Below are 56372 nucleotides of genomic sequence, written 5' to 3'. Positions count from 1 at the left end.
CTCGCATTCGTACTCTCACTGGGTCGCAGACGCTTCTCACATGGGCAGACGAAAAAGAGAAGTATGCCACACCGCCCACCTCTACAATGACAGACTCTATGGAAGCAGAGAGAGATGACGACAAACAGATAGCAGAGATTACCGAAGACACGATGCTCAAAGATCTTTTCTCTCAATATCCTGGTCTAAAGGAAGCCATGGCTCAGCAATACGCACCTTTTAAAATGTTGCAAACAGCATTGGGAAAATTGATTCTGAAAAAGGCTACCATCAAGATGGCGGGAGAACGGTCCGGATTAGGAACACAAAAGCTCATCACGATGATACGGCAGGCCATACATCGCATCAGTCAATCATAACAAGCATCAATAACATGGATAAGAAAGTAAGAGAACACTACTGGTGGCGCACCATCGCCTCATTTCTATTGGTGCTTTTCGCCATGCCCTTGGGTCATGCGCTGATGATATTGATGGAGAAGTTCATGAGTGAGGGCGCCATGCACGTCGCTGGTTTTATGATGGGCTTGGCAGGCCTCATCATGGTTATCGTTGGTGTGTTTGTGAAGGGCGATACCCGACAAACGCTGTGGGGACTCTTCGGTGGACTGCTTTTCTGGACGGGCTGGGTGGAGTTCCTCTTCCTGTATTATGCCCGACGCTATGGCGTGCAACCAGAGATAGAGAACGGCGTGGTGGTGACGAAGCCCGAATACCTTATCATGCCCGCCTCGTTTGGCTTGTGGATGATGGTGATGACCATGTATGTGTTCAGCACAAGGAACGGCTGCGGTCTGATTACATGGATACAAAAGGTATGTTTCCGAAGCAAGCGCAAGGTTGTGGTGGTGCAACCCATGACGCGCCACACAAGCATCGTCACGTTCATGGAACTGAATATGATTCTTTGGGCAATGTACTTGCTGCTCATGTTCTGCTACGACAAGACTTTCCTTGGTGATCATCACCCTGTAACGTTCCTTGTGGGAGTAGGGTGTCTCGTGGGGGCTATCTTCATGTTTCGCCACCAATTGCACATCGCTGCATGGGGTGCGAATATACGAATGGCTATCGCCACTGTTATCATCTTTTGGACACCTGTGGAAATATTGGGAAGGATGAACTTCTTTCAAGAGTTTTGGGTAGAGCCAGAGAAACACGCTTGGCAAATGCTTGTCATCCTCATGGCTTTTATTTTGTTGGGTGTTTATCTTTGGTTCAAAGGCAAACAACGAAAGAGAGCAGAGCAATGATGAAAGGAGTTGGGATGAAGAAAACAACATGGAGACGACTACATAAATGGTTAGGAATTATCTTGGCTCCGTTCGTTATACTCTTTTGTCTCTCGGGAATAGTACTCAATCATGCCAAGTTGTTTCAAGGCATCGATATCAGCAGGACACTGTTACCCTCAGAATATCGATATAGTCAGTGGAACCAAGGATTGTTTCGTGGTACGCAGAAATGGAGAAATAAGGTGTTGATATATGGCAACGCTGGCATTTGGGCGAAAGAGAAGGATGCCGACACGATAACCGACTTTAATCATGGGCTGCCCAAGGGTGCCGACCTCCGAAACATTCGTGGAATGACGGTTACGCCCAATGGCTGTCTATACGCCTTGAGCCAACGTCATTTGTATCGTTTGAATCCCCATAGCGTTTGGGAACAAGTTGATATTCTTCAGGGTAAGCATGAAAAGTTGAGCGATATTACGCGGAAGGGCGACTCGCTCATCATCACTGGGCGGTCTTACGTTTATCTGTCTCGTTATCCTTATCACGACTTCCAAAAAATCACCTTGACGAAAACAGACAACGACAAAGGGAAGGTTTCGCTCTTCCGAACGATATGGCTTCTTCATGGAGGCGGACTGTTTGGTATGGCAGGCAAGCTCTTTGTCGATGCGGTGGGACTAATCCTCTTGTTTCTCTCCATCTCAGGCGTATATTATTCCTTTGCGCCTCGTTCCCGTTCATCGTTAGTAAAACGTACGAAGCGAGGACTGATAACATGGCACAACAAGTTGGGGCGAGGTGCCATGTTCTTTCTGCTGTTGCTGACCATTACAGGCTGGATGCTACGTCCGCCTGCGCTCATCGCCATAGCCTCTGGCAAAATACCGCCCATACCTTTTTCTTCCATGGATAGCGACAACCCATGGAATGGCTGTCTGCGCTCGCTGCGGTATGATGAGGATAAAGCCGACTGGCTGTTGTGTACTTCGGACGGTTTCTATACTCTTCGCCATTTGGGCGACACGCCGCAAAGAGAGAAGGTGCAACCTCCTGTGAGCGTCATGGGCATCAATGTCGAACAACACACTCATCGCAACACATGGCTGATAGGGTCGTTCAGCGGCATGTATGTATGGGATAGAGCGCATCAGTCCGTCATTGATTATTTCACGCGCCAAAAGGCGCGTTCCGTTAGTGGGAGTCCTTTTGGAAGTCATGCCATCGCAGGATTTTCATCAGACTTGGACGACAAGGGCATGGCGGTGGATTACAAGAAGGGTAATTCTCGCCTTCGTATGCCTGACAGCATGGCAACGCTGCCCATGTCATTACGCAACGTTTGCATAGAAGTGCACACAGGACGCATTTTTACCTTTTTGAGCATGGCGTCTCTTTTTTACATCTTCCTCATGGGCGTGGCTTGTGTATGGTGCCTTTGGAGTGGTTGGAAGATACTTGGAAGAAATTTATCGCTGCCCACCCTATTCTTCGATAAGAAAAGGCGGCAACACTCGCGCGGAGATTAGCGTTTTTTGGCTCAGTAGAAAAAGTATGGTGTTTCATTTTGCTATTGAGATTAACCCCTTGGTACAATAAATGGCCGTGCGTGTTTTGAGGAGACGCTCGCCATGTTACAAACATAGGGGGCGAATGGGGAGTGTGTACGTTTCGAGATGGCGACAGAATATTTACGCATTTTCGGTTTTTCTCTTTAAAAACCTGCTTGTCCCGAGCGCAGTTTTTGAAAATTTAGAAATAGTCAATTATTTGAACAAATAACCCTCTCAATTTCGCTTATTTAAAAATAAGTTTGCCTTCGTCCGAAATACGCGAAATATGCGATAGTTTGTAAATGACTGACATCCAGCATCTTTTAAAAAACAGCCTTTATTCTCCTAGTTTGTGGTCTGCTGTTGAGTATCAAATGGCATGATGACAAGGTTGCAATCGCAGCGTGATTGAGACTCTTCCGCGCTGCCAATGAGGCCTAATCATGCTATGAGAAAGCACCAATCGCAGCTCTCTTATGATTTTTGATAAAGCTCTACTTGGTTTTGACAAAAAAAGATAGCCCTTTTTGCTCTGGATGACTCAAAAATAATGATCAAAAAACAGTAATTATATTTTACAAGATGAAGAATGGGGAGCAAGGAGAGAAGAATGGGGAGCAAAGAATGAATGAAGATGGCTGCACTGGACTCAAGAAGCGTCTGAGCGCGGTAGAAATTTGTGCGTGCGAACTTTTGTGCCTACATCATGCCTTCCTGTTTTTAATCCTGTTTGCGGTTATACATGGTTACCACAATCGTAGGGACCTACGGTATTCCACCAAAAGTAAATACCTACTGAGCCATTTGCTCCCCCATTAAATATCAGCTCTGAGCCGTTTTTTGACATGCGAGGATGGAAAACGGGCCAGTGGGATTAGCCAAGTTGCGCTAAAAGGCTATTTTTTTTCTCCCCAAGATGTAAACGCCTCGCGCCCTTGGCCGTGGCGTTTGCCGCCCGAGCAAGTCGAACCATCTGTCAGGATGGCGGAAAGCGCCAGACGAGTGGCTTTCTGTGGACGGAATGGGAACCACGCCGGTGGGCACTATGTCCATGTGGCCCTCATAGAGTTTCGCGCCCTCCGCGTTCTCGATGGAGAAGACGTGCCGGCCTTGCCGTTGGGACATGAAAGTGAAAGCGACGCTGTCCGTGGCGGCGGCGCCGATATAGGCTCCCATGTACCCAGCCTTTTCCCCATCCACGTACAGAAAGAGTTGTCCGCTGAAACTGCCACCCACGTTTGTTATGGTGGCGCGGATAAATTGGTACTCACCAGCGGTCATGTCGCCGATAAGGGTCACATTGTCCACCCTGAGCCGTGGCTTGGGCTGCGGTATGTCGCCGCGCCTGACAAACATCTTGCGCTCGCCAACGCTCAAAACATACGAGAACGCGTCGGTGTTGGTACATTTCATCCATTTGTCGTCGCCTTGGGTGCGGCATATCGGAGCTATGGCGGCTCCGTCGTGGCGAACGCCGATAGATCCCAAGGTCACGCCCTCCATTTTGGTCTCCTCGCCGGGCTCGAGCGTTTGCGCCCGCTCGATGAGCGCGCGCTCCAGCTTGCCACCTACGAACAAGCCCAAGCCAACCTCCGCGCGGATGGGTACCGCCATGATGTTTTTGTAAGAGAACGAGCAACGTAGGGGCTTGAAGTCTTGGGCAGGATCGTCGCGCTTGACCAATCGCGGTTTGAACGCGAGCTCGGTGACCTGCACCAATGGGCGTGTCACGACATGATCCTCGGGTTGCAGGCCTATGGCCGCCGAGTGAAAGATGGTGTATCCCTCGGTGTTGCCTATACCGTCGGGGGCGTAGGCGTTGAGCACGGACAGGCGAAAGTAACCGTCGCGCGAGCCGCCCCATCCCCAGTTGACATGAAAATAATCTCCTTGGCGGTAGCCGTCGCACACAAAAGCGTGCGTGCCGTCTGTGGGCGAGGATGCCACGTATATGACCGGCCGACCGGCGGCCACCTCGTCGTAAATCATGTCCGTCCACTCCTCGGTGGTATAAAAGTCTCTGATGACGAGCGTGGCGTCAGCGTCATAGCCAAAATAATTGACAAGGGCAGGCACTATGAGATTGTCGGGGGCGGTGGACCCATACGGCGAATAGTCCATCATGACCGCCGCGCCACATTGCCGCATGAGATAGGCCACGGCTTGGTTTTGCTCGTCGGAGCTGCCTTTTTTGTAGTCGTCGAGCATCTTGTCCCATTCAAAAGCGTGGCGTGGCATGAAATCCTTGCCCGTGGCGTGGGCTTCGTAACGGTCCGACGGTATGGGCCTCGTGGTCCGCGTGGACGGACATCGCTGGGCGAACATCACTTGCGCCATGGCCGTCGCCACGCATCCCGTGGGGGTGGGCTTGCCGTCCGCCATTGGGCATTGCAGATAATAAGGCCACAATTGGTTCCATTTAGACTTGACGATGGGCTCCACGGCGTGGCGCGCGGCCGTAGATGCCAACGCGGGGACGGCGCGACGCGGAGACGGCGCGCGACGCATGGCTTGTATATCTTGTTGGTACGACTTGAGCAACAGGGCCATCGGGGCGGGCATATCGCGCCGGTCTATTTGGCCGCTGTCCGCGTACCCAAGAATTTTGGGCGTTCGTTTGTCGCCAGATATGATGGCAAAGCCCCGCCCACCGTCAACGTTAAAGACATAGTAGGAGGTGGGACGACCGTCATCGTCAGACTTGAAAGCGAGCGACACGCTCTCATGGGCTTGGGCCCGCGTCCGCGTATGGCGCGCCATGGCGAAAGCCTCCGCCTCGCGCCGCGCCTCGCCGGGAGACACTTGTTGGGCGCGAAGACAGATGCCCATAAGCAGGAACATCATGGTGAACAGTGTACTTCTCATGCGTAATGGATAATATGTGGGCCGTGTTTGTTGGGCGAACTCTATTTGTGCGCGTCTCGCTTTTCTCCTCGCCGCCGTGACATTGTCTACTTTTTATCGTGCCGGCGCCTCCCGCGAGCGCGTCAGGAGACACCGCGAGCACGATACCTTGTTTATTGTGAAATCAATATTTTCTTGCCGTTGTGGATGTAAAGCCCCTTGGCCGTGGGTTTCTGTATGCGCTGTCCTTGCATGTTGAACCACAAGTCCTCCTTGGGGTTGTCCATGTTGAGACCACGAACGCCAGTGCAATCAGAGTCGGTCATGGGAAAGGAATCTCGTCCTACAATTTTTATGGGCATCCAGCCCTTGTCTTTCATGGCTCTCATTTGCTCACTTGTGCACTTCATGTTGTCGCCTTCTTTTTTTAACAATAAAGCGTGCTTGCCATCGAGTTCCCCGGGGATTGTGGGCAGCGTGGCTACGAGTTTGTCCAAGGCGTCGCCTTCAAGAGGGTTGCCGATGACACTGACCACCTTAAGTTGGGGGCAGTTGGACATGTCAACGGTTTTGAAGTTGCAGTTCTCCATGTAGACCTGTTCCAAATCGGGCATGTCCGTTATCCTCATGTCGGTCCCAAGCCCCTTGCAGCCAGACATGTCGACAAGTTTGAGTTTTTTGCAGTCGGAGAACACGGCCTTGGTGAGCTTGGGGCAGAATGACACGTCAAAATAGGTAAGGTTGTCGCACTTGCCCATGTTCACGGCCTCAAAATCTTGATTGTTGTAAAACTCCACTTTTTGCAATTGGCTGTTCTCCGGTATCACGATTTGTTTCATGTGTGTTTTTACGACCTTGAGTTTTTCCACCGTCTCGGGTATCCTCAGCTCGTCACACCCCACGATACCGATAGTGACCTCCTTGAGGTATTTGTTGCCCGTGAGATCTATGTCGGTGATGCAATAGCATTGCCTGAAATCAAGTTTTTCCACGTTGCCCCTGATGATGAAGGTGCCCTCTCCCCATATTTCCATGTTTTCTTGGTTGCCATATCCGGGAAGTTCCCATTTGATGATTGGGTCTCCCTCAAGAAACAAGTTGCGCTCGCGTTTGGGCGCAGGCGTGAATGTCATGTAGATAGGCCGTCTTATCGTGGGATCTACCTTTTTAAACTTCATGATCCCCATGTCTTCTTTTTTGGGTTTGGCGGTTGCCCGGGTGACATTTTGGGGAGAGTTGGCGTTTGCCATAGACTCTTGCGCGCAAAATAACGCGCAAGAGATCAGAACTGTGTAAAGAAATGGTCTCATAATAATTTTAAGTTTAAAGTGTTGTTATCAGTTTGAAGTCATTGTTACCTCTATTTGGTTACCCTGCGCCAAAAGGTTGGCCAACACGCTCTTGATGTCGTCGCGAGTTGTCTCTTTGACAATGTTGGAGAAATTTGTGTCAAGGTCAACACCATTGTAAAGGTCGTTGTATACCACGTATTCCCAATAATTGTTCATCCGAAGCACTTGATGGTACACCTTCAGCTCATAAGCCTTCACTTTGTCCAAGTCGGCTTGTGACGGTCCTTGTTTGGCAAGCAGATGGAGTTGTTGGTAGATGATGGGAATGATCTTGTCGTATTTTTTTGGATCCGTCCTGAACGCGATGCGCAGCAGGGCCTCGTTTCTTGGATGGCGTTCCAGGCTGCCGTTCACCTCCACGTTGTAAGCTCCTCCCTTGTCTTCTCGCACCTTGTCGGTATAGGCCATGCGCAACAGCTGGCCGATGGCGTCCATGAGCAAGTCGTTGCGGTCCGAGTAGGGCATGGTTCCCTTGATGACGATTGTTGTTATGGTAGACGGCGTCTTTTGACTTTTAATGAATTTCTTTGTGATCTTGCCATCGCGCAACCTCGCCCCGAGCCGCCCGACATCCTCGCGCTCTCCCGTGGCTGGCAAGGACGCCATGTATTGGCACAGCAAAGGCCTGAGACTGTCCATGTCTATATTGCCCGTGAGGATGAGACTGAAATCGGCGGCGTTTCCGAATCTCTCCTTGTAAATCTGCATGACGCGGTCATAGCTTACGCGTCTCAATTTGTCTTGGCTCATCGACTCGAGCCTGTCGGTGCCATAGGCCGTGGCGTGCAGCGTGTCGTTGTACGCTATGAGAGGGTTAACACAAGCGTTGGCGAGAAACTCCTTTTGTTGGTCCATGAGATTGTTGAAAGCCGCCGTGTCTCGTCTCGGGGCGGTGAAATAAAGGTAGGCCAACTGAAAAAGCGTCTCCAAGTCTTTCTTGGTCGCGCTGCCTTTCATGCCCTCTGTCTCATCGTTGATGAAGGGCATGAGGTCGGCGGTGTTTCCGGCGAGTTTCTTCTCCAAGCCCGTCGCCGTGAAATCGCCTATTCCTCCCGCTGTCGCGCCCGATATGAGATATGTAAGGTTTGGCATGTCTTGGTTCGCGTACATGTCCTTGCCTCCCTTGCTGAAAACGTTCATCAAAATCTCGTCCGTCTCGAAATCGGTCTTTTTGGCGTATACGCGCATGCCGTTTGAGAGCGTAATCTCTGTATACCCATATTTGTATGGTTTCTCGCGCACGATGCTTCCCGGTGTGGGCAGATGGGCCACGAGCTTCTCGGCGATGGCTTTCTCGGCGTATGGCGCATAGCTTGACTTTTGGGCTTGGGCCACAATTTGGCGTATGCGGTCGTGGGATGGCAGAGTCACTCCCGCCTTGTCTGGGGCGTACAGCGTGGCAACCTCGTTTTTGTTGGTGATTATTTCTTGTGCCATGCGGTTCGCGTCGGCGATGGTGACGGTCTTGTCAAGTGCCTGCACAAGCTCCAGCTCGTCCTCGGGAGCTATAATAGGCTCAGCCTCAAGGAAGTTCTCCACACATTGCTCCACAAAGTCGGCGTTGCGCCTGTCGTTCCGGTCCTCGTAATCCACCTTGGCGTAGTTCATCAACACGGCCTTGCCACGTTCCAGCTCGGCCGCGGTAAATCCTGTTTGCCTGGCTTGTTGCACGGCTCCCACCACAGCTTGGATGCCCTCCTCGACGCGTCCCTCCTTGAAAACGCCTGATATTTCGAACGCGTCTTTTGTGTTGGCCAAGAAGAAATGTCCGTCGCCCACTGACGCGGAGATAAGAGGCGTGCCGCTGTCTTGCGTAAGCTCGTCAAGACGGTCGTTGAGCATCATGCGCACAAGGCTGGTGAGGTATCCGTCCTTGTAATTCTCCACGCTCGCGCGCTTGTCCATTGGCGTGACGTCTCGCTTCATGTAAAGCGAGAAGTTGACGGTGGGCTGTTCTTTGTCCACGGCCGTGTGCACGATCATCCTCTCGTTGTCAGGGACTGGGAAGATTGGCCGCGGGGCCGCGTTTCGGGGCATTGGTATGCCTCCAAAAAGCTCACGTATTTTTTTCTCCATGCGGTCCACGTCGATATCTCCCACCACGATGACGGCTTGCAGGTCTGGCCTGTACCATTTGTGGTAGTAGTCCCTGAGGTCTTGGTAGGGAAAATTCATCACGATGCCCATATCGCCAATGGGCATGCTGTCCGCATATTTGCTGCCTTGGTATATGATGGGCATGGCCTCCTCGGCCAATCGTTGCATGGCCATCCCCGCCCGTCTCGAGCGCCATTCCTCTTGCACCACTCCCCTTTCCTTGTCTATCTCCTTGTCCTCGAGCAGCAGGCTGTGGCTCCAATCGTGCATGATGAGCAGACACGAGTCGATGATGCCCTCGCGTTTGACGGGGGCGGCCGAGATGTTGTACACCGTTCGGTCCACGCTGGTGTATGCGTTGAGGTTAGTGCCAAACTTGATGCCCACGCTCTCGCACCATTTGACGATGCCTGGGCGGCTGTCAGTGCCAGGGAAGTGCACGGTGCCGTTAAACGCCATGTGCTCCAAGAAGTGGGCCAAGCCTCGCTGGCGCGGCTCCTCAAGAATGGAGCCAACGCGCTGGGCGAAGTAAAAATCGGCGATACCCTTGGTTTGGGCGTTGTGGCGGATATAATAGCTCATGCCGTTGGCAAGCTTTCCATAACGGATGGTCTTGTCTATCTTGACGGGTGTGGCTTGGGCCTGAAAGCACACGGCAGACAGTGCGACAAGGGTTTGTATAAACAGTGTTTTTGTCATTTTTGTTTTAAAAAAGGTTCTGGTCTTGCGGTCGCGCCGCTTGACAGGTTAAAGGTTTCTGAGTTTCTTGGCGAAATAGGAAGGTTGGGCGTTTGGCACGAAATCCTCGGTGGAGTTGTTTGTGTCTATCCATTTGCCTTTCTCTCCGAAATTTTGGTCCACCATCCAAGTGCCGGGTACGTTGTTGATGATGGCCGACTCTTCCACGTACTTGTGTCCAACCCGTTTGCGTATCACCGCGTGGGTGTAGCGCGTCTCGTCGAAGTCCACGTGTCCACAATAAGAGTAGCCCTTGTCCAAGCGCGGTGACGTGAGCAGCCACTCGTGCGCCGCCGGCACAGACAGGTTGACCGCGTCGAGCACCCACTCGTTGGGCATATAATACTCATATTCGTTCATCGGGACAACAAAGTCTCCCTGCCTGAATATGTAGCCGAAATGATAGCGGAATTGGGTCATGTACGTTTTTTTGTCCACCATGGGGCGAGCTATGCCATACGACTTGACACCTCGCGTGTGGAACACGAAGCATCCCTCGAAGCCCCCGTACCAGTTGTCAAGGTTGGGCACGCCAGGCACGTCGTGGTCGCCTTCGGGGTGCGTGCAGCTGTCGTAAATCTCAAAGTCAGCTTTGCTCAAGTCTATGGAGTTGGGGTTTATGAGCGTGTGGTCCTCGGCGGTAATGGCGATGGTGATCTCCTCCCCAGGCTTCACGGGGACATCCTTGCCAGAGCCGGGTATGACATAGATGGTCACAATGGTCATGGCCTTGTCCATAATGTTGGGCTGGTAGTCGTGCAAGTCGTCGCTGGTGAAGAAGGTCTCTATAAATGCCAAGCCGTCGGCGTACATCACCGTGTCGCTGTTATTGCCAAACTTGATGTATTGGTCGTCGGTGTACATGTATCCGTCTGGCGTGGTGCTACCCGTAAAATATATCTCCGTGATGAGAAATCCCTCGTTTGCGCTGTACACGTTGAGGGCCAAGCGCGTGTCCTCGACGCTGTCACTGGCTTTTATTCTCACGTTCTCCCGCGTGGCCTTGAGCGTGGCCTTGAGCGTGCGGGTTTTAACAGCATTCTTTTTGTTGGCCTTTCTGGTCGGGTCCACGATTTCCATCTTGTACGTCAGATTGCCGTCCACCTTTACGTTGTAGAGCCCCTCGGGCAACGATATTTCGTCAGTGAGCATCTCCCCTGACATCTTGAAGTGGGTGGCCTCGTAGGTCTTTTTGGTTTGTATGTTTGTTAGCTCAGCCCTGACGTTCGACGGTTTGGGGTCTTGCACGTCATATGGTATCGTGAGCGAGATGGTGTGTTTGACCATTCTTGCCTCTTGCTCTGGAATTTCGTCATTAACGCACGAGCAAAGAAGAACGACGACAATCATTAATGCGAGATGAATAGTTTTTTTCATGTGGATTGGTTGATGAGAAGAAGAGGACGGCTGCCCTCCTCCTCTCTGACTGTATATAATAAGATGTTTACATGTGTATTCTCCTGATGCCCGTCTTTTTCAATTTCATCTGCATGAATGTGGGGCATGAGTTGCTCACGAAATCTTCTGATGAGTTGTTGGTGTCTATCCACTTGCCGCCAAGGGACAAGTTTGGGTCTATCCACCATGTCGACTCCACGGGAGCTCCTTTGATTTTGGCGTCTTCTTCCACGTAATTGTGGCCCTCGCGCTTGCGCACCACGGAGTGGTTGTATCGTCCGTCATCGAAGTCAGTCACTCCACAGTGGGCATATCCTTTGTCAAGTGTTTCCGAGGCGCACAACCACTGCTGGTTTCCTCCGGCAACGGAGAGGTTCACGCAATCCACGACCCAAGCGTTTGGCATGAAAAACTCACTCTCCTTCATGTCCATCTCAAATCCGTTAAAACTGAAACGGTACTGGAACTGATAGCGGAAATTTTTCATATTGTGTTGATTCATTGACACCGGACTGACAATGGCATAAGATTTCACTCCCCTATCGTGAAAAGCGAAAGTACCTTCGAAACCGGGATACCAGTTCAACATGTTGGGCACGTTGGGCATGTCTTTGTCGCCTCCGACCTGGACTGAACTTTGGTCGCAAATCTCGAAGTCGGCTTTGCTCAAGTCTATGGAGTTGGGGTTATGCTTGGTATGGTCCTCTGCCGTCAGCGCGATGGTGATTTCCTTGCCGGGCTGTATGGGATGTTCCTTGCCACTTCCGGGTATCACGTATATGGTATTGAAGGTCATGGCCTGGCTCATGATGTCTGGCTGGTAGTCGTTCTTGTCGTCGCTGGTGAAAAACGTCTCCACGAACGCCAGTCCGTCGGCGTAAATGACCGTGTCACTGTTGTTGGCTATTTTCATGTATGTGTCGTCAACGTATATGCGTCCTTCGGGGTCTGTGGTGTGAGCGTAGAAAATCTCCGAGATGAGAAGCCCCTCGTGACGGTTGCGCACTTTCAGCCTCACATTGGTGTTCTTGTCACCTCCCTTTTGTATGTTGATGGGTGGCATGTCTGTCTTCACCATGGCCTCCACCTCCCTGATATTTTTTTTAATCATGGCTTTTGGCAATTTCTTCTTGTAGTTGTTCACATCGATGATATATTTCACCTTGCCTTGCATCTCGATGTTGTACGTGCCCTCCTGTATGGACAGCTCGCCCGTATATTGATTGCCTTTTTTTGTGAAGACGCTGATGGTATCCTTCTTTTGCGTTTCCACGTTGGTCAAGATGGCCTTACAGTCCACGAAGTCCGCATTCTTGGTCTCCGCCGGCACGTCAAAGGTGAAAGTATGGCTTACAATCTCCCTTGACACGTTGGATGATAAATTTTTGGCCATCCTCGAATCTGTGTTCAAAAATTCGTCCGCGTTGTCGCTGCACGCGGAGAGCAAGCCCATGAAGGCTACGACAGCCATAGATGTTTTTAATCGATTCATATACATTTTATTTTCCTTTGGTTATTAATTTGGTAAAACAATATTTCTTAGAAAGCCACACCTACAGTGGCCTTTAACTCGGCATGCACTCGGTCTGACAGTTTGGCGTGGCTACCCCCCACCTCGACAAATGGCCCCGCTCCTTTCCACATTTTGGGCTGGTACATTATTTTTATTCGTGAGGACACGCTTGTGTAGTTACCCGCCATCACGGCAAAAGTGTCGTCTGTCAACGCCGTGGTGAGTTTGTCCATCGTGGCGTATGGCATAACGCGCCTGCTTGATTTGTTGACCATTCTCGTGATGGCCGAGTCCCATTCGCAAAACACGCATCCCGCTATTCTCGTGACATATTGTAAATTCGCTTGGACGTAGGCCTTTCTCACCTCCATCAGGCGCTCCAGCATGATATAGCGCGAGCTTTGTTCTTGTTGTCCGGCCTTGGCCTCAAGGGTCCACCTGTGCTTGCCCCCTATGTGCATGGCGGCTCCCACATAATAATCATATAGATAATGTCTGTACATAGTCAGTGTGATGAGCGACTTGTACTCGGACCCCGAAGCGCTTCCGGCTATATGCTCGTCGCCCTGGCGCCGTCGCGCATCCATCGCGCCAAACACGCTCCATCCTATTCTTCCTTCTTGCTTCCAGCCCAAAAGCACACGCGATTGGTCAACGTACAACGTGGATATGGGTAACGCGTTGAGGTCTGTGAGTATCTTCTTGTAGGGCGTGTGGTGGTATTCAGCCGATAAAAAGACTCCAGAACCGCTCCTTGGGCGTAGGCGCAAGTCTGTCGCGAATCCCAACCCTTTGTAATAGCACGTGCGGTTGGCTCCCGCAAAGCGCAGGTAGTCGGTGCCCAGCCCCGTCATGTGGTACTCGGGCTTCACGCCCAGCTCATTGTAAAATTCCACATCGTTCGTTTGCTTGTATATATTCGCGCCGGCGCCCAAACCCACCTTGTATCTCCACAAAGACACGTTGGCTCCCACGGCCACGCGCAGATCTGTCACTATGCCGCGCGGGCGCGGGTCTATCATGCGGTATTCGTGCTCAGCCCTGAACTTGAGGTTCGCGCCTATCGCCCACCTGCCCATCGTCAGCGAGTACCCGCCGAAAAAGGCATATTGCTCGTTTCGCATGTTTCCGCCCACGGTATCAGCCATCACGTAGGGGTAAAGCAACTCATAGTCAGAAGTGGAGCAAAAACGTAAGTTTCGCTTTTCTCCCATTTGGTAGGAAGCCCCGCCCCACACCGTTCCTTTCTTGCCCAGTTTGAGGTAAGAGTCCACGTAGGCCTTTCCCAATAGGTGCCGATCGCCCATTTGTTGGATGAGGGCTTTGCTCTCATGGCCAAAGTCAACCTTAAGCCCCAACTCGGAGTACGATGTCCGGAAAGCGCCGTCCATGAAAGAGGGGTTGTCCCTGTATGCCGCGAGCAAGTTTATCCACCTGTCGTTGTGCTCGGCTATGGCGGTGGTGTCTTTGGGAGAGCACCAAGTCTCACAGGATATGCCGATAAATGCCGCCAATAGTATGTGCTTGCGTATGTCCATAAATTACATGAAGATAAGTTTAGCCTTGATCATGGTGGGATGGTCTGTTATTTCCACATAGTCGGATGAGGAACGGAAATATTTCACCTCTTTATTTTTTTCTTTGTCTTTTTTGTTGACAAACTTAAGCGTTCCCTCCGCCTCCAGCGAGTAAGCACCTCGCATGAGATCCATTTGCACGCTCGAGAGGTTGAAAGTCGACGAGGAGTATTTATATCCATTGCTAAGGTTTCGCAGGGTTATCGTACCCTGCATTTGCACCAGCTCTATGCTGTCCGGAATGACCACCTCCACCACGGCTGTGGTTTTGTAGTCCTCGTAGCCGTGCAAGCAACTTTGCGTTGTCATGGCCATGACCGCGATTGCGATGGCAATAAAAAATCTTTTCATAATTTTATGTTAGTTTCCAGTCCAAAATAGGGGGTGACATATCGGCGCAGCGTCATGCCCTTACGCACGTAATCTGGGTGCGCATCCCACAGTTTGTTCACGAATAGGGCGATGCGCATCTTGTTGCCGAATAATTTCTTGGTGGCCTTGAGGTTGAGGTTCATCTCAAAAGGTATGGTCTGCCATTCAAACGCCGCCATGCTGTATTGGTGCCTCACCAAAAACTGTTTGTACTCATCATGCTTGTCGGCCTCGACGAAAGGCCTCACTTTCCCCGACTCATCCATGTATTGCAGGGGTACGTTCTCTTTTTTCATAGATTGTTCGCCAGTTACCCACACGCACTGTGCGGAAAGGCTGAAGCCCAATTTCAGTCGCGGTATGTCGGTGTCGAAAGTGAAATTGGTGTTTGTCATCTCTCGTATATAACCGTCGTCATCCTTGTATATGCCCACCAAGTTGAGCGCGGAGCCATTCAGACGCAACGATGGCTTGTACTGTATGGGAAGGGAGTTGTGATATTCTGTCCTGAACCACGCCCCCGTGATGGTTAGTCGCGTGTTCACGATGGGGAAGCGTATGGTGGACAAGGTGTACTCTATTCCCTGCTTAAACGTGCGACTTCCGTTGGAAGTGTCGCTGTAATAGCGCAGGTCGGCCACGGTCTTGTACGGCAAATTGTTTACGTCGGGGCGCGCCTTTACCGTCTCATGGTCTATGACATCCGTGTCAAACTCCCTGTAAACGAATGGCGAGAACACGTCCATAAACCTGAAGCCAGACTTCATGTCCTCTCTGAAATATGTCAGCGTGAGGCGGTTTCCGCCCCAATCCATGTCGCCCCTTATCTCCCATTTAAGGTTTCGCGCGGGGGCCAAGTGGTTATTGGTGGGGTCTATGACGTAAGTCATAAGGTACATGCGCCTGTAACTCGCGTTGGTATGGAAATAGTTCATCTCCACCAAGTCCATGTACACTGGCTCCGGGTAGAGCTGGTCTATGGTCGGGAACATGGTGTGCCTGCCCACGCCACCCGTCAGAGTGATGACAAGTGGGTCTTGCCCCAAGTCTATCTGTGGGAACGTCCAGCCCATGTTCACGCGTGGGTCCACGTATATTTTGTTTCTGATGTCAAATCTCTTGCCAAGTCCCAGCATGGTCTCGCCGCGTACTCCTGCTTCTATTTCGAGACGGTTGCCGCCTATGGCGAAAGTGGCCTGCTCCTCGGCGTATACGGACAGCATCTGCGTGGCAGGAATGTCAGAGTACTTGCGCGGCCTGAACGAGGCGCCCGTATACACAGGATGCAACCGGTCATACACTTGGCCGGCCCCCAAGTTTCGATCCATGTCGTAATCCACCCCCACGATGAGACTGTTGGGATGTTTTGTTTTTGGCACGGCGAATGTGGCGTTGGCCTTGAGAAAGAGGTTCGTGGGCCTGCCGTCCACGGTGTGCGTAGCGGTATACCGGTATGGGGTGATGAACACGGCGTCGCTCTCTCCCTCCGTCATGGTCATGGCAGAAGGCGTGCCACTGGTCACGTTGACCCTTCGAGTGCGCGCCAGCCAGTCTTTTTGGTAAGAGTAAGAGGCCGTCAGTTCCAAGTCCCTGAAATAGGAACGCTCCTTCTTACTATTGAGATTGAATGTCCAGCTTGCCGCGTACCGATTGTATTCCGACACGTATTTGTCCTCGCCGCCGTGGTTAAACTCCGGATCCACTTTCTCATTGTCAAACGATCCGCCATAGTCGAGGTTAAGCGCGGAGCTGATGTCGTGCGAGTTGGTGCTCCATGCCTTGTTAAATCTTACGGAGAACGTGAGCCGTTGGTAGTTCTCCAACGGGTTGCGCGGCTCAAACTTGTTGTTGAGGTAGTCCGCGCTGAAATTAATTGAGAACTTGGCCGGCTTCCACTCTAAGCCCTTGGCTATGTAGAAGAGCTTGGAGTTCATGTCAGCCTTGAACCTCGCTGATATGTCGTTGCCTCCCTTGCGCCGTTTCACCTTGACGAGACCACTGGTGAGATCTCCATATTTGACAGAAGGTATGCCTCGCACGATGGTCACCTCCTGAATGTCGTCCGTTCCCAATGTGCGCATGTCCACGCCAGCGTTGGCAAAGTTGCGCTTCGTGGACGTGCGGTCGTCGGCTCCGTCCAGGTATTGCATGTTGCCGTTGGTGCTGATGGGCGCGCCGTCTATGATAAACCGCACTCCTTGCGATGTGGTGTTGTATCTCTTGTCCCTGACAGGCACCTCCCTCAGCTTGATGATGTTGGGCACGTTCAGTCGGGGGTCTTTGGCCCGCCCTCCTGGCAGCAGTTCGAGCAAGTCGCCGAAGCTTGACGGCTGCAAGTGGTCCATGGCGTGCCTCCTGATGGTCGAGGCGCTCGACAGCCCGTGATCCTCTTGCGCCGTCACCACCACATCGTTCAGCGTGTTCACCCTGGGCGCGAGGTAATAGGTGCCCGAGGCCCTGGCTCGCGCCTTGATGGCCCTGTAACTTATGTGCGATATTTTGATGGTGGTTCCGGGTGGCACGCTTAGGCTGAAACGTCCAGTCTTGTCCGTCACAGTGCCCGCCTTCTTTTTGCCTGTCACGCTAACACTCGCCCCCATAATGGGCGCGTTAGTTCCCTTGGCCACCACCCTGCCGTCTATTTGGGCAAAGAGGACGGTGGGGGCCATGAAGAGAGCGCAAGTTAGCGCGACATTTCTCATCACGCTGGCTAATGGTCTTGTTGTAGTCATGCTTGTCTTGGTGATCTGGATGGTTAAAAATGCTTGGGCTCATTCGGCCACGGGGTGTATGGAGAAGCCCGAGGCCCTGTAATGGGCAAATATCGGCGCCACGGCGTGTGGCGTGTGGTACATGGCCCGTCCAATAGTTGGGCTTGACGGCATGGCCGTCCAGTAATAGCCCACCCACTGCTCGTTGTACACATCTTTGGTTTCCCTGTCGTATCCTCTGCGGCCTATGTCTTTTCGCCAGCCGTCGTTATGCTTCCGGCAGCCTGATGCTGGGAAATACACTGTGGCGGCATGACCGTTTGCCCTGCCATTGAATTGCCATCCCCTTTTCCATGAACCAGAGGCGTTGATTTCCTCGCGCCCGGTAAACAGTCCGGTAAAATTAAATCCCGTGAAAGCGCCGGCCGACGGCAGGTGGAAGCCTGGCGGGCATGGGTCGTAAACGGTCTTGACCACCAGATTGTCATTGATGTCAGTGCCCGTGTTATCCATCGACCACAGGTTGAGCCATCCGAAATCCTTGCCCCAACTCTCGCCGTCTATGTAAAAGTAGGCGGGGTTCTGTATACTTTCCGCGATGGAAATGACATCGCCGGCGTTCTTGCGGTATTTCCCCCTCACGGCCAGATCTTTGTCAATGCCGGGGAACGCGTCTTTGCGGCCAAACTGATAAAACGTAGAGTAGCCATCGCGCTTGCTTCCACTTTTCTGCGTGATGGTGAATACATCGGTTTGGCGGTCCGGACTGTCAGTCACTTGCTCTATCCTCACCCTCACCGTTCGCGCGTGGTCGTCCACGGGATCTTTCCACTCGGTGTATTTCCATCCCAACGTCTCTTTCGAGAACTTATAGGGCACATTGTCTTGGTTTAGACATGTCACCACGTCAAGTGCGTCGGTGGGCGCGAACCACAAGTGCCACGACCATAGGCACACACCCTTGCTGTTTACCGCCGCCACCACCACATTGCCGTTCTTGATGCGCTCACGCGCCACGTCGAAGCACAAGTAGCTGTCGAGGCCCTGCCCTTGTATGGAGGCGTTAGTCACCAATGACGGCTCATCAGCCCATATCACCTTGACGGCCACTGCCGGTTGAGCCGCGTTTTGCGCGTTGATGTATGGTGTCTCTATGGGCTTACCCTCGTGGTCCACGAAGTGCACCAGTATGCCCTTGCCCGTATTCTTGGTGACATAAGCTCGCTCGTTAGTCTTGTCATCGGCTATGGAGTTGCCGTACACAAGAGGCAGCTTGTAATACCCCGGAGCGCTGACGAGGTAGCAATTAGCCGTGTTTCGCGGCGCGGGGCTGCCATCAGGTTTGTGCGTCGACAGGTCATAGCGCTCCGCAGCGGAGCCACGCTCCGCAGCCTGCCGCAGCGCCTCGTTGCGTGGGGCGAGATGGTCCACGAGACGGGTGGGCGCAAGTTTGGCGTTACCTTTTTCCACCTCCAGCCCACCCTCGCCGCGCGTCTTGCTCAGCGAGATGAGCCAATCGGGCTTCTCGTCCATGCTAAACACGTTGTCGTCGTTGGCGTCGTAGCCCGTCACGGCCCACGCCACCGGAAACTCTTGTTTCTTGTCCGCGCTCTGACGGTAGCTCTTGACAGTGTAGCTGCCACTCTCTGTCTTGTCGAAAGACGTGGGCGAAGGACTGCTCACATCCAGCACGTAGGCCGACGAGACAGAGCGGTCGTTGGCGTACTCGTCGCCACACGACGCGAGCGACAGCGCGCAAGCTGCCACGAGCTGCCACGCCACACGCTGCCACGCAAGGGGAAAAATGTCTGTTGTCATGGTGCTATTAAAGCCGGGCATAGGCAAGTTTTTCCTTGCCTGCCCGACATGAGGTCATTCTATTTGCTGATTACTATTTTTTTACCATTATAAATATAAACGCCTTTCGCTACAGGCTTGCGCACGCGCCTACCCTGCAGGTCGTACCAAGAGCCTTTGCCACCACGCGAGACCATGGCGCGAGACATTCCGGCCGGGACTTTTGTTCCCGCGAACGCTTCCCATTGAAAATACTCTTTGTCGCCAAGCTTTTGCCAAACGGCTTGCTTGGCTGTCCAGCCTTTTTCAACCACAGCGTCCACTTGGTCCTCGGTGCAGAGGTTCTTGTTGCCGGATCGCTCGTTGTAGACACAGAATTCGCGCTCCTTCTCGCCGTCTTCTTGTGCCAGCGAGTTGATAAGGTTGTCCATCTCTTTCCCCTTGATACCATTGTCCCACACAGATAAAAATGTCAGTTTGGGGTTGTGCTCCACAGTGAGACCTCGCAATTTGTTACCGCTGCATTCCAGCCATTCGAGTTCGGGGTTCTTCGACACGTCGAGCGATGTCATGTTGTTCTTGTTCACCCACAGCTCTTGCAATAACGGCAGGCAGGTCACGTCTATAGTGTGCAGGCGCGGATTCTCGCCGGCGTTCAGGTTGGTGATAAGCGGGCATGTACTCAGGTCAAGCTGCTCCACGTCACACCCTTGGACCGACACGGAGTTGAGAAGAGGATTCTTGGAGATGTCAAGTTCCTTTAGGTTTTTACAATAGCTGGCCCACACCTGCTGCAACTTGGGATTGGTCCCTATGACGAGTTTGTGTATGGGGTTTTCGTTCACGCGTATGCAGTACAGGTCGGGGCAACCGCTTATGTCTATCTCTTGCATGTCGCAGTTGGCCAAGCTCACGTCCACGAAGTCGCCGCGCAACGTCACCTCGGGGGCGGTAACCCAAAGGTTGAATTTCTGGTCGGCCACACCTTTGGGCAAGGCGTTCTCCAACTCCCCACCCTCTATGGTGATGTCCTTGCCTATGATGGGAGCCTTGGTGTTTAGGTCAGGGTCCATGGGGTTGTCCATCCTCACGAGGATGTCGCACCTGAAACCTTTTATCTTACCACTCTCGGGATCGAACTTGCCGGTCTTGAACTTGATGACGCCCTTGCCCGACTGAGCGCTCGCGACACCGCTAATCAACAAAGATAACATTAAAAAGAAGTAGAGTTTTTTCATGCGGAAAATTGATTTAAATTAGATTTTGCAAAGATACTAAAAAGACAAATCGCGCAAAATACCCAAATATCAGTAAATCATCATCATCTATTATAGGTATGTTCCACGGTTTCGCCACCTCATCTTTAACATACATTCGCCCCCTTATCATAGCATCCTCTTAGGGCAAGCGTGGCCACCCGGATTTAATTAGGGTGCATGGGAGTAGTGCCCTATCTCGCAAGGTGGAGGCAAGCAACCGCCTGGCACCACGCATTCTCCTCGCTCACCTCCCAAAGTTCAATCGTGACACCTAAGACTTCCAACCACAAACCACCTCTATAAATAAGGTGCGTCAAGCGTCCTTTTTTTTACCTTGTGCAACATGGCATAATCACCAAACAAATATTTTAAGAATGGTAACGCACACAAACAAAATGTAAGTTAAATCTGCAAAATTCTTTGTATTTTATTTGGTGTCTATCACAGAAACCATTATATTTGCGTCGTCTTAATGACATTATGAAACAACACTGATTGGGAGACTGTTCCAACCTTACTAACCTTTAAAGTATTAAATTGTAATAACTACTTTGTACTATGGAAGTTGAACAAGTATTAAAAGGCCTGATGTGGAAACACTCTGGCGAACCTGAATTTCTTCAGGCAGTAAAAGAGGTACTGGTATCTATTAAAGATGTATACAACCAGCATCCTGAGTTTGAAAAAGCTCATCTCATTGAGCGTCTCGTCGAGCCGGAACGAGTATATATGTTCCGCGTGCCATGGACAGACGACAATGGTGAGGTACACGTTAACACAGGTTACCGCGTACAGTTCAACGGAGCTATCGGCCCATACAAAGGCGGACTTCGCTTCCACGACTCGGTGAACCTGAGCATCATGAAATTCCTTGGCTTCGAGCAGACATTCAAGAATGCGCTCACCACGTTGCCTATGGGTGGCGGCAAGGGTGGTTCTGACTTCTCTATCCGTGGCCGTTCCGATGCTGAGGTAATGCGTTTCTGCCAAGCTTTCATGCAAGAACTTTATCATCACATTGGTCCTGACGAGGATATCCCAGCAGGTGATATCGGCGTTGGAGGACGTGAGATAGGCTTCCTTTTCGGCGAATATCGCAAACTCACACACCAGTTCCAAGGCATGCTTACAGGCAAGGGCATCGAGTGGGGTGGTTCTATCCTTCGTCCAGAAGCCACAGGCTATGGCGCACTCTACTTCGTAAACGAGATGATGCAAACCAAGGGTATCGACATCAAGGGCAAGACCGTTGCCATCTCCGGATTTGGCAATGTGGCTTGGGGTGCTGCCAAAAAGGCTACACAGCTCGGTGCTAAGGTCATCACCATCAGTGGTCCTGACGGATACATCTACGACCCAGCAGGCCTCGATGACGAGAAAATCGACTACATGTTGCAGCTCCGCTCAAGCGGCGAGGACATCTGCGCACCATACGCCAAGAAGTTCAAGGGCTCTAAGTTTGTTGCTGGTAAAAAACCTTGGGAAGAGAAAGCTGAGATCTATCTCACATGCGCTACACAAAATGAGCTTAACGGCGACGACGCTGACAAAATATTGGCTGCCAAACCATTATGTGTTGCAGAAGTTAGCAACATGGGTTGCACCAACGAGGCCATCGACAAGTTTGCTCAAGCTAAGCAGCTCTTTGCTCCGGGTAAGGCCGTTAACGCAGGTGGCGTAGCCACATCAGGATTGGAGATGACACAAAACTCTATCCGCCTGCACTGGACCGCAGAGGAAGTTGACGAGAAACTACACTTCATCATGCACTCTATCCACGAGCAGTGCGTGAAGTACGGCAAGCAAGATGGCAATTACATCAACTATGTCAAGGGTGCCAACGTTGCCGGATTCATGAAGGTAGCTAACGCCATGATGGCGCAAGGCATTGTGTAAAACCTTAGCGCGTGAATTATAGAACAACCTTATTATTTATAATTATCATCTTTACAGGCTTTACTCCCGTAGCGGCACAAACGCACAGGGGTAAAGCCTCTTATTATTCTAAAAAAGCCACTGGATCAAGGACGGCCAGCGGCGAAAGGTTGCACCACGACAGTTTGACGTGCGCCCATCGTTCCTATCCTTTTGGCACGATGCTCAAGGTGACAAATCTCTCCAACAACAAAGAGGTGGTGGTACGCGTCACCGATCGTGGACCGTTAAGACACGGGCGCATCATCGACCTGAGCTGGGGCGCCGCACAAGCGTTAGGCATGCTCTCACAAGGCGTAGCCATGGTAAGAGTGGAGCGGTTAGACAAGATTAGGCCACCATACCGAATGGATAAAAGCGAGAGAATACTACCATTGATAGATTTTAAAATGGCCGAACTGATTGACGGCACCGTAGATTATGTAGACGCGGCACCAGACCACAACTATGCCACACAAACACGCCATACGAACGCCTCAAACAATAGAGTCGACAAAAACGATCCGACAAAGAGCAGTATAGACAAAAGCAATAAGAAAAGCCACAGCACCATTAGCAAGAACAACAAAAAAAAGTTGGCTCAAGAGGTTGTAAGAAATAATCAAGCACACAAACCCGCCATGAAAAAACTGACAAAAATGGCCAACGAAAAACAAAAAACTAACAAATAGTTTGCCGAGCAAGTTTATACTTCGGCCTCACAAAATTAGCATCACTCCTCTCACACGCCTATACACCCATACCAACATGAAAGGAGAAAGCGGCTATCGCTTGGTTGGTATATTAAACTCATAGACTTTAGAGATGGCATTCGACCCTTGAATTACACTGGCACACAACTTTACTTTTCCCGTTCTTAACCGTGATCCGGCTTGAACGATAGCGGTGTATCTAATGCCTTTTCCCGGCATAATATTCTCTACATGTACGCTTGGCGAAACGTAAATATTACGATTGCCCGAAGCCTCAACCACGGTGGGCACCACGTCATATAAAGCACTGTTGCCTCTGTTTATCACCTCAAATATCAACTTGCACACCTCGCCACGCTCTATGACACCATTCTCGTTTTCATCTATGAAACGAGCGTTGCGAATTTCAAGCACTGGCATATATCTCAAATCCTCGGCCATGCCATCAATGCCCATTTCTTGGGGCATTTTCGCACACGGCTGCTGCACGCTGTAATTGCCCGTGTAGTCTTTCGAATTAAAATCGTACAACCTGTCATCGCCACTGTTTGTCTCGTCGAAACCACTGCCGTAGTTGACATCGGCGTGGCGTGACGTGGCGCCGGCGTTTGCCTGATACATCTCGTCACGTTGCGCCCGAGCGGCCATACGCGCCGCACGATCACGCTCATAAGCCTCTATTTCACGCTCACGTTTCTGATCAGCAGCGCTGCCAATGGCACCACCCACAACAGCACCACTGGCCATACCAATGATGGTGCCGATGTCAGAACCTCTACCGCCATCGATTATACCACCTATAGCCGACCCAAGGATAGAACCTATTTGGGCGCCACCATAAGCACCCGCGCCTGCATAGCTATCACAACCAGAAAACAACACGCCAGCTGCGACAAACAAAACAAAGGTCTTTTTCATAAAACTCTTCTTTTTAACCATTTACAAAGATAACATTAAAATATCAGATGCCGTGGATATTTTCCCTACTTTAACATAGGGTTATCCCTAAATCGTAGCTCTCTATAGCCATAAAAAGAAAAAAATATAACACTTAGTCTACTTTTGTTTGGCAACCAAAGAAAAAAAAACTATTTTTGTAAGTAGGTTTTTATGACCTGCCGCAAACAGCCGTACGCCTGTTTTTCGATTTGGCTGTCAACTTGAGCAAGGTGCATAGTGGGATATATGACCTGACGTAAGACGGCTATTCGACATAAAATAAGACTTGGTGATGGTAGCAAAGTAAGATGTAAAAAATGCTAATAGCTTATACATTTCATGATGATACCTTGTTAATTTTTAATCAAACATGACACAAACACAGCCACCAAATACCGTGAATGACAAAACCATAACAGGTGCCACAGAAGCCAACAACGATCCTGACAATTCGCCGTGGTACGCACTACGCATTTTTTGTTCGCACCAAAAAGAAATAGCCGAAACTCTCCAAGCGCATGGTTACGAGATTTTCATACCTATGGAGCTGGTTGGTGTGGAAGACTCGAATCGACATATCAAGCAACATCTACGGCCCGTGGTGCGCAATTTGCTCTTTATCAAGAAAAAAGACAAAGAGGCTACCTTACGCCAGCTCATCCAAGACATACGTTATCCCATAAGCGTCATCAAAAAAGAGGTGGGGTCTAATCTTTTTTACGAAATTCCGGCCCATCAAATGTCAGAGTTCCAAGCCATGTGCAACCCTGACATTCTCGAGAAACAATATCTCAGCGAAGAGCAAGCACGGCTCAAAATCGGCACCGAGGTGATCGTGGCTTACGGACCGCTAAAAGGCCTGCGGGGCAGGCTGGTGCGTTCCAACAAGCGCTATTTCCTGCTAAAAGAGGTTCCCGGCTTGGGCGTAATGCTCAAGGTGACACGGTGGTGCTGCAAAGCCATATAAAATGTATCATTCACAATTCACAAGGATATCCAGTTGCCGACAATGCGTCTTCCCATCGGCGTGAGCACGCTCTCGGGATGAAACTGTATGCCACGTACGTCCTTGTGGCGGTGGCGCAAGGCCATGATTTGGCCGTCGGGCGTGTCGGCGGTTATTTCCAAACAATCGGGAAAGCCCTCTCTGCTCACCACCCAGCTATGGTAACGACCCATCAAAAAATTCTTCGGCACACCCTCAAAGAGCGGCTCTCCATCCACGTGCGAACCCTCGGTGGCCACGCCATGAAACACCGCGCCAAGGTTTTCCAACCGCGCGCCATACACCTCGGCGATAGCTTGGTGGCCTAAGCACACACCAAGAATGGGTTTCTGCCCTGCGTAACGGCGTATGACCTCCATCAATTGGCCAGCCTCTCGTGGCACGCCGGGGCCCGGACTTAGAATGATTTTGTCGTAAACCTCCAAATCGTCCATGACAAAACGGTCGTTGAGTAAAACATCCACATCAGCCCCAAGCGACCTGACCAAATGCACCAGATTATACGTGAAACTGTCGTAATTGTCTATAATCACTATCTTTTTCATACCATCGACGTCCTGCCATTTATCGTATCGGACAATCTCAGCCCCGTACATCTTCTATAAAACGGCGCAAACTGGCCGTGTCTATCATCCCCGGCTTTGTCTCGAAGCAAATTCCTACATCCACTCCCGCGAACTGCGGATGGGCTATCTTGCGCACGCGCGCAGCATCATCGACGCCTATACCGCCACTCACCAAGAAAGGCACGTGGCCACGGTAAGCGTCCAACAACGTCCAATCGAATGGCTGATGGTCTACCACCTCGCCACCTAAGCCCTCAAAGACAAACATATCCACCACATCTTCGTAAGCAGAGCATTGCGCCAAATCGGCCGCCGCACCCAAGCGCACGGTCTTGATCACCTTGATATCTGGCGCGATGTCGGGCACCAAGGTGCGCCGCAAATTCTCTATCATCACATGGCTCTCGTCACCATGCAGCTGCACATAGCCTAATTTGAAAGCGTACACACGAGAAACAATGGTCTGCGGCATGTCGTCGGCAAATATTCCCACGCGGGTGGGACGCTTGCGCATATCTGCCGCTTGCTCCTTATCGGTGTACGGCGTGGCAAGCATACCAGCCTGGCAGTAATCAGGAAGGATGCCCGCTTGCGAAGAGCGCATGCGCACATTGCGAGGGCTGCGCTGGTTAAAAACCAATCCGATCATGTCCACGTCCAATGCCGACACCTCACGCATGTTATCGGCATGGCACATTCCAGATACTTTGATTATCATTTCAAATGGTGTTTATGTAGTACAAAGCTCATTGAATAACAACCACAAAATTAGTTAATTTTTAAGCGATACTTGCCTGTATGACAAAAAATCTTTTACCTCAAAGCCGTATTTCTTGTATTTTCATCCTAAAAAAAATCATTAAAAAACTTGCAAATTGATAAAAATACGCTAAATTTGCACAGTTTTGGTATTGGATACCATCATGGTAACGCTATCAAAGAAAAGACTCAAAGACTTGTGTGATACAAGTTGTTCTAACTATAAACCTGAAACTATTAACTTTAATCGATATGAATAACAAGCCAAAAAGCGAGACGACTATCGCCGAGAAACTACAAAACTCAATGAGGCAAATCGGCCAAATAGTCTACACCCGTAAGTTCTGGGTGGAACTAATCATTATGACAGTAGGTATGTTTGTGGCCGCCATGGGCGTTTATTTCTTCCTCATTCCCAGTAAGCTCATTATAGGCTCCATCACCGGTTTGTCCTTGGTTCTCGCCAAGTTGTTACCTTTCGTCTCCGTAGGCACGATGATCTTCATTATCAACGCCGTCTTGCTTGTGCTCTCGTTTCTGCTCATTGGCAACGAGTTTGGCGCCAAAACCGTCTACACCGCGTTGATATTGGGCCCAATGATTGATTTTATCGGATCCATCGTGCCCATGCACGATTCGATCTTCACCACCTACATAGCCGGGCAGGCCGTCGCCAACCCGTGGTTCGACTTGCTCTGTTTTGTCCTTATCCTGAGCGCGTCACAGAGCATACTGTTCAGCATCAACGCCTCAACGGGTGGACTGGACATCCTCGCCAAGATTTTCAACAAGTATCTGCACGTCAAACTTGGCACGGCCGTGATGTTGGCAGGAGGTGCCATTTGTTGCACCGCATTTGCCATAAACCCTGTGGAACTGGTCGTCATCGGCCTCATTGGAACATGGCTCAATGGATTAATACTCAACCACTTTATGGCAGACATCAATTCTAAGACCCGTGTATATATCATCTCCAAAGACTACCAGAAAATACAAGACTTCGTTATCAAACACATTAACCGTGGCGTTACGCTGCACGAGGTTATCGGAGGCTATTCTCACGAAAAACAAATACAACTCGAAATCGTCCTCACCAAAGAAGAGTTTTCAACCCTGATCGATTTCATGAGCAAGGAGAAGCTCTCCACTTTCATCACATCAGACATTGTCAGCGAGGTGTATGGCCTTTGGAACAAGAAAGGATTGCTGCGCACAGGCGAATACTAAAGCCATCACATCGTACGTTGGAGGCGACATATAGACAGCAAACAAGCTGCCACTCTATTTTTTATTAAACATATTATGAAATTAAGAAAATACCTGCTTTTGCCGGTCTTTTTTACCACTGTGCTCCATGCACAAGAAAGCACAAACGTGAAACTCTCCGTGGAGGCACGCGCAGACTACCAGCGAGAATCGATCGATGGAGTGAAAAATGCGAATAACACCGGTTTCAAAGGAAACATCTTCAACATCCTCATCAACGGCGACCTCTCGCCCAAATTCTCCTATAAATATCGACAGCGGCTCAATGGCATCAACAAAGAATACACTTTCTTCGACGCCATAGACTGGCTTTTCCTCACTTACCACGTCAACACCAACTGGACTCTGTCGGGTGGTAAATGGGCGGTGCTTTGCGGACCGTGGGAATTTGACCCCGCCCCCATAGATTGCTTCCAGCTTTTCGAGTTTTGCTACAACTTTCCATGCTACGAGTGGGGCTGGTGGTTGGGCTACCAAACCACCAACCGTAAAGACCAATTTTTCTTGCAAATGGTGGAAAGTCCCTTCCAAAAGGTATACAACCGGCGTGGCGGCAAGGCCTCAGACATGTATGCCTACAACCTGATATGGTATGGCAACCACGGCATACTGCACACCGACTGGTCTGTCAACTTCATGGAGTACGCTCCAGGAAGGTTTATCAACTACCTGTCTTTTGGTAATAGTCTGCACCTGACGCGCAATTTACAGCTTGGCTTAGACTATATGAACCGAGCCACTACAGGCCAAACATTCCTCTTCAAAGATTGCTCCATGACCGCTCGTGTGGACTACCAGCCCACGCCACAACTCAACCTATGGGCAAAAGCGAGCTACGACGTGAACCATGCGGGCAAAGACACCGACCCATCCAAGCCCACGCCAGAAAAAGCGAGCAACCAAAACAAGCCACGCGTAGACCTCGCCCTGTACGAAGGAACTGAGATTACGCGCGTAGGAGCCGGCATGGAATATTACCCTCTTAAGAACAAAAACGTGCGATTGCACGCCAACTACAGCTATTGCTTTGGCAAAAACACCAATCCCAACGGCTACTTACAAGACAAACATTCCATACTCGACCTTGGCGTGACATGGCGCGTCAATGTCATCAAGTGAAATGCCCACACTCGGGCATAGCTATTGGCACGCCCACCCCACTCCATGCGCATAAGGCCCAATCAATATACGATTGGGCCTTAAACATTTGACCATTAAAATGTCATCTTAACTCCAGCCACATGCTCACAGTTAATCGGCGACGCATCTTAACAAACTGTTGATAGAGAAAGATGAGCAAAAAGAAGAGTAAACTAACAGGCGAATTGTTAAAAAAAGAATTATACTGCTAAAATATTTGCTATCTTGGAAAAGATAGATTATATTTGCTTTTGGGTTATTACGGCAATTTCGTTTAGTGATTTTAATTAATTTTTTTCAGCGAAATAGACCGTTATGAGGTTGGTAGCATCCTGCGCCAACCTCTTTTTATGTCGCCAAGCGAGTGGCCGCGCGGCCAGCTCACTTCACTATCTCGGCAGCCTCAAGCGGCCGGTTGGTGGTGATGAAATCTACCTTGAGGTCGCGCATCTGGCGCGCCACGTTCATGTCGTCAACCGTCCACACGTTGACGGTCATGCCCAAGGCGTGGGCCTCAGCCACCCATTGTGGGTTTTTCTTAAACTCATTGTAGTGGTAGTCCATGCCGTTCACACCCTTGGCCTTAAGCTGGGCGGGCGAGAGCTTGCCACCAAGATATGACACCGACGCGTCGGGGGCGAGCCGGGCCAACCGCTCACACGCATTCATGCTGAACGATATGTAGTCGGTTTGCTTCTCCATGCGCATGGCCTTGATCATGGCCACTACCTTGTCCACCATCAAATCCTCGTCGCACTTGTCCACTTGCTCTTTTATCTCCAGTACCATCTTGAGCTGTGGCAACTTTTTACCGGCCTTGAGATACTCCTCGAGCGTGGGCAGCGGCTCGCCGTTGGCCAGTTGCAGCTTGCGCAAGTCGGCCAGCTTGGTCTTGGCAATGACATGCCCTTGGTAGTCGGCGTCATGGTTCACGACGATCTCCTTGTCGGCCGTGAGCTGCACGTCAAACTCCGATCCGTACACGTTGATGGCCGCAGCAGCGCGCAACGCCGCAACGCTGTTCTGAGCGGCGCCTTCAGATTTCCAGTAGCCACGATGGGCCACCACTTGGGTTTGTGCCGAGGCCACGCTGGCAATGCCGAGGGCGACGACAGACAGTAAGAATGACTTGATATTCATAACAAGTTTATGTTTTTAAATAGATGGGGCAAATTGCTGCCGTTTTTCACCCGCAAAGATACGAATATATATGCTAACGAGGCAACTTTTTGGTCATTTTTAGGTTATTGGCGCACCGTTTGGCCATTTTTTTTTACCTTTGCATGAGTCATTAAAAAGTTTTAATATGCAAATCATCCCTACCGCCCTCGATGGCGTGGTTATCATAGAGCCACGGGTGTTCCACGACGACCGCGGCTATTTTTTCGAGGTGTGGAACCAGCGAGAATTTGATGAGCGGGTGCGACCCGTGCTCTTCGTGCAAGACAACCAGTCTAAATCCACCTATGGCGTGGTAAGGGGGCTGCACTACCAGCGCGGCCGTCACGCCCAAGGCAAACTGGTGAGGGCCGTCGTGGGCACGGTGCTGGACGTGGCCGTGGACATCAGGCGCGGCTCGCCCACGTTTGGGCAGCACGTGGCCGTGGAGCTATCGGCCGACAACCAGCGACAACTGTTCGTGCCGCGCGGCTTCGCGCATGGCTTCAGCGTGCTGAGCGAGACGGCGGTTTTCCAATACAAGTGCGACAATTTCTACGACAAGGAGAGCGAGGGGGCCATCGCGTGGGACGATCCAGACATAGGCGTCGACTGGCGTGTGCCGGCCCGGCAGGTGACGCTCTCGGCCAAAGACAGCCACCACCCGCGCCTGAGAGACGCGGCCGACCTCTTCAGTTACGACAACGATTTATACCTTTAAGACATGAACATATTAGTGACCGGGGCCAACGGGCAGTTGGGGCGCGAGATGCAGGCCGTGACCCGGGAGAGCAAAGATCATTACATCTTCACCGACGTGTGCGAGGGATACACGCACCTTGACATCACGAGCGCGGACGACATTAGGCAAATGGTGCGACAAAACCAAGTGAAATGCGTCATCAACTGCGCCGCGTGGACCAACGTGGACGCCGCGGAGACGGCCGGCGACATCGTGGAGCGGCTCAACGCCACGGCCCCGGGCTATCTCGCCGAGGCGATGGCCGAGGTGGGCGGACTGCTCGTGCACGTGAGCACCGACTACGTGTTTGGGGCCGAGCCGTACAACACGCCATGCCGCGAAGACCAACAAGGCACGCCCACGGGTGTGTACGGACAGACCAAACTGCACGGCGAACAGCTCATAAAGCGGTCGGGAGCCGACCACATCATCATACGCACGGCATGGCTCTACTCTGAGTTCGGGCACAATTTTGTCAAGACCATGATGGGCCTCACGGCCTCCAAGCCACAACTGAACGTGGTCTTCGACCAATGTGGCACGCCCACCTATGCGCTCGATTTGGCCGCGGCCATCTTCGACATTGTGGAGAACCGCAAGTACGTGGGCCACGAGGGCGTGTACCACTACAGCAACGAGGGCGTGTGCAGCTGGTACGATTTTGCTGTGAACATAGCCCGGTTAGCAGGCAACACAGATTGCGACATACGCCCGTGCCACAGCAACGAGTTCCCCTCGCCGGTGAAACGCCCCGCCTACTCGGTGCTTGACAAGACAAAGATAAAACGAGTTTTTGGCCTCGACATTCCCTATTGGACAGACTCGCTGCGGCAGTGCATGCAGCGAATGAAAGGCTGACGCGGCCGAACGCGGCACGAACGCCAAGCCAAGCGCCAAAAAAAATCCACCACTCGTAAGGGCGGTGGATTTTTTAGGCTTTGCGGCGGGCGTTATTTGCGCACAAACTTCTTGCCGTTTTGTATCACCACACCCTTGTAGCCGGCACCCACGCGCTGTCCAGCCATGTTATAGGTGGGAGCGTCGCTCTCATGGGCTACCTTCACGCCATGAACGCCAGTGGCGATAGGAGCGCTGATAGGCTGGATTTGGGCTTTACCTTTATAGACAGACAATATGCCCACGATATCCTGATGCTCGCCTGCGGACAATGTGAGACCGAGATGGAAACCGTCAAATATCTGCATTTTGTCAGCGCCAGACACGGCAAAGAATTTACCGTTATCTTCTACTATGCTGACATCCGTGAGTTTCACCAAGTCGTACAGGTTGGCTTCGGCTTCACCGATAGTGATGGCCTTGGGTTCCGCGGCGGCGCCGTCGACAATGGTGAGCTTGTCGGCGGTGGTGGCATCAACCTTTACGGCCTCGATTACATCCTTGTATATGTCGCGACCCAGCGTCACGGTGCCGTTGAGTGTCTGGTTGGCCTTGAGGGCAAGACCAGTGTTGAAAAACATCAGCGCACCCGTGGCATCGCGCACGAAAGCCTGCTCGATGCCATTCTTCGATTTCCATACGTATACCACCTGGGCGTTGTTGAGCGTGAGCTCGGCCACGGTGTTGACAGGAAGGGCCTTGAAAGCGGCGATGTCGGCGGCCTTCTCCACCTTGACAGGAGCGTCGGTGTATACCAAAATATTACGTATCTGTGTATTGGCCATCACCGTAAGCTCCACCGACGAGGCGTCGCCGGTCCACGTCACGTCCGTGGACTTGTCTTTCTCGTACGCTGACAACGCACCTACATTGACCGTGCAAGGCTTGTATTCGTATTTTTTCTGCTTATTTTTTCCTTCTCCCCACTTGGCGCTTTTGGGCATGTTGTGCAACTGGAACACGATCTTCGTGATATGGGCATCACTCGATGCCACGGTAAGCGAGCCGCTATACAGACGCAAACGAGGTGCCTTGTTCCATATTCGATTGGGAACACCGGTGCCCTTGGCGGCACTTACCGTCAGCGTTATACCGTTTACGGCCGTACTCGTCTTTGCCTCGGTGAAATCACCATCGCTAACCTTGTTTTGAGACATGCCTTTCAGCCCAAACATCTTGTAGCAATTGACGTCGTCGTCAAAATTAAATTTTGTCTGGGCGTAGCTCATGCCAAAAAACATGCAGAGCGTTACCAATAATGAAATGCGTAAAATTTTGTTCATAAACGTTATATTTAATGGTTAAAAATGTGTTATGATACAAAAATACGAAAGTTATTTTATTTTTCCAACCAATACGCCATTAAAAAAATATGAAGATTTAATATATTTCGCCGTAAACGTAATAAAAACCACCAGCGCGGCGTTATCACCATATATAAAAACAGCAGCCTATGAAAAATTCTACGCTCAAAAGACCCAAGACCCTCTGACATGTCTATCTACATCGTGCGCAACATAGCCCACACCTATAGCGCCAACGACGCTCTCGACAACCCTACACAACAATGCATGAACTGACGAAGCCCCACACGCACCGAGCAAGGGCAGACCGCACGCGGCTCGCAAAGGGAGGCTTCAAACTCGCAATATGTCATGCGCAACCTAACATATCGTAATTCTCAAAATCTATATTTGTAATTGATTATTTGTTACCCAAATATCATAATCTTAATTTTCCAATGCCTACTATTGTCTCTCCATCCATGCTCTCGGCCAACTTCGCCAATCTGCGCGCCGACATGGACATGATAAACCGCAGCGAGGCCGACTGGCTGCACTGCGATGTGATGGACGGCACATTCGTGCCCAACATATCGTTCGGGTTTCCGGTGATGGAGGCCGTGCGCAAGATATGCGACAAACCTCTGGACGTACATTTCATGATAACCCAGCCCGAGCGCTACGTGACGCGAACGGCCAAGATGGGCGCGATGATGATGACCGTGCACTACGAGGCTTGCGTGCACCTGAACCGCACCATACACCAGATACACGAGGAGGGCATGCGGGCTGGCGTGGCGCTCAACCCCTCTACGCCCGTGGCCATGCTCGAGGATGTCATAGAAGATGCAGACATGGTGTTGCTGATGAGCGTAAACCCGGGATTTGGTGGGCAGAAATTCATTGAAAGCACTATCAGACGCACGCACACCCTGCGCCGCATGATAGCCGAGAGCGGTTCCAACACCCTCATACAAGTGGATGGCGGCGTGAACGGCGAGACGGCACCACGCCTTGTAGACGCAGGCGTGGACGTGTTGGTGAGCGGCAGCTACGTGTTTGGCGCGCCAAACCCGGTGGAGACCATCAGCAAGCTGAAAAGCCTGCTACCCGCCAAACGGCTGTGAAAAACGCCGTGCGCACTAACCACACTACCTATCGCCTCTCTTACAAGCTACATCATCTGCAGGTGCACATGGTGCTCACGTGCCATGCGCCGCATGTTGAGCAGGGCGTAACGCATGCGCCCCAAGGCGGTGTTGATGCTCACGTTGGTGGTGGCGGCTATCTCCTTGAACGACATCTGCTGGAAGAAGCGCATGAACACCACCTCACGCTGCGTGGTGGGCAGGTGCTCCATCATGCGCTTAACGTCGGCAAGCACTTGGTCGTTGACGTAACGGCTCTCCACACAGCTGTCTAACAGCATGTCATGGCTGATGTTAGAGAGGTCGTTGCCCTCTGTGGGCTCCGTTATGTTGTCGGCCTTTTTCTCTCTATACCAATCCATTATCACATTGTGAGCCACACGCATGCACCATGAGCTGAACTTGCCGGATGGCGCATACTTGCCATTTTTGAGTTTGACAATGATTTTGACAAACGACTCTTGGAACAGGTCGTTGGCCGCATCTTGGTTGCGTACCACATACAATATGTATGAAAAAATCTTCGATTGGTTGCGCGCCAACAATATATCAAACGCCTGATTGTTGCCGTTCATATAGCATAATGCCAACTCCTCGTCGGTCATCGTTGCGAGATTCTTCATTTTCTTAACGTTGATTGATGAAGTAAATGTGCATCGATAGGCAATATTCTAACAAAAATGGTGAATGGTTTAACAAGTGCAAATATATAACTTTTCTGTCGCTCCGCCAAATGTTTAGCGTAAAAAAGCAACAACCGCGGCCCACAAAACAATGTCGTGGGCACGCGAAACGAGCGAGTGTGTCGCGATGACGACTATCAATTGTCAAAAAAACCTTTGAAACCCATGGCGAACATCGCGATGAAATACAGCGTGATGACCACCAAGCCGCACCAAAAACCTATCTTGGTCCACTTGCCTGCCGACTGGCTCTTTTGCAAGGCCTCTTCGTACCGGCCAGCCGTGTAGGCTCCGCTCACGGCAGCGGCGTTGACGATGCCCACGATGCCGAAAGGCAGGCAGCAGAACAATGTAACCAAGATAGACTCGGCGAGCCATGTCTTGGGCATAGGAGGCGTGCCATAAGGCTGCTGCGGCGATTGATAACCCGTGGTGGAGGTGCCACAGCTACTGGTGGGGATGGGGTCGGCCGCAGGATGTGCGGTCTGGTTGGTGTAGGAAGCGTTGGGGTCGCTCGCGCCCATATTGGGCTGCTCGTTGTTAGACGAGGGCTGGCGGCCATCGTCATAAAAACGACCGTCGGCGGGGGTAATGTTGTTTTGGTCCATAGTTTTTATTGTTTTATATCGTGATTGTGTTTGGGTTGCAGCTCACAGTTGCAGCGCGTTGCGCGCCACCCACCACAGGCATGTCACGGCGAGCGTGGCATAGATAGCGGCTTGGCTGTTTATGCAACGGTAAAGCCTCGGCCACCGCTCGCGATTGGTCTCGGCCACGAGTGCCGTGGCAACGAAAGGCAAAGAGAGCGTCAACAGCAAGTTGTAATGGGCAGCACGGACTATCTCTCCGTGAAGCAGGCTGTGCAAGGCGCGTTGCGAACCACACCCGGGGCATCGCAGGCCGGTGAGCGTAAGAAATGGGCATCGGGGAAAAAGGTGCGAGCTGGTGGGATCGAAAGCGAAATACACCACGCCGAGCGCTATTACCACCGAAAGGACAATCCATAGGGTGTGTCGTTTCATCTTGCTGCCTTTTGTCACGCTCCACCCTCACCCTGCCATCGTGTCGCCTCACGCTGAGCAGGTGCACGATACGCGACGAGCACGATGATTGGGTCTCATCACTATCTCTGGTGAAAAATGGGGCGACCCAGCCTTGAGGGCTGGGTAAGCACGGCGACTGACGTTTAGCGTTTGCCTACGAGTCCGTCTATGATAGCCACGCCTGTCTGATCGCTGTGGATGAACATGTTGAGAATGCCACGCACAGAGGCCTCTTCCTCCACTTGCTCGTCCACATACTTGTCCACCAAGTTCATGGAGGCGCGATCGTGCTGGGCCTCGGCCTTCTCTGCCAACTGGTATATTTGCTCAGTGATATGCTGCTCATGAGCCATCACAGTATCGAACAGGCATTTAGGGCACTCCCAAGTAATCTCCACCTTGGGCAGCTCGGTGAGGGTAACCTCGCCACCGCGGTCGGTCACGAAATTGGCCATCTCTATAGCGTGATCCTTCTCTTCCTCGCTCTGCTTGAAAAGCCAGTGCGCGAAGCCTGGCCAACCTTCTTTGCGGCACCAGTATGCCATCTGGAGATAGAGGTGAGACGAGTACAATTCTTCTTTGATTTGCGCGTTAAATGCGTCTTGCATAGTTTTGTTAATATCCATAATATGTTATGTTTAGAAAATTTCTATATAACGACATCCGCTTGGCGCAATGCCATCGCTGCGTTGTCCGCGCCGAGTCGCATTCCTCACGCTCGACAGGTCGAGGTGGAGCGCCAAATGGTTTTAGCCACGGAGAAAGCCACGCGGAGCGTCGATGGTGGCACTACCAAATGACGGTCTGACGACAGGATGTTGCAATTGCAATATTAAGCAAAATATTTCTAATAATCGACATTCTTTTACTAAAATAGTTAAAAAATACATTTACTTGCCTCTTTCGCCACATTTGGCGCGCTCGGGCTTGGCAAAACCTTCACACCCGGCACGTGGTGAAGAACGCATGCGAACAACCGACGGCCGGTGCGCTGATGGAATGGCGATGGGCTGAAGAGTAGTCAACCTTTGATAAAGTGTGGGAAAAGCTCCTCTCCATAGTTCGGTCTATACCGATAACCATCCAGCTCAAAACCGTGCAACTCCTCGATGGTGCATGGCCTGTTGAGCAATATGTATCGCGTCATGGCGCCCCTGCAACTTTTGGTGCGCACGACGACCGTTTTCAGGCGCGAGCCGTCGTCCTCGTAGAACAATGGCTGAACCACTGTCAGTTCTTCTTGCACACGCCGCCAATCGAAAAGACGTTTCATCTCTTCGGCCGCCAAGAACACCAATATGCCGTCGTCGGCCTTGACACTGTCGATGAGCGCGCTCGTGAGGCGCGTGCGCCAATAGTCGAAGAGCGTTTTGCCATCGGTTACCTGTAGCCTGACGGAGCCTTCCAAACGATAGGGCATGATGGTGTCAAACGGGCGCAACAACCCATACAAGAATGAGCATATCCACAAATGGTCGTTCGCGTATTCTTGTTGGCCTGCCGAAAAGGTCTCGGCTTTGAGATGCTTGAACACCTGCCCATGGTACGCCAGCGCGGCAGGCATGCCGTAGCCAGACAGTGAGGCTGCCCCACCGGCGTGGGCAACGATACTTTGATAGCGCAAAAGGGTCTGGGCCGCTATTTGCGTATTGCAACGCAGCGCTCGCGCTACGTCTTGCGCCGACCAACGAGCCATCTCGCCGGCTATGGTCTGGGCCTCGGCGATAAAACGGGGACGACTCATGGGAGGTACTTGGGGATTGGTGCGCTCGCTCATTGTCTTGGCGCACGATATGATGATTTGCATGGTTCTGACATTTATGTGTTTGCTTCACAAAGATAGCAACTATAAATCAATACGCAAGCGGGAGTGTGTGTTTTTTACCATGTTTGTCGCCACGCTCCCCTACCCCACCTCACCACGCGCGCGCTCCGACAAGCCACGTCGACAACCGCCCAGCGGCAACCTCCCCTGCCCGGCATGTGCTGGCAGCATTCGACAGCACGAAAGACGTTAGCATGCGAGCGACTGTTTAAAAATAAGGAAAAGGCACGCCCTGCTTGCCCATGGTGTGATTAGGTACTTATCGTTATGCGTTTAAGCACCAATCACGGCGCGTTTAAGGCTTAAACGGTACACGATTAAATACTAATCACTACGTGATTAGATAGTAATGGCAAGACTTTCGGCGTTGGCCCCTGTTTTTTAGCCTATTTTTTCAGCACATTTTTAGTGTGCGAAAAATGGTTGTCGACGAGGGGTTGACAAATTGTGCACGATTGCTTTTTGATATTTATCAAGGTAGACGGATGATTGGTGCTGCTACCAATTGTGTTTTACAGTATAACATAATGATTACAAATGTATTATAAATATGAACGCTTCAATATTTCGGGATATGGATGTATGCTGTTTTGGGCCGATTGGCATGAGGGTATTGAGTGCTCAAATGTAGCGAAAAACATGGCCACGCATGATGGTTTTTTGAGAAAAAAGCCTGCTTATTTCTCGAATATTTTGAGTGAACAAGGTCTTTGGTCGAAAATAATCACACTTTGAGCCATCTTTTTAGGCATGGGCAAAGAATTGGAGAAAAAATGTCTTCTCTTACCATTTATTACGCATAAATAATGGAAATAGTTCTAAATACAATCATTTTTGTAAATAAAAAAGAACATACTCCCTATATGTCGCCATCTTTGCGATTTCGGTTTACACCCTACCCTACCAATATGTCGCATTTGATCATAATGCACTTATTACAAATTAGTTACAAATTGTCATATTTTTATATATAATTTGTCACTCAATTGCTGGAGCAAACAATACAGCATGTTTTTGTACCAATTATGTCAAGATATTGTCATAAATACATCATCATGCTCCCAATTTGTCGCCAAGATACTCCCTATATGTCGCGATCTTCTGAAACATGCTACTAATATGTCGCAGCAAACTTACTAATATGTCGCACAAATGCTCCCTATATGTCGCACCACCTTACTAATTTGTCGCCGAATATAGTTGTAAAACACAATGTATCAATCATTTACACAATCCTACTAATATCAATGAACTAAAGACATATATAATGATATAACAATCTTATGAAAATTTTATTTTTATTTTTTTTTGTTATTGATTTTGTCACCGTTGTGGAGTTGTGTATAGACTTTTATTTATTTTATTATATAAATATATATAAAAATACAAATACAAAAATTCATTTATATCTATACATACAGTTATTTATATTTACCTATATAAAAATGTAATAAGCTTTATATTTATTTGTTTTTATATCTTTTTATATATTTATATTTTACCGTTATTGGTTTTTTCATTTATAATTGTATATAGTATCAGCATTGTCATTTTTTACTGATCAGTGCTTGATGTACTATAAATCTTTATTTATTTGGATATTTGTTTTAATATATCTTTGTTTGGTTAAATCTTTATTTCTATATTTTATTATATATATGAGTAAACAAATATATAATCTGATATATTTTTAAACACACATATTTTTATACTTTTATTTTTTACAATCTTTATTTATTGATATCTTTATTTGCACGTATATTAAAATATTAATTTATAAAATTGTTTATATATAAAAATATTAACGTTTATAAGTGCTTGCTATTTTATATATAGATATTTATAATTTAATATATAAATATATTTTTAATTATATATGATTTTATAAAATATTGATTATGAACGATTTGAAAATTTAATGCTTTGCTCTTCTCGCTATTGTATTCGTGTGTATGTAATTATTTTATTATATAAATAAATATAAGCGCAGTTATATTTGTATATGTATATATATAAATACAAATAATTATATATTTGAAAAATTGAATAATTTAAAATATTTATGTTTAATAGCATATTTAATTTAAAATATGTTTGTACGAACAAATAAAAATGCTTATATTTGCACATAGATATATTTGTTTATCTTTTTACATTAATATATAAGATGATATGAAAAATCGCAAGATCGTGTTCGCCAATCAGAAGGGTGGTGTAGGAAAATCAACCCTGTGCATACTTTTTGCCAACTATCTTGCATGGAAAAAGCATGATGTTTGCATTATAGACACCGACCTGCAAAAGTCTATCTCGATGCAACGACGCAAGGATATGGAGATATACGAGGGTATGGAGGAACCGTACACGGTACAAGGGTTTGACGTGCAAGACCCTGACACCATGCACCAACTCATGGAGTCGTCTTCTGAGACGGAGGGCTTTGTGCTGTTCGACTCGCCGGGCAACGTGTCCGAGGACGGTTTGGTGCCCATGTTCACGGAGGCTGATTTTATAGTGTGCCCATACGAATATGAGGAGAAGACGCTCGATTCTACGGGCACTTTCGTGCAGGTTATCAACGCCTTACGCAGCGCGGTGCCCGAGATGGACGCCAAATTGTTTTTTGTGCCCAACCGCATAGACGTTCGTATAGGAACTGCTGACGAGCTGAAAATGTGGAAACAGACAGACGCCATCTTCAAGCAGTTGGGGTCGGTGACGCCACGCATCACCGCACGGGCGGTGCTTAAACGTATCAATACGTTTGAGATTTCGCCGGCGCAACGTGAGGCTGTCAAGCCCGCTTTCGACTTTATGATACGTCGCATGAAAGAGTAGGGTGGGGCGCAGTCAAAGCATTGTCTGTCAGAGCATTGGTATGTTTTCGGCAAATCGTGGTCCGACGCCTGCTCGTGCTTGTTTATAGAATAGACGCGGCGGATGAGACGGCCAGACGATTAAGGCCCGCTGACAATGATTGGCACATGGCTTGGCATACATGTATCACGACGCTCGTGTAATGATAAAATCGTCAAAGCAAACTGCGTGGTGCCCCAAATATAAATGTATATGAGCAAATACATTTTTAAATATTTGTGCAGACGCATATAAATATAAAAATATAAATATATAAAAATATAAACCTATGGCTAAAAAAAGAACAAGAGTGGTGCTTCCCGGAGGAATACAGGGACTTGTACACGACCTGCAAGAGGGTACGTCTAATTACGCCAAGCGAACGATTGATGATAACGCCAATGGCGCAAACGAAGAGCAAAAAAAGGCAGAGGCCAAGAGTGCCGACCATGAGGAAACGATGGTGACCGAGCCAACATTAAACGTGTCTGAGAAAAAAGAAAACAGTCTCGCCACCGTCGAAGAGGGTGGGGGAGCGGCCCAACGCCCGACGGCTGACGTTGCTGCTACACAGGCGTCTGTCGGCGTGTCAGACTATATGCGTAACGACGTGTCGAAATCCGAGACGACGGAGGCGCAACCACGTCACGACAGCATGCCTGATAACAGCGCGAACGATCGGCATGACAGCGTGGTGGCGAACGATGGTGAGCCCCAATCACGTGCGTGGCAAGAGCAAAGGCAGGTGGCAAGCCATCGCCCGGAATATCCCACAGATACCGAACGCATGTCGCCAACGTCTCTCCATGACCATCAACAAGCGAGCGCCCCTGCCGCGCCCTCTGGCTATACCCCTGCCAATTCGGCCAGCGCGACAGGTATCGCCACCTCGCCAGCCGATGGCCGAGGCCGTCCACCCAAAGAGAATACCATGAAAGAGTATCACATAGTCAAAGACGACTCCAAGGACAGCTGGGATCTTTTTCTCGATATGGCGCAGCAGTACAAGACCGGCGGCGGCCGTCTCGCCACCATATATATAGATGAGAGTCTCAAGAGCGTGCTCGACAGGCTCAAATATGCCGGTTCGGAAAAGTTCCCCACGTCTGCCATCCTCAGTTCCATCGTGGCCCGTTTCATCTACGACCATGAGGAGGAGATTAGGAAAGAGCTGTATAGCGGCAGCCTAATTTAACATGTGGCAAAGGCATAACACATATCAAATGACATGTGCCGTGCTTATTGTATGCACGTGGTTATCGTGGTGGGAGATAGGCGCAGCCATCCCATCACCCTCTCGCTCTCTGGCCATACCGCTAACTGGATGATCTGCCGCGCGTCAGACCATGCGGGCGAGAAGCTTAAACTCGTGGGTCGCACACGGGGCGTGATTATCTTGCCACCTAAATCTGTCACCACATTTGTTACGCGGTGACAGATTTAGGTGGTCTTACTTCGTCTGGGGTCGAACCCACAATGTCGTGAGTAGAGTTGTTGTTTTTCTTTTGATGGCCCCGATTGGCCAGCGCGGCTGCTATTCACAATTCACAATTTTCATTCCACATTTTATAATTTTTAGTTCATATACAAAAGGTCATTTGGGTGCTCTTGGCTAAGGTGACAATCTCTACTTTAACTATACTTCGTGTCTCGATTTCTAAGATTTTAGGGTAAATATTTTAGTTTCTCTAAAAAAGTATCCTTAAAAAGTTGTTAGTAATAATAATTCTGTCTACCTTTGCAAAAATTTATAACAATCAATGTTTCAGCACATGGGCAGCAGTACCTTTCACCCCATCGTTGCATTTTTACGTTATAAACGCAAGAATGAGGAGGCAATCACGTTAACATGCGTTATTACCCCCCCGATTATTGTATTATATTAACACTCTCTTCTCTCTTGCTTGCCTTTCTTGCAAAGGTAAGACTACTTATTAGTGCATGGTTTCACAGGCAGCCGTGCACCTTGGCCGTATACGCCTGTCGCACACAAGAAATTTACAAAATCCATAAACTTTTCCAATGATGAAACAAATTTACTTACTTAAAACAAAACGACGCGGCATCTTCCTCGCCTTGCTGTTACTCATGGCTCTGCCAATGGCGGCACAAACGGCTGGCAATAAATTCAAGGTCGATGGTCTGAATTACATTGTGCTGGATGCAGCGAAACTAACCCTCAAGGTATTGCCCGAAACAAATTACAAGCAATATACCGACACTGAAGGAGATGCGTACTCGGCCTATAATGGTACACTGAGTGGAATTTTAGATCTCACCAAGCCCGTCTCCTATAATGGTAAAAACTGGAAGGTGACCGAAATTGGCAAAAGGGCTTTCCAGTTAGAAAACATCACGGAGGTGAAACTTCCTGATGGCATGACAAGAATTGGATACAAAGCGTTTTACAAGACAGCCTCTTTAACTACAATCAAATTCCCGTCATCTCTGACAGTCATTGAAACAAGTGCTTTCTCTGCGAGTGGCTTGACCGGCACAGTCACATTCCCCGACAACACGTTTATAGGTGCCAATGCTTTTCAGTCATGCGTCAAAATAACGAGTCTGGACATTACAAAAGTGCAATACCTGGGATCTGGGTGTTTTAGGAATTGCTCTGGATTGAGTAAGGTAACAGTTCCATTATCTGCAAAGATTGGGCAAAAACTCGCCGCGACATTGAGTGACTATAAACTAACTGGTAGTGCCAATGAAACATCAGGTGAGTATGCCTTTGCCGATTGCTATAATCTGACAGAAGCAACCATCGAGAGCGGCATAGCCACAGTCCCTAATCACATGTTCGCATATTGTGGCGAATTGAAAACCGTCACTGTCCCCACCTCGGTAAAAAGCATAGGAGGTGGTGCCTTTAGACAATGCTTCAGTCTCAGCTCCATTGACATGCCGGAAGTGAATAGTATAGGGAAAGAGGCCTTTTGGGGCTGTTTCAATTTAAAAGGCGACTTGGTTCTTTCCAATAAAGTAAAAAATTTAGGAGACCTGGCCTTTGGATACACCAGTCTCACCGGGGTAAAATGGGAAGGTGCCGCCGGCTGTACGATAGGCAATAATGTTTTTACGGGCTGTCACTTCCTGGAATATGTAGACCTGCAAACACTGACAAACCCAACGGTAGCGAATAATCGATTGAATCGGCATACAGGAACTGCGATTGATAATCTTGCAGGTGGATTGCTGTCGCGCACCATCGTTTATCTTCCCCAGGGAGTGACCTTCACCTTCAAGGATGGAGAGGACGTGAACTTCGTTAAAAGCGATGGAACCTGCACCAAACTGAGCGTGCAGGATGGCGCCGACTACGAGTTCCCTGTTGGATTCACGGCAACCACGGCTGTCTATAACAAATGGGAAGTATTTTTATGGGATGATGAAGTTCTGATAGGTGAATTTAACAACGAAAATACATATACTGGTGTTAATTATTCCTGCGATGAATATGATTATGACAACAATATAGCGCCTCTCATAACCTACCGCGACTTCTCGGGCATCAAGGCTGGCAAGAACTGCTTCACCATGTTGCTGCCCTACGCGATAAAAAAGCGGCCCAGTGGCATCCGTGCCTACAAGCTGAACTACAAAGGCACCTATACAACACCCGTTCAGGGAGGAGCAGGAGCCGAATACAAGGAATATTACTTGTTCACTTCGATTCCTGATGAAAGCGAGCTTGAAGCCAACAAGCCCTACCTGCTACGCGTTGTAGATGGAAAAGAGCACAGTTCTAAGGATTTTGGCGCTGCTAACGTAGAGATTGCGGCGTCGGGCAGTACCAAGGTAAATGATGATGGCACTGAAGTCACTCAAACGCCTTCAACCTCCGCTTTGCGCAACGTCAATGCTGGCACGCTCAAGCCACAAGGCTTCTCTCCCATGAATGATCAGGGCTACAACTTCGTGGGTGGCACCGAGCGTCTTAACAACCAATTGGCAGTCAGTCTCCATACGTGGCTGCTGAACACAGACTGGATGAATATTGACGTGTGGAGACAAGTGAAAAGTGGATCTAGACCCGTTTTTCCTGGCTCTGATTTGCAGCAAGAACCAGCGACAGCGGCGCCGTTCCGTGGTTACATCCAAGTAATTAACAATGCACCGGGCGGAGCCAAGCGCTTCGTCATCCTCCGGGAAGATGAGACAACGGGGATAGACAATTTGCAGCAAGGCAAACCACTGACTGGCGCACAGCGCATCTATACACTCGACGGACGCTACGTAGGCACCAGCTTCGACACTCTGCCCAGCGGCATCTATGTAATCAAAGGAAAGAAAATAGCAAAATAACGCAAGATGAAAACAGAGAACATGAACAGTAAGACATACACGAGTGGCAAGCGCACTTACATCAAACCCTATATCGACATCATCAAGATGGACACAAGCTATGGCATGATGGAAGACTTGAGCATACCCGAAGACCCCAACACCCCAGCCATTGGCGACGGCAACGCCAAGCGTTTTGAGATGGACGACAACATGTGGGACGACAATTTCGAGGGTAAAAAATAAGCGACGTTTGACAATATAAAATTTGACAATTATCAATTAACAATTGCCGTTCGGCACGTCTCATGCGTACCGAACGGCTTTGTTATAATTGTGAATTGATAATTGTGATTTAAAAATCATTACGCGTTGATACCAAGCGTGGTGGCTATGGCCGTGAGCACGCTGATGAGTATCTGGATAATGATTTTCCACGTGGGTTTGTTTTTCATGGTATTGATATTAAAAGGTTGGAATGAAGGGCGGCCTCGCCGTATGTGATGGGTTGGCCGCCGTGTTTGCTCACTGTCGCGAGAGTTGTCAGCGGGGCATTGGCCTGATTTGGCCGGCCCACGCGTGAGCTCCCGTTCGGGGCTGCCTATTAGGCAGGTTTGGCGGTTGTGGTGTCGCTGTTGTTGCCGGGTTTGGCGTCAGGTTTGGCGCAGGTGTTGTTCCTACTCATAGGAGCCTCCTTGGCAGTAGCTCCTTGCAGGAGAGGTTTCACATAAAACCCGGTACGGTTGCCAGCCTCGTTCACGCCAGTGACATTGAATGTACGCATGGGTGTGTAGACAATGTGGTAGCCTGATATGTTGCTGCTGTCAAACTTGTCGAAACTCTCGGCAGGTCTGGTGGTCATGCCCACGCGAAACGAGCCGATGCCGTCGAGGGTAACCTTCTGCGAGTTGAGCAGGTGGTTGCGCATGAACACGGCAGTCTCTGCCAGTACGGCCAGCACGTCGGCATAGGTCACGGTGGTGGCGTGGGCTATCTCGTCGGCCAGTTCCTTGGTGGAAATCTCGTCCAAGATGACGGCACGGCCATACCATTTGCCACGGTTTTTACTTTTCTCTCGGTTGTCTTGTACTTTACGATAACGAATTGACATAATGTTTTTCCTTTCTTTGTTTTAAGGGTTAAACTTGTTTTTCATGGGTCTCACAGCATTTCTTGAAGCTTCGTTTGTGTCTGTTTGACGTTGCAAAGATACGGCCATCGTCTTGCGCTTCAAAACGTCTTAGCCCTCCACATAGGCCACCTTCTTGGCCATCAAGCGTGTCGATCAGAAATTGTCAAACCTCTATGGGCAGGCTGTTTCCGCCGATGAAAATAGCTGACAAAAGGTAGCTCAAAATTCGTGTATTCTTGAGCGAGCGCCCCTTGGCTCGCAAATACGCCCAAAATGAGACATTGTGGCAATCGGCTGAGTGTGAGGATATTACGAGCGTGGCTAAATTATTTTTGATAAAATTCGATTTGCAAAGCTCGCCATTGAGTATTTATCGCGCCTTGTTTAAGCACTTTTCACGGCGCCATCAAGACCCAATCGGCTCGTAATTGGGCCTGATACGCCGTGCCAATAGGTGCCAATGGCACAGCGCTCATGTGGCGCGTGCCAAGCGAGCGTCTTTTTTTTAGTTGAAATTCGTGTTTTTCGCATCTGCAAGCAACGTGTTGGAGGGTCTGTTTTTTGGTTTGTTTTTTTTACATCTTGAACGACCCGCGCGGGTAGTTCAAGATGAGTGTCGGACAAGTTTGACGTGGAAATTACATTTCACAGTTTTTCTAACTAATCTTAAACGCTTAATGTTTTTTTGGAGTTAAACACGCTTCGTCCTAACTTTGCCCACACCAAAAAGAGGCGCCCTATGACAAAAGGAATGGCGCTCGCAACTAAAAAAATATCACGATGAACATGGAAAAAACTAAAAACACAATTTGCGCGCCCCCCATAAACGCCGCCGCGTCGCCCATGGCGCGCATCTTGTCAGACGTGCGTTGGCTTATGGCCCAGCCACGTGGCTCACTCGTTTGGATGGGCACGCAGCGCGACTTGGTCGAGATGGTTAACATAGCGTGGATGCAGCGCGCCGTCATCGACTCGCAAGGCCGCCCATGCACTCGCAAGGCGATGGCCGACAGGATTTTCTCTGTCGTTGGCCGGCCCACCCCCAACCATATAGCCCGCATCGTGTCGCGCATAGGCGAGCGGTGCTCTCCAGATTTATCCATGCTCGCCCGATACGCCCGATTGGCAGGCGAGCGCGACATTATACATCACTTTATAAAATAATCAAGAATATCATGACAGATCAACAAAGAAAACATCTATCCGAGCATTTCACGCTCTACGAGATGGTACGCTCGGGCATGGCCATCGAGCGCGACATTGACAACATGCCCAATCTTAAGCAGGAGCAGTCGCTCCGTCTCTTGGCCCAAAACGTGCTGGAGCCCCTTCGCCGCCAGTTTGGGCCGATCGTAATCTCGAGCGGTTTTCGCACGCCGAGGCTCAACCTCATGGTGGGTGGCGTGTCCGGGTCGCAGCACACCAAGGGCGAGGCCGCCGACATTGTCCTGCCCGACGCCGATACGGGGCGCCGCATGTACGCCTTCGTGAAGGCCCGCGTCGACTTCGACCAGCTCATCTGGGAGCCCATAGGCGCATCCGTGCCTCGTTGGCTTCACGTGAGCTACACCGTGCGACACAAAAACAGGCGCATGGCTCTTTGAGCCGCGCGCCTGCCGTCACCATTCCACCGCGTTAACGTTTTTCAAGCCCATGTGCAAGGCCGCCACTCTTTCGTAGTCTATAAATCTCACTCGCGACGCTATGGCCTTGTATGTGTCTGAGTGGGCCTTGTCCTCAAACTCTCGCTTGCGACTTTTGTCCGCGACTATATTGAAAGAGGCGTTGAAATCTTGCAGTTCGTTGAACTTGTACAATGAGTTCTTAAAGTCGGTGGTGTGTTCCACCTCAAAAAAATCGGCTGGCATCATGCGTTCGTTAAACCACACCACGTCTATAGTCCTGGCTTTTCTCAACAGCCGCTCGTAAGTAAATGGGGGCATGTCGGTGTCGTCGGCCACGTCGCCCAACCTTTTGTCTATGAAGAGACGGTTCTTATCTTGTGCCGGCACGTAGGTGGTTTTCTTCCTGAGCTTGCCTATTTCCACCAACAAGCCTTGGTAATTTTTCATTGCGCCGCGACATTCCTCTCGCCACGAAAAACCCGCGAACGGCATTTTTCACCTTGATATTCTTGCGTAAAAGCGAAAAAGATGATACATTTGCCAAGCGGCCATGATGGCGCGCGGGGCGAAAGGTATTTGCCCACGAAAAGAATACCCCCACTAAAGACATTGACGTGATGACAGGCAAGCAAGCTCCACAAACAGACCAAGTGACAGATAATAAGGGCACCGACGTGAGCGGGCGGGTTTCCCGAGGCAAGCGCACGCTGTCCGCCAACCAGATAATCTTTTTTTTCAAGCGAGGCATTTGGCAGAGAGGCACCGTGTCGTTTCGGCAAGATCCTTGGGTGTACATGGCCCAACGGCTCTACATGGTGTTCAAGGGGCTGTTTGTGGAGAACCATTGGGGCTACGCGGCCCAGCTCACCTTTAACACCATGATGGCTATCGTGCCTGTGTTCGCCGTGATTTTTGCCGTGGGGCGTGGCTTCGGCTTCGAGGATTACATCTCCGAGTGGGTGCGCCGCATGTTCGCCAGCCAGCCATACGTGGCCGACGCCATCATCCGATTGGTGGGCCAGTACATCAAGTACACCCACCAAGGCGTGGTTATCGGCGTGAGCTTGGTGTTCATGCTCTATAGCGTCATCTCGCTGTTCAACAATGTGGAGAGTGTCTTCAACGGCATCTGGGCGGTCAAGAAAGAGCGATCGTGGGGAAAGGCGGCGTTCGACTATGTGTCTATCATCTTTCTCGTGCCGTTGGTCATCATCTTGTTCTCAGGCCTGAGTGTGTTTTTTTATAGCGTGCTTGGCCGTCTGCCCGACTTCCAATTGCTCACGCCGCTGTTTCGCGGCATCATCGGTTTCGTGGTGCCCTTGGCTGTGCTGACGCTGTTTTTCACCTTGTTTTACACCTTCGTGCCCAATACCAAGGTGCGACCCTCTATGGTGTGGTTTCCTGCGTTGTTGGCCGGTTTGAGCTTTATCGGGCTGCAAACGGTCTACATCCATTTCCAAGTGGTGTTTACGAGCTACAGCCTTATTTATGGGTCGCTGGCCGCCTTGCCGCTGCTCATGCTGTGGATGCAGATGTCATGGTTTATCTGCATCGGCTTTGCCGAGCTTGGTCGAGCCAACCAAGAGCTCACCGACGGCCATCTCGTGGAAGACCGCGAGGACAGCCTTTTGGAGCGTTTGGGCAAGGCCTCCATGGTGCTGAGCCACCTGTGCCATCGGCAGCGGCTTGGCTATGGGCCTTGCGACGCCGACCATTTGCTCTCGGCCACCCATTACAGCTACGCCCAGTTGACGCGTGCCCTGCGCGCGCTCGTCGACGCTCGCCTTGTGGCCCACACGCACAGAGACGATGGCACTGACGTGTACACCCTCAATCGCGACGCCTCCGACCTTGGCATGGGCGTGGCCGTCAGCGCGCTGTTGGGCCGTCGCACCCACGATGAAGGGCGTGATAGTGATGCGCGCCCATCGCGCGAGGTGCGCCGACAGCTCGACGCCATGCTCTCTGAGTATATCGACGCGCTCAATGGTGTCAAAGTGTTGCGGCTGGCCGAAGAGGTTCGCGACTGGCGCGCGCGGGATTAAGCCTCCGCCAGCCAGTCACGTGGGTCAGTGGTCGTGTTCGCCGGCGTTCACCAATTTGGCGTTGATGAAGTAAGCCCCCCGTGTGGCTATGCGCGCGTTGGCTGGCAAGTCGGCAACGGGCGTGACGGCGCAGTAGCCAGCCTCGGTGGTGCCTCGTATCACCTCCACTTTCTTGAAGGTGGTCGCGCCACGCTTGCCACTGTTTGTGCTTGCCGCCCCCTTGACCACGAACACGTAGTCGCGGCCACTGTCCTCCACGACGGCGGTTGTGGGTACGGCCGGCGTCGTGGCTCGCGTGAGGCTCACTATGCCCGTCACGTTCATGCCGTCTATCAGCCCCTGCTTGTTACCTTTCACCCTGCAGTGCACCGCCACTGTCTTGCTCTGGCCCGAGAATGACGAGCCTATGCTGTACACTGTGGCGTCGTACTCGTCGACGGGGTTGTTCGTGATGGTGAAATGCACTGTCTGGCCTATCCTCACCTTGGGCAGGTCTCGCTCGAAGATTTGCAGGTCCAAATGCAGTGATGAGTTGTCTACCATGTCCATGACCGGTTTTGATGGGTCTATGTAGCTGCCCACGGTGGCGTACACGTTGCTCACTGTGCCACTGATGGGCGCCCTCACGACGAGGGTGGTGCGCATATTGGCGTTGGTGAGCGTGGCAGGGGCTATGCCCATGAGCCTCACCTGTTTTTCCAAGGCCGCTCGCTCGGCCCGCAGCACGCGCAGCTCGGCGAGGGCCTGTTGCAAGTTTCTGCCCGTTCCGGCGTCACTTTCTCTCAGCGTCTTTTGCCTTTTCAACTCCTGCTCGGCCATTGCCAGTTTGCCCTTGATGGCCAAGAGGTCTTTTTGCTGCTCCACAAACTCGGGGTTTGATACCGTGGCCACCACCTGCCCGCGGCTCACGTGGTCGCCCACCTGCACCAGCAGGCTTTTCACCACGCCACTGTACAGCGTGCTGGCGCTGGCCTTGTTGGTGTTGGGCACCATGAGTTGGCCGTTGGCCTTGAGCGTGGCCGTCAGCTCTTTTCGCTCCATGTTGCCTGTCGTCACGCCAGCAGCGCTCATTTGCTCGGGGGTGAGTGTGGCCTCCGTGCCATGCCCCTCGTGGCTGGGCGCCGTCTCGCGGGTGCTCTCGATCTCGTTTTCCTCTCTCGGCGCCTTGTTCTTGAACGCCATCACGGTCAGGCCTATGGCTAACGCCGCCAGCAGGCCCCACTTGGTCTTTGTGTATTTTCTCATTGTCTTTTTGGGTATTTCAAATATTTTGCGTGTTGCCATTTCTTTTTGTTCGTCTTGCGTCGCTTTTTGCTCTCGGTCGGCCCCGGCGCCCGTCACTTGCCCATGAGGGCCAGCGTGTCTATGAGTGCCGCGTCCACCTCCTTGACGCTCGTGAGCAGTTCTATCCGTGTGTCGGTGACCGCCTGTATGGCGTACAGGTACTCCACGTATCCTGTCTCTCCCGCTTGGTATCCCGCCTTTGCGGCCTTGAGCATGCGCTCTGCCGTGGGCATGGCCTCGTTGGTGTAGTACGCGTATTTTGCCAAGGCCGTGGCGTACCTTCGCTTAGCATTCGCGAGGTCGGCGTCAAGCTGTCTTTGCCTTTGCCGAGCCTCTGTCTCCTCCGCCTCCTTTTCTCTCTCCAAGGCTCTCCTGCGGGCTTTGGAGGCTCCTGTTGGCAACGGTATGGCCAGACCCAAGCTCACGAAATGATACCTCTGGCTGGTTCCCACGTACTGTTCCACGCCGTTGATGGTCTGCATTCCGGCCAACGATTGGTTGGTGTATCCCACGGTAAACTCAGGCATGGTGTTGGCTTTCTCCATGTTTATGCCCAGCTTGGCTACCTCCGCCTCGTTTCTTGATATCTCCACGTAGGGGTGGCTCGGCGCGCTGACGGTGTCGGTGTCAAGGTCGGCGGTAGTCATGGGGCGGTAGCGCCCTTGTTGCGCTATGTCGAAACGGCCCTCTATCCCGGCGATGGCTCGAAGCGTCTCCATGGCGGCGGCGTAATCGTCATCGTTCTCTTTGGCGCGCAAGGCTATCTCGCCCCGCTTGGCGCATGCCGCGTCTATGTCTGTTCGCTTGGTGTCTCCGGCGCCGAATCGCAGTCGCGCCACGCGCTCAAAGTCGGCGTACAAGCTGTCCAAGCGTTCCAATTGTATTTTTCTTTGTCGCAGGTACAAGGCCTGGCAAAAGGCCGTTCGTGTGCCTCGTCTCAGCTCCACGGTCTCGAGCCGTTCCTGCGTGCGCTTGGCTTGCGTCTGTGCTTGGTACAACTTTCGTCTGGCCGCGAACACGGTGGGGAACGGTATGCTTTGCGTCGCGGACACGCTGTAATCCTTGTTGACGCTGCTATACTGCCCATATTGCGCTCCGATGTCCAGCTTGGGCATGTCGGCCGCGGTAGCCTCGGCCAGTCTCGCGGCCTCGGCTCGCAGTCTTGCGGCACGCGCGGTGCCGTTGTTCTTGATGGCCATCTCCGTGAGTTCGCCTATGGTGTAGGCCCGAGTGGAGTTTTGTGCCATGGCCGGGACTGCCGTGGCTACGAGCGCCATGACCACGAGCGCCGTCCGTCCGGGCGTTCTCACCACCCATGCTCGGCGCTTGGCGTAAACCGCGAGGTATAGCAGTGGCAGCACGAACAGCGTGAGTAGGGTTGACGAAACCAGCCCTCCTATCACCACCGTGGCCAACGGTCGTTGCACCTCCGCTCCCGCCCCTTGGCTCAAGGCCATGGGCAGGAATCCGAGACTGGCCACCGTGGCTGTCATGAGCACAGGTCTCAGGCGTGTCTTGGTACCCTCCATGATTTGCCTAAGTGGGTTGGATATGCCCTCGGCCCTCATCTGGTTGAACGTGCCGATGAGCACCACGCCGTTGAGCACGGCCACCCCGAAGAGCGCGATGAAGCCCACACCCGCGCTTATGCTGAACGGCATGCCGCACAGCGCGAGGGCCGCCACGCCGCCGATGGCCGCCATAGGTATGGCCGTGAAGATGATGGTGCCCTGCTTGGCTGACCTGAAGGCAATGTACAACAGCACGAAGATGATGACCAGCGCCAGCGGCACGGCCACGGCGAGCCGCTCGTTGGCCGCCCGCATGTTCTCAAACTGTCCGCCGTAGGTGAAGTAATAGCCTGATGGCAATTTCACCTGTTGGTTCAGCCGGGCTTGTATGTCGCGCACGACGCGGCTCACGTCGCGTCCGCTCACGTTGAAGCCCACCACAATACGTCGGCTTCCATTCTCACGGCTCACTTGCGCCGGCCCCATGCGATAGGCCACGTCGGCCACTTGCGACAGTGGCACCAGCCCCACCGGCGTGGGCAATACCATGCCTGCCACGTCGTCTATGCTGCCACGGTGCGTGCTGTCGAGGCGGGCCACCAAGTCGAACCGTCGCTCGTTCTCAAACACCACGCCCGCGCTCTTCCCCGCGAAGGCCATTGACAGCACGTCGTTGGCGTCGCTGATGTCTATGCCGTAGTTGGCCATTCGAGCATGGTCGTAGGTCACGTTTATTTGTGGCAGGCCCACGGTTTGCTCCACCTGTGGCTCCGTGACGCCGTCCACCGACCTTATGGCGCGAGCCACCCGCTTGGCGTACTCGGCCAGCGTGTCCGGGTTCTCGCCGAATATCTTGACGGCCACGTCTTGCCTTACGCCCGTCATAAGCTCATTGAATCGCATCTGTATGGGCTGGTTTTTCTCGAAAAACACGCCCGGGATGTCCTCCAGTCGTTTCTCTATGTCGTTGGCCAGCTCATCGTACGTGCGCCCGCTCTTCCATTGGTCGCGCGGCTTGAGTATGATCATCAGGTCGGTGGCCTCGGGTGGCATGGGGTCGGTGGGCACCTCGGCAGATCCCGTCTTGCCCACTACCATCCGTACCTCATCAAATGACCGGATGACGCGCTCGGCCTGCATGCTGGTCTCCATGCTCTGTTTCAGCGACGCTCCTTGGGGCAATATGCAGTGGAAGGCGTAGTCGCCCTCTTGCAACTGTGGAATGAACTCGCCGCCCATGCGGGCGAAGGTGAACAGCGCCATGGCCAGGAGTGCCACGGCCGCGCCTACCACCCACAGCCTGAACCGTATGGCTCGCGCGAGAAGTGGTTGGTGGAATCGAGCCAGCCGGTCCATCAAGCGGTCCGCGAGCGTGCGCCCGGGCTTGTGTGCCCTTGGCAGGAAGGCTGCGCTCATCATGGGTATGTACGTCATGCTGAGCACGAGCGCGCCAATGATGGCGAAGCTCACGGTTTGCGCCATGGGTCGGAACATTTTGCCCTCCACGCCCACGAGCGTCAGTATGGGAATGTAGACCATGAGGATGATAATCTCACCGAAGACGGCTCCGCGCAACATCGACGAGGCAGACCTGAGCACCTCTTGGTCCATCTGCTTGCGTGTGAGTCTCGTCCCGGCGGCGGTGGCGGCGAGATGGCACATGGTGGCTTCCACGACAATCACGGAACCATCTACGATAATACCGAAGTCTATGGCCCCGAGACTCATCAGGTTGGCGCTCACCCCGAAGAGATTCATCATGCCGAGGGCGAAAAGCAGGGACAGCGGTATGGCCGACGCCACGATGAGACCACCCCTGATGTTGCCCAGAAAGAGCGTTAGCACGAAAATGACGATAAGCGCGCCCTCCACGAGATTGGTCTCGACGGTGTTGATGGCTCGCCCCACAAGGTCCGAGCGGTCGAGGTATGGCTCTATGGTCACATCGTCTGGCAGCGACCGTTGGATGGTGGGCAGCTTGGCCTTGACTCGTTTCACCACCTCGTTGCTGTTCTGGCCCTTGAGCATCATCACGATACCGCCCACGGCATCCACCTCACCATTGTAGGTGAGCGCTCCGTATCGCACGGCGTGGCCTATGCGCACGTCGGCCACATCGTTGATGGTCACGGGTGTGCCTTGCTCGCTTCTCACGCGTATGCGGCGTATGTCGTCCAGCGATTGCACCCGCCCTATGCCACGTATGAAGTATGCGTTGGGACCCTTGTCTATGTAGGCGCCGCCTGTGTTCTCGTTGTTGCGCTGCAGGGCGTCGAATATGTCGGTAATGGACACGCCCATGGCGCGCAGCCTGTTGGGGTCTACAGCCACCTCGTATTGTTTCAGCTCTCCGCCGAAGCTGTTCACCTCGGCCACGCCTGGCGTGCCGTAGAGCTGCCGCGCCACTATCCAGTCTTGCATCTCGCGCAGGTCTTTGGACGAGTATTTGCGCTCGCTGCCGGGCTTGGGGTGTATGATGTATTGGTACACCTCGCCCAAGCCGGTGCTCACGGGAGCCATCTCGGGCGTGCCCAGTCCCTGCGGTATTTTCTCCTCGGCCTCCTTGAGCCGCTCGCTTACGATCTGGCGCGCGAAGTACACGTCCACGTCCTCGTCGAAGACCGCCGTGACCACGGACAGCCCGAAGCGCGAAATGCTTCGCGTGTGCTGCAGTCCGGGCAGCGTGGCTATGGCCTGCTCTATGGGCGCCGTGATCAGTTGCTCCACCTCTTGGGTGGCCAGCGTGGGCGACGACGTGATGATTTGCACTTGGTTGTCGGTGATGTCGGGCACCGCGTCAATGGGAAGCCGCAGCGCGCTCCACACGCCCCACGCCACCAAGGCGACGGTCATGATCGCCACGAGGAGCTTGTTGCGTATGCTGAATGAGATGATTTTGTCGAGCATGTCTTGTTTTTTTGAATGCAAAATTACGCCTTTCCCAGTGCAACCGGGTTGCAAACATGTGGCGTGGCTCATTTTTTTGACTTGTCCGTGCTCTACGCGTTATCTCGCCGCGCTTGATGCGCCAATATTTTGAGACCTCTGCAAAACTCTTTACTTTCTTTTCCCATATCAAATATTTTTGTACCTTTATGGAGCGACGGAGAAGTTGAAGATCAGGTTAACGACCGCCTGTCTTTTAGTCGCTTTGCAGGTCTTGGCATGGAAGATATTGTTCCTGATAGTACTACTGTATGTCGTTTCCGCAATATCTTAGTTGAGGCAGATTTATACGATATGCTCCTTGATGAGTTCAACAGGCAATTAGAAGCTAAAGGTATCATTGTAAAGCGTGGTGCCATTGTTGATGCCAGCATTACGAATACTCCCCGTCGCCCCCGTGGACGTAAGAGCTATGAAGTCGTTGAGGATAGAAAAGAGGGTGAGAACATAGAGGCTTCGGAGAAAGCGATGCTCAAAGAAGTTGTCAAGCCTAACGTAGATACAGAAGCTCGTTGGGTAAAGAAGATGGGAAAGCTCCACTTCGGTTACAAGCGTCACACGGTAACGGATGAAAACGGAATGGTGCTTGCCGAGGAAACGACAGCAGCCAATGAAAGTGATATTAAACACTTAGAAACACCCCTGAAGAAAGCTAAATTGCCACGGAAAGCACTTGTCTATGCCGATAAAGGATATAATTCGACGGAGAACAAAGGAACCCTCAAACGTATCTTGAATAAAGCTGCAAGTGGGTATCTTCACTTTGTTTGATGGATATAACAAAATAAAAGGCCATAAGCTCTTGTAATGGCTTTATGTAGTTATAGACAAAACTTTTATATTTCAATAGATTTCCTAACATAACTTTGCTTTTAGAAGGTTCCAAGAGTGTCAAAAACTCCCTAATATCCTCGGAACTCTTGCTGAACTCAAAGAAAAAACAAGGATGAAAAATAACCCCAAAGGCTACATTATTGGTACCTTGAGAGGAAAACTACAAGATTTATTCAAAAATTAATACCTAATAGCTGTTTCTTTAAATATAATTTCTTATTTTTACAGTATAAGAAAATCTCTATCTATTACAGAAATGATGGGAAACAGAGAATGTCCATATTGCCACAAGAATATCTCTATAAGCAGATGTTCTCATTACTTT

44 protein-coding genes and 2 pseudogenes are annotated in these 56372 nt (G+C 51.1%); 20 read left to right on the top strand and 26 right to left on the bottom strand.

Features of this window, described 5'->3' with window-relative positions; genetic code table 11:
• The 3 genes and pseudogenes from C7379_RS03465 to C7379_RS03455 all read left to right on the top strand — a co-directional run.
• Nucleotides 1-359, top strand: a pseudogene (locus tag C7379_RS03465) (DUF1858 domain-containing protein); the annotation flags it as partial.
• 14 nt (nt 360-373) lie between these two features.
• The gene (locus C7379_RS03460) at nt 374-1252 is read left to right on the top strand and encodes a hypothetical protein (protein ID WP_116616027.1); all 879 of its coding nucleotides are present in this window, start codon (nt 374-376) and stop codon (nt 1250-1252) included.
• A gap of 14 nt (nt 1253-1266) precedes the next feature.
• A complete protein-coding gene (locus tag C7379_RS03455) occupies nt 1267-2763 on the top strand; it encodes a PepSY-associated TM helix domain-containing protein (RefSeq protein WP_116616050.1) in 1497 nt (498 codons plus the stop codon).
• A 912-nt stretch (nt 2764-3675) separates the two neighbouring features.
• Here the strand turns inward: C7379_RS03455 and C7379_RS03445 are convergent.
• The 10 genes from C7379_RS03445 to C7379_RS03400 all read right to left on the bottom strand — a co-directional run bounded on the left by C7379_RS03445 (nt 3676) and on the right by C7379_RS03400 (nt 20424).
• Nucleotides 3676-5652, bottom strand: a complete 1977-nt coding sequence (locus tag C7379_RS03445; protein WP_116616025.1) for a C10 family peptidase — start codon at nt 5650-5652, stop codon at nt 3676-3678.
• A 152-nt stretch (nt 5653-5804) separates the two neighbouring features.
• The gene (locus tag C7379_RS03440; RefSeq protein ID WP_133241866.1) at nt 5805-6941 is read right to left on the bottom strand and encodes a leucine-rich repeat domain-containing protein; all 1137 of its coding nucleotides are present in this window, start codon (nt 6939-6941) and stop codon (nt 5805-5807) included.
• 27 nt (nt 6942-6968) lie between these two features.
• Entirely contained in the window at nt 6969-9779 is a 2811-nt protein-coding gene (locus C7379_RS03435; RefSeq protein ID WP_116616023.1) for a M16 family metallopeptidase, read from the bottom strand.
• Nucleotides 9780-9827: 48 nt separating this feature from the next.
• Nucleotides 9828-11195, bottom strand: a complete 1368-nt coding sequence (locus tag C7379_RS03430) for a DUF4876 domain-containing protein (RefSeq protein WP_116616022.1) — start codon at nt 11193-11195, stop codon at nt 9828-9830.
• Nucleotides 11196-11262: 67 nt separating this feature from the next.
• The gene (locus tag C7379_RS03425) at nt 11263-12708 is read right to left on the bottom strand and encodes a DUF4876 domain-containing protein (RefSeq protein WP_165815012.1); all 1446 of its coding nucleotides are present in this window, start codon (nt 12706-12708) and stop codon (nt 11263-11265) included.
• A 47-nt stretch (nt 12709-12755) separates the two neighbouring features.
• The gene (locus tag C7379_RS03420) at nt 12756-14267 is read right to left on the bottom strand and encodes a DUF6850 family outer membrane beta-barrel protein (RefSeq protein ID WP_116616020.1); all 1512 of its coding nucleotides are present in this window, start codon (nt 14265-14267) and stop codon (nt 12756-12758) included.
• Nucleotides 14268-14270: 3 nt separating this feature from the next.
• Nucleotides 14271-14657 (bottom strand): hypothetical protein, encoded by a 387-nt coding sequence (locus C7379_RS03415; protein ID WP_116616019.1) that lies wholly within the window; start codon nt 14655-14657, stop codon nt 14271-14273.
• Entirely contained in the window at nt 14654-17410 is a 2757-nt protein-coding gene (locus C7379_RS03410) for a TonB-dependent receptor (RefSeq protein ID WP_243406699.1), read from the bottom strand. The genes C7379_RS03415 and C7379_RS03410 overlap by 4 nt, the downstream gene beginning before the upstream one ends.
• Before the next feature lie 39 nt (nt 17411-17449).
• The gene (locus C7379_RS03405; RefSeq protein WP_133241865.1) at nt 17450-19207 is read right to left on the bottom strand and encodes a hypothetical protein; all 1758 of its coding nucleotides are present in this window, start codon (nt 19205-19207) and stop codon (nt 17450-17452) included.
• A 59-nt stretch (nt 19208-19266) separates the two neighbouring features.
• On the bottom strand, nt 19267-20424 hold the full coding sequence (locus tag C7379_RS03400; RefSeq protein ID WP_116616017.1) for a leucine-rich repeat domain-containing protein: 1158 nt from the start codon (nt 20422-20424) through the stop codon (nt 19267-19269).
• A gap of 579 nt (nt 20425-21003) precedes the next feature.
• Here C7379_RS03400 and gdhA point away from each other — a divergent pair.
• The gene (gene gdhA, locus C7379_RS03395) at nt 21004-22341 is read left to right on the top strand and encodes an NADP-specific glutamate dehydrogenase (protein ID WP_116616016.1); all 1338 of its coding nucleotides are present in this window, start codon (nt 21004-21006) and stop codon (nt 22339-22341) included.
• A gap of 11 nt (nt 22342-22352) precedes the next feature.
• Nucleotides 22353-23051, top strand: a complete 699-nt coding sequence (locus C7379_RS03390; RefSeq protein ID WP_116616015.1) for a septal ring lytic transglycosylase RlpA family protein — start codon at nt 22353-22355, stop codon at nt 23049-23051.
• A 93-nt stretch (nt 23052-23144) separates the two neighbouring features.
• Here the strand turns inward: C7379_RS03390 and C7379_RS03385 are convergent, their stop codons facing one another.
• Nucleotides 23145-23990: a hypothetical protein gene (locus C7379_RS03385; protein WP_116616048.1), complete on the bottom strand. Its 846-nt coding sequence runs from the start codon at nt 23988-23990 to the stop codon at nt 23145-23147.
• Between the two features lie 391 nt (nt 23991-24381).
• Here C7379_RS03385 and C7379_RS03380 point away from each other — a divergent pair, with 391 nt between their 5' ends.
• Nucleotides 24382-24978 carry a UpxY family transcription antiterminator gene (locus C7379_RS03380; RefSeq protein WP_116616014.1) on the top strand — a complete coding sequence of 199 codons (597 nt, stop codon included), beginning with the start codon at nt 24382-24384 and terminating at the stop codon, nt 24976-24978.
• Nucleotides 24979-24995: 17 nt separating this feature from the next.
• Here C7379_RS03380 and C7379_RS03375 read toward each other — a convergent pair whose 3' ends face one another.
• Together C7379_RS03375 and C7379_RS03370 are read right to left on the bottom strand one after the other, a co-directional pair.
• The gene (locus tag C7379_RS03375; protein WP_116616047.1) at nt 24996-25562 is read right to left on the bottom strand and encodes an anthranilate synthase component II; all 567 of its coding nucleotides are present in this window, start codon (nt 25560-25562) and stop codon (nt 24996-24998) included.
• Between the two features lie 37 nt (nt 25563-25599).
• Nucleotides 25600-26301, bottom strand: coding sequence for a phosphoribosylanthranilate isomerase (locus tag C7379_RS03370; protein ID WP_116616013.1), 702 nt, complete (start codon nt 26299-26301; stop codon nt 25600-25602).
• Between the two features lie 293 nt (nt 26302-26594).
• Between C7379_RS03370 and C7379_RS03365 the strand changes: the two genes are divergently transcribed.
• A complete protein-coding gene (locus tag C7379_RS03365; protein WP_116616012.1) occupies nt 26595-27569 on the top strand; it encodes a YitT family protein in 975 nt (324 codons plus the stop codon).
• 75 nt (nt 27570-27644) lie between these two features.
• Complete coding sequence (locus C7379_RS03360; protein WP_116616011.1) at nt 27645-28727, top strand: porin family protein; 1083 nt, start codon at nt 27645-27647, stop codon at nt 28725-28727.
• Nucleotides 28728-29129: 402 nt separating this feature from the next.
• Here the strand turns inward: C7379_RS03360 and C7379_RS03355 are convergent, their stop codons facing one another.
• Nucleotides 29130-29888, bottom strand: coding sequence for a glycerophosphodiester phosphodiesterase family protein (locus tag C7379_RS03355; protein WP_116616010.1), 759 nt, complete (start codon nt 29886-29888; stop codon nt 29130-29132).
• A gap of 166 nt (nt 29889-30054) precedes the next feature.
• On the opposite strand from C7379_RS03355, the gene rfbC reads away from it, so the two are divergent.
• Nucleotides 30055-30627 carry a dTDP-4-dehydrorhamnose 3,5-epimerase gene (gene rfbC / locus C7379_RS03350; RefSeq protein ID WP_116616009.1) on the top strand — a complete coding sequence of 191 codons (573 nt, stop codon included), beginning with the start codon at nt 30055-30057 and terminating at the stop codon, nt 30625-30627.
• A 3-nt stretch (nt 30628-30630) separates the two neighbouring features.
• The gene (rfbD, locus tag C7379_RS03345; protein ID WP_116616008.1) at nt 30631-31506 is read left to right on the top strand and encodes a dTDP-4-dehydrorhamnose reductase; all 876 of its coding nucleotides are present in this window, start codon (nt 30631-30633) and stop codon (nt 31504-31506) included.
• A 92-nt stretch (nt 31507-31598) separates the two neighbouring features.
• Here the strand turns inward: rfbD and C7379_RS03340 are convergent, their stop codons facing one another.
• Entirely contained in the window at nt 31599-32828 is a 1230-nt protein-coding gene (locus C7379_RS03340; protein WP_116616007.1) for a hypothetical protein, read from the bottom strand.
• 458 nt (nt 32829-33286) lie between these two features.
• Here C7379_RS03340 and rpe point away from each other — a divergent pair, with 458 nt between their 5' ends.
• A complete protein-coding gene (rpe, locus tag C7379_RS03335) occupies nt 33287-33955 on the top strand; it encodes a ribulose-phosphate 3-epimerase (RefSeq protein WP_116616006.1) in 669 nt (222 codons plus the stop codon).
• Between the two features lie 47 nt (nt 33956-34002).
• On the opposite strand, the gene C7379_RS03330 is transcribed toward rpe, so the two are convergent.
• The 4 genes from C7379_RS03330 to C7379_RS03315 all read right to left on the bottom strand — a co-directional run bounded on the left by C7379_RS03330 (nt 34003) and on the right by C7379_RS03315 (nt 36328).
• Complete coding sequence (locus C7379_RS03330) at nt 34003-34599, bottom strand: RNA polymerase sigma factor (protein ID WP_116616005.1); 597 nt, start codon at nt 34597-34599, stop codon at nt 34003-34005.
• Between the two features lie 197 nt (nt 34600-34796).
• The gene (locus tag C7379_RS12900) at nt 34797-35267 is read right to left on the bottom strand and encodes a CD225/dispanin family protein (RefSeq protein WP_243406698.1); all 471 of its coding nucleotides are present in this window, start codon (nt 35265-35267) and stop codon (nt 34797-34799) included.
• Between the two features lie 42 nt (nt 35268-35309).
• Nucleotides 35310-35681 carry a DUF2752 domain-containing protein gene (locus C7379_RS03320; protein WP_116616004.1) on the bottom strand — a complete coding sequence of 124 codons (372 nt, stop codon included), beginning with the start codon at nt 35679-35681 and terminating at the stop codon, nt 35310-35312.
• A gap of 164 nt (nt 35682-35845) precedes the next feature.
• Nucleotides 35846-36328, bottom strand: coding sequence for a ferritin (locus C7379_RS03315; RefSeq protein ID WP_116616003.1), 483 nt, complete (start codon nt 36326-36328; stop codon nt 35846-35848).
• A gap of 3 nt (nt 36329-36331) precedes the next feature.
• Here C7379_RS03315 and C7379_RS12670 point away from each other — a divergent pair, with 3 nt between their 5' ends.
• Nucleotides 36332-36502: a hypothetical protein gene (locus C7379_RS12670; protein WP_165815011.1), complete on the top strand. Its 171-nt coding sequence runs from the start codon at nt 36332-36334 to the stop codon at nt 36500-36502.
• Between the two features lie 221 nt (nt 36503-36723).
• Here C7379_RS12670 and C7379_RS03310 read toward each other — a convergent pair whose 3' ends face one another.
• Entirely contained in the window at nt 36724-37509 is a 786-nt protein-coding gene (locus C7379_RS03310; RefSeq protein WP_116616002.1) for a YaaA family protein, read from the bottom strand.
• 2190 nt (nt 37510-39699) lie between these two features.
• On the opposite strand from C7379_RS03310, the gene C7379_RS03295 reads away from it, so the two are divergent.
• The gene (locus C7379_RS03295) at nt 39700-40365 is read left to right on the top strand and encodes a ParA family protein (RefSeq protein ID WP_116615999.1); all 666 of its coding nucleotides are present in this window, start codon (nt 39700-39702) and stop codon (nt 40363-40365) included.
• 307 nt (nt 40366-40672) lie between these two features.
• Nucleotides 40673-41578, top strand: a complete 906-nt coding sequence (locus C7379_RS03290) for a hypothetical protein (protein ID WP_116615998.1) — start codon at nt 40673-40675, stop codon at nt 41576-41578.
• Nucleotides 41579-41622: 44 nt separating this feature from the next.
• Here C7379_RS03290 and C7379_RS12590 read toward each other — a convergent pair whose 3' ends face one another.
• Nucleotides 41623-41802 (bottom strand): hypothetical protein, encoded by a 180-nt coding sequence (locus tag C7379_RS12590; protein ID WP_133241864.1) that lies wholly within the window; start codon nt 41800-41802, stop codon nt 41623-41625.
• 603 nt (nt 41803-42405) lie between these two features.
• On the opposite strand from C7379_RS12590, the gene C7379_RS03280 reads away from it, so the two are divergent.
• The gene (locus tag C7379_RS03280; RefSeq protein WP_116615996.1) at nt 42406-44691 is read left to right on the top strand and encodes a leucine-rich repeat domain-containing protein; all 2286 of its coding nucleotides are present in this window, start codon (nt 42406-42408) and stop codon (nt 44689-44691) included.
• A 6-nt stretch (nt 44692-44697) separates the two neighbouring features.
• On the top strand, nt 44698-44916 hold the full coding sequence (locus C7379_RS03275; RefSeq protein WP_116615995.1) for a serine/threonine protein kinase: 219 nt from the start codon (nt 44698-44700) through the stop codon (nt 44914-44916).
• Nucleotides 44917-45035: 119 nt separating this feature from the next.
• On the opposite strand, the gene C7379_RS12665 is transcribed toward C7379_RS03275, so the two are convergent.
• Together C7379_RS12665 and C7379_RS03270 are read right to left on the bottom strand one after the other, a co-directional pair.
• The gene (locus C7379_RS12665) at nt 45036-45125 is read right to left on the bottom strand and encodes a smalltalk protein (protein ID WP_165815010.1); all 90 of its coding nucleotides are present in this window, start codon (nt 45123-45125) and stop codon (nt 45036-45038) included.
• 149 nt (nt 45126-45274) lie between these two features.
• Nucleotides 45275-45781, bottom strand: a complete 507-nt coding sequence (locus tag C7379_RS03270; RefSeq protein ID WP_116615994.1) for an HU family DNA-binding protein — start codon at nt 45779-45781, stop codon at nt 45275-45277.
• An 807-nt stretch (nt 45782-46588) separates the two neighbouring features.
• Between C7379_RS03270 and C7379_RS03265 the strand changes: the two genes are divergently transcribed.
• Together C7379_RS03265 and C7379_RS03260 are read left to right on the top strand one after the other, a co-directional pair.
• On the top strand, nt 46589-46966 hold the full coding sequence (locus C7379_RS03265) for a hypothetical protein (RefSeq protein WP_133241863.1): 378 nt from the start codon (nt 46589-46591) through the stop codon (nt 46964-46966).
• 11 nt (nt 46967-46977) lie between these two features.
• Nucleotides 46978-47406 carry a D-Ala-D-Ala carboxypeptidase family metallohydrolase gene (locus C7379_RS03260; RefSeq protein ID WP_116615992.1) on the top strand — a complete coding sequence of 143 codons (429 nt, stop codon included), beginning with the start codon at nt 46978-46980 and terminating at the stop codon, nt 47404-47406.
• Between the two features lie 15 nt (nt 47407-47421).
• Here C7379_RS03260 and C7379_RS03255 read toward each other — a convergent pair whose 3' ends face one another.
• Entirely contained in the window at nt 47422-47874 is a 453-nt protein-coding gene (locus C7379_RS03255) for a hypothetical protein (RefSeq protein WP_116615991.1), read from the bottom strand.
• A 170-nt stretch (nt 47875-48044) separates the two neighbouring features.
• On the opposite strand from C7379_RS03255, the gene C7379_RS03250 reads away from it, so the two are divergent.
• Nucleotides 48045-49472: a YihY/virulence factor BrkB family protein gene (locus tag C7379_RS03250; RefSeq protein WP_116616045.1), complete on the top strand. Its 1428-nt coding sequence runs from the start codon at nt 48045-48047 to the stop codon at nt 49470-49472.
• 24 nt (nt 49473-49496) lie between these two features.
• On the opposite strand, the gene C7379_RS03245 is transcribed toward C7379_RS03250, so the two are convergent.
• Nucleotides 49497-50717 carry an efflux RND transporter periplasmic adaptor subunit gene (locus C7379_RS03245; RefSeq protein WP_116616044.1) on the bottom strand — a complete coding sequence of 407 codons (1221 nt, stop codon included), beginning with the start codon at nt 50715-50717 and terminating at the stop codon, nt 49497-49499.
• 92 nt (nt 50718-50809) lie between these two features.
• Nucleotides 50810-55174, bottom strand: coding sequence for a CusA/CzcA family heavy metal efflux RND transporter (locus tag C7379_RS03240; protein WP_116615990.1), 4365 nt, complete (start codon nt 55172-55174; stop codon nt 50810-50812).
• Between the two features lie 192 nt (nt 55175-55366).
• Here C7379_RS03240 and C7379_RS03235 point away from each other — a divergent pair.
• Nucleotides 55367-55957 (top strand): annotated as a pseudogene (locus C7379_RS03235) (IS5 family transposase); the annotation flags it as partial.
• Nucleotides 55958-56372 lie beyond the last annotated feature (415 nt).

The organism is Hallella colorans (genome assembly GCF_003096815.1).
In the GTDB taxonomy this organism is placed as follows: domain Bacteria; phylum Bacteroidota; class Bacteroidia; order Bacteroidales; family Bacteroidaceae; genus Prevotella; species Prevotella colorans.
The sequence above is the reverse complement of the archived record's forward strand: the minus strand, read 5'-3'. Positions and strand labels throughout refer to the sequence as shown.

Coding starts and splice junctions, on each gene's coding strand:
- C7379_RS12670 (WP_165815011.1), top strand. CDS start 36,332: ATGTTATGTTTAGAAAATTTCTATATAACGACATCCGCTTGGCGCAAT.
- C7379_RS03275 (WP_116615995.1), top strand. CDS start 44,698: ATGAAAACAGAGAACATGAACAGTAAGACATACACGAGTGGCAAGCGC.
- C7379_RS03365 (WP_116616012.1), top strand. CDS start 26,595: ATGAATAACAAGCCAAAAAGCGAGACGACTATCGCCGAGAAACTACAA.
- C7379_RS03405 (WP_133241865.1), bottom strand. CDS start 19,207: ATGACAACAGACATTTTTCCCCTTGCGTGGCAGCGTGTGGCGTGGCAG.
- C7379_RS03360 (WP_116616011.1), top strand. CDS start 27,645: ATGAAATTAAGAAAATACCTGCTTTTGCCGGTCTTTTTTACCACTGTG.
- C7379_RS03340 (WP_116616007.1), bottom strand. CDS start 32,828: ATGAACAAAATTTTACGCATTTCATTATTGGTAACGCTCTGCATGTTT.
- C7379_RS03310 (WP_116616002.1), bottom strand. CDS start 37,509: ATGCAAATCATCATATCGTGCGCCAAGACAATGAGCGAGCGCACCAAT.
- C7379_RS12665 (WP_165815010.1), bottom strand. CDS start 45,125: ATGAAAAACAAACCCACGTGGAAAATCATTATCCAGATACTCATCAGC.
- C7379_RS03380 (WP_116616014.1), top strand. CDS start 24,382: ATGACACAAACACAGCCACCAAATACCGTGAATGACAAAACCATAACA.
- C7379_RS03385 (WP_116616048.1), bottom strand. CDS start 23,990: ATGAAAAAGACCTTTGTTTTGTTTGTCGCAGCTGGCGTGTTGTTTTCT.
- C7379_RS03445 (WP_116616025.1), bottom strand. CDS start 5,652: ATGAGAAGTACACTGTTCACCATGATGTTCCTGCTTATGGGCATCTGT.
- C7379_RS03425 (WP_165815012.1), bottom strand. CDS start 12,708: ATGAATCGATTAAAAACATCTATGGCTGTCGTAGCCTTCATGGGCTTG.
- C7379_RS03410 (WP_243406699.1), bottom strand. CDS start 17,410: ATGACTACAACAAGACCATTAGCCAGCGTGATGAGAAATGTCGCGCTA.
- C7379_RS03320 (WP_116616004.1), bottom strand. CDS start 35,681: ATGAAACGACACACCCTATGGATTGTCCTTTCGGTGGTAATAGCGCTC.
- C7379_RS03330 (WP_116616005.1), bottom strand. CDS start 34,599: ATGAAGAATCTCGCAACGATGACCGACGAGGAGTTGGCATTATGCTAT.
- C7379_RS03250 (WP_116616045.1), top strand. CDS start 48,045: ATGACAGGCAAGCAAGCTCCACAAACAGACCAAGTGACAGATAATAAG.
- C7379_RS03280 (WP_116615996.1), top strand. CDS start 42,406: ATGATGAAACAAATTTACTTACTTAAAACAAAACGACGCGGCATCTTC.
- C7379_RS03370 (WP_116616013.1), bottom strand. CDS start 26,301: ATGATAATCAAAGTATCTGGAATGTGCCATGCCGATAACATGCGTGAG.
- rfbC (WP_116616009.1), top strand. CDS start 30,055: ATGCAAATCATCCCTACCGCCCTCGATGGCGTGGTTATCATAGAGCCA.
- gdhA (WP_116616016.1), top strand. CDS start 21,004: ATGGAAGTTGAACAAGTATTAAAAGGCCTGATGTGGAAACACTCTGGC.
- C7379_RS03440 (WP_133241866.1), bottom strand. CDS start 6,941: ATGAGACCATTTCTTTACACAGTTCTGATCTCTTGCGCGTTATTTTGC.
- C7379_RS03455 (WP_116616050.1), top strand. CDS start 1,267: ATGAAGAAAACAACATGGAGACGACTACATAAATGGTTAGGAATTATC.
- C7379_RS03240 (WP_116615990.1), bottom strand. CDS start 55,174: ATGCTCGACAAAATCATCTCATTCAGCATACGCAACAAGCTCCTCGTG.
- C7379_RS03355 (WP_116616010.1), bottom strand. CDS start 29,888: ATGAATATCAAGTCATTCTTACTGTCTGTCGTCGCCCTCGGCATTGCC.
- C7379_RS03315 (WP_116616003.1), bottom strand. CDS start 36,328: ATGGATATTAACAAAACTATGCAAGACGCATTTAACGCGCAAATCAAA.
- C7379_RS03460 (WP_116616027.1), top strand. CDS start 374: ATGGATAAGAAAGTAAGAGAACACTACTGGTGGCGCACCATCGCCTCA.
- C7379_RS03270 (WP_116615994.1), bottom strand. CDS start 45,781: ATGTCAATTCGTTATCGTAAAGTACAAGACAACCGAGAGAAAAGTAAA.
- C7379_RS03265 (WP_133241863.1), top strand. CDS start 46,589: ATGGAAAAAACTAAAAACACAATTTGCGCGCCCCCCATAAACGCCGCC.
- C7379_RS03435 (WP_116616023.1), bottom strand. CDS start 9,779: ATGACAAAAACACTGTTTATACAAACCCTTGTCGCACTGTCTGCCGTG.
- C7379_RS12900 (WP_243406698.1), bottom strand. CDS start 35,267: ATGGACCAAAACAACATTACCCCCGCCGACGGTCGTTTTTATGACGAT.
- C7379_RS03255 (WP_116615991.1), bottom strand. CDS start 47,874: ATGAAAAATTACCAAGGCTTGTTGGTGGAAATAGGCAAGCTCAGGAAG.
- C7379_RS03290 (WP_116615998.1), top strand. CDS start 40,673: ATGGCTAAAAAAAGAACAAGAGTGGTGCTTCCCGGAGGAATACAGGGA.
- C7379_RS03430 (WP_116616022.1), bottom strand. CDS start 11,195: ATGAAAAAAACTATTCATCTCGCATTAATGATTGTCGTCGTTCTTCTT.
- C7379_RS03400 (WP_116616017.1), bottom strand. CDS start 20,424: ATGAAAAAACTCTACTTCTTTTTAATGTTATCTTTGTTGATTAGCGGT.
- rpe (WP_116616006.1), top strand. CDS start 33,287: ATGCCTACTATTGTCTCTCCATCCATGCTCTCGGCCAACTTCGCCAAT.
- C7379_RS03375 (WP_116616047.1), bottom strand. CDS start 25,562: ATGAAAAAGATAGTGATTATAGACAATTACGACAGTTTCACGTATAAT.
- C7379_RS03245 (WP_116616044.1), bottom strand. CDS start 50,717: ATGAGAAAATACACAAAGACCAAGTGGGGCCTGCTGGCGGCGTTAGCC.
- C7379_RS03420 (WP_116616020.1), bottom strand. CDS start 14,267: ATGGACATACGCAAGCACATACTATTGGCGGCATTTATCGGCATATCC.
- C7379_RS03415 (WP_116616019.1), bottom strand. CDS start 14,657: ATGAAAAGATTTTTTATTGCCATCGCAATCGCGGTCATGGCCATGACA.
- C7379_RS03260 (WP_116615992.1), top strand. CDS start 46,978: ATGACAGATCAACAAAGAAAACATCTATCCGAGCATTTCACGCTCTAC.
- C7379_RS03295 (WP_116615999.1), top strand. CDS start 39,700: ATGAAAAATCGCAAGATCGTGTTCGCCAATCAGAAGGGTGGTGTAGGA.
- rfbD (WP_116616008.1), top strand. CDS start 30,631: ATGAACATATTAGTGACCGGGGCCAACGGGCAGTTGGGGCGCGAGATG.